Raw genomic sequence first — 57671 nt, 5'->3', positions numbered from 1 at the left:
TCCCCCATTTCTGCTGATATTCTGAAAGTTTAGCCAATTCCGCATCTGCTTTGCTCCAGTCACCGGTTTTTTGTGCCGTAAGCGCTTCTGCAAAATAAGGTCCCATTACCTGCTGAGATTCCATGTCCGGTTCGAACTTCTGGTCTAACCATGAATGCCATGTATGGTTGGCATCATTTTTCACAGGAACAATTCTCATAAACTGGCCGCTGAAGAACTCATTGAAGATCTGCACTCTTTCGTTGACAGCAATTACTTCTTTATCGTAGTTTGTTTGTTCAGCAGGTTTTTTACGGAAAGCTGTGTTATAGTCGTGTTCAAGGATATATGTTAAATTTCCGTTTGCATCTGCAGGGAAAAGGTTCATCAGTGAAGTATATCCATCTTCATTGGCCTTTGTTTTATTTTTCAGTTCATCACCACCTTTAGGTCCAACTTTGATCATTGGAACCATTGTCCAGCTTGGGGTGTCTGTATTGATAGAAAGGAACCACTGGTTAGCAGTAAGAGACTTTCCGTCTGTTCCTTTGAATTCGTCTTTTTTGTATAATTTTCTTAAAACATCTAATGCTTCTGTGTTGATAGGAACAATTCTTCCTTCAAAACTTTGCACTAAAAGATATCCGAATTTATCTGCATGTTCTTTGCTGATTTTGTTTCTTGCAATGATTTCATCCGGAGAAATGGATCTCATTTTCCCCATTGGAGTTGCCAGAGAATTCTGCTTCGGAGCAGCGCCATCAAGCGGCTGGGCAGACGGAGCCGGAGCATGGGAATGGTTGTCCCCTTCCACATGGATATGTTCTCTGCTTCCATCGGTTGTTCCATGAGTTTCGATTTTCTGAGCATTTAAACCTAAGCTTAAAAACACTAAAAGTACTGCTGCTGCTTTCTTTTTGTTAACGTCAGCCAGCATTTTATTTAATTTCCAGAAGTGAGTTCCTTTCCAGAAGAAAATTACAAACATTCCTAAGAATAAAAGTCCGTATCCGATATAGGAAATCAAAGTTCCCCAGTAATCGTGGTTTACAGAAAGAACGGTTCCCATTCTGTCCGGATCAAAACTCGACTGGAAGAAGCGGTATCCTTTATGGTTAAGAACGTGGTTCATATAGATTTTATAAGGAGTTTCTTTACCTTCATCAATGATTTTCACATGGCTTTCGTAAGCACTTGGAGATGAACTTCCAGGATATGTTTCCATCACGAAGTCATCCAGTTTCAATGCGAAAGGTGTGTTGTATACTTTAGGTCCGAATCCTACCATGATGTTTAATCCATCCATAGTAACCTGCTTGTAAGCGTTTGGATTTCCTTTTTCAACAGAAAGATCTACAATTTGTTTTGTTTTCGGTCCCTGAAGCTCAATCTGAAGCATATCCGGCACGTTAGCATCTTTCTTTCTGTCGCCTTCAATCGCCATCAGTCTTCCTTTTTTAAGACCTTCAGGTACTACCAGCTTCAGTTCGTTGATAGTGTATAAACTTCTGAGTGCCAAAGGCTGGAATTCATCTTTCACTGTACTTCCTGTCGCTTGTGTTGCCATGGTCATATAGCTTGCATCTACAGGTGTTTTGATGAATAATTTTCCGCCTTCATTTTTGAATTCAACAGCACCTTCAATAGCTCTGTTGAATGTCACCAAAGTACCGTTAATGGATTTTGTTTCTCCCGGTTTGATGTAAATGTTCTGTCTTCCGGTAGTTCCGGTAGAAACCAAATGAAGATATTCAGCACCGTTTGGCTCAGCGACAAGGCTGTCTTTTTTTCTTTGGATGTATTCCTTAGCAAACACTTTCACTTCTTTTCCGTGGAAGTCATAAGTTGCTTTCAGATCTTTGTGTAACGGAGACATCAGATAAGGAACATCCTGATAATTCAGCACATCACCTTTTTCTTCGATCTGAATTTTAAAGAAGTTTTTATCGGTTACGATTTCGTTGGATGTTTCACCCTCTCTGATGTGCATTTGTCCTTCAAAACTGATATATCTGGTGATAGCACCACCGATAAAAATAAAAATAAAGGCAAGGTGGAAAACAAGAACCGGCCACTTATCTTTTTTCCACAGTCTGTATCTTCCGATATTTCCTATGAAATTGAGAATCAGTAAGACCATGATCAGTTCGAACCATTTAGCCTCATAAATTAATGCTTTTGCTGTAGGAGTTCCGTAGTCGTTTTCTAAGAACGTTGCATAAGCCATCGCGAATGCGTACACCAGCAACAATACAGCCATTGTCCTGGTTGAGATAAGAATATCTTGGAGCTTCTTCATGATTTATTGTACTTGACATGCAAAAATAAGCATGATAAACCACAAAGAGCTTAAAAAAAGCTGTTTTTTATCACTTTGGCCTTGGTTTTGCTTATTTTGAAACATTCTTAATAAGCCCGAAAACATTAGGAAAAATTCAATTTTTAAAAATGTTAAAATTTGGATTCATATTACCTATCCAGGTGATTGAGAAACTCTATATTCAATCTTCTACCATCAACATAATCAGTTGACATGAAGTACATTACACTTCTAAACTGTGATTCGCCTCTACTTTTGATTCTATCTCAGTTATTAATGTATCAATTCCGCGCAGCGTTTCCTCCATTTTTTTAGCTTTTAAAAACAAATCCAGCGCTTCCTGATACTTCATTTTTTTCATATAGTAAATTCCTAAATTTTTATAGGCATCAGCATTTTCAGAACCAAGTTGTAATGAATCTTCAATATCCTTGCGCCCTTCTTCATAAAGATCCAAATTAATTTTTGCCAGTCCCCGGTTATTGTAAGAATATGAAAATTTTTTATCCACTGAAATGGCTTTGTTTAATAAAGGGATAGACTCTTCATATTTTTCGAGGAGAATTAATGTATATCCTTTGTTATTTAAAGCAAATTTATTGTCAGGATTCATTTTTAATGCTTTATCATAATATTCAAGAGATTCTGCCAACGCTCCTGTTTCAGTAAACGTTAATGCAAAATTCGTCCAGTCATCTGCAGTCATAGAAGGATTATTTTCTTTGAATATAATGGCTGTCTCTTTTGCTTTTTCAAAGTTCTTAGCATTAATATGGGATATTATTGCCATCCTGTAGATATCAAGGTCTTTTGATTCCTGCAGTAAACTGTCAAAGATTGATGCCGCTTCAGAATACTTCTTTTCGTTAAATTTATAGATTCCCTCCGTATATTCTTTAGGCAGTTTCTTCTGACGGATAAGATTGACAATAGCTTTTCCATCATTAGATATTGATCTTCCATCACTCATATAAACAACTTTCTGGCTCGGAAAAATATTGATTAAAAAATCAATTGCTGAAGAAACCATCAAGACGATGAAAAATAAAGTAAGAAATTGAGTATTTGAAATAATGAAATAAGAGAGTAACACTAATAATAAAGAGGCAGCCGGCCCACCAAACACATATAAAATCTGCTTGTTGACAGAAAATCTTTTCTCTTCAGATTCACACAGCCCTCTTCCCCATTTAAGAGGATTTTTAAATATATAAAAAGAAAAATCTTTAAAATTGATAGGAAAACTGTTATCCTTATCTCCATAAGAACCAATAAAGACATGTACTTTTTTTCTTGTAATCAGCCACACGGTAACAGCATGTCCCATTTCGTGAAAAAAAACAGTTAAAGGTCTGATCAATACTAAAAAGATGAAAATAAAAATTCCGGGTACACCAAATAATTCCATTAAAAAAAGTCTTCAATCAGTTATTAATTATCATTCTATGTTGTATTGAGTACAATTCCTGCTATGACATAAAAATCTGCGGCAATATACTTATTTTTCCAATGACATTTTCCTCCTGATTTTACTTAAAAACTCATGGGTAATTCCCAGATAGGATGCTACCTGCTGCTGGGTTATTCTTTGCTCTAATCCCGGATATTTTTCAAGGAATTCAAGATACCGTTTGTCCGCTGTTTTACCCGTTAAGGAAAGAATTCGTCTTTGCAGGGCAACAGAAGATTTCTGGTTCATGATTCTGAAAAGCTTTTCTATCTGTGGCATTACTTCGTACAGGTATTCTTTATCGTTTTTAGAAATCATTAAAACTTCACTGTCTTCAAGGGCTTCAATATTCAGAATACTGGGAACATTATTAATCAAACTGTCTATATCTGTAATCCACCAGCCTTCAACCGCAAAATATAAGGTTTGTTCAAATCCGTTTTCATTCAGGTAATAGATTTTAAAACAACCACTCAAAACAAACCCTTCAAAATTACAATAGTCCCCTTCTTTGAGAACCACTTCTTTCTTTTTAAACTTTTTGTATTCAAAAGGTTTTGTAAACTGGTTGAAATCCTCCTGGGAAAGGTTGATATAATTACTGATATTTTTATAGAGCAGATCGGACATTCTTTAATTTAAGCTAAATAAAGGTATCAAAATTATTGACACCTTTATTGAATTAAGTTATGTGAAGCTGTTTTTATATTAAGCAAATGATCTTTTTTAAATAAGCTTATTAGAAATCTTCTGTATTTGCTAAATAAAAAATATTAGAAAACGCAATGGCGCCAAGAATTTTTTGAAATATCAGCTGTTTTTAAGGCGCAAGGATTTTATCTATGATAAAATTTATTAGATTCATTTTGCTGGAAATCTTCGATTTCCTTGCGTCTTAAATTAAACAATATGTATGATAAAACTTTGCACCTTTGCGTTTACCCAACAAAAATTGAAGTTCATTGTACACGTTCCCTATCTGAAAATAGCCTTATTTTAAAAGTTCATCAGTATTTATTAAACGGGCATAGAGGTTTCCAAGAGCAGAAATTCCGGCCAAAAAGGATCTTTGAACTTCTTCAGCCTTTATCACTTCCCCATTCAGTTCACGGTTTCTGGTGGCTGTAGCATCGCCAATAATGGTATTGGTAAACCCGAAATCGAAAGCTGCTCTGGTGGTAGATTCCACACAGACATCTGTCATCATTCCTGCAATGACCAGATTTTTAATCTTCTTTGACTGAAGATAGTTCAGAAGATCAGTTTCCCTGAAACTGTTGGGAAAATGTTTAACAAGAACTTTCTCATCTTCCCTTGGTAAGACCAGAGGATTGATTTCAGCTCCCTCTGTACCCGGAAGAAAAAACGTTGCACCATCGTTGGTAGAAATATGCTGAACATGAATGACAGGAAGGTTATTTTTCCTGAAATAGTCTAAAATACTTCTGGCATTTTCGGCAGCCTGTTCGCTTTTTTCCAGTGTCATTTTTCCTCCCGGGAAGTAATCATTTTGTACGTCGATAATGATTAATGCAGTGTGTTCCATTTTTTGTTTTTGTGCGTTCATTGTAATCATTGAAATTAATATCAGACCTAAGGTCAGAAAAGTTTTGAATGTGTTTTCCATATATGAAATTTTATAGGTCAAAATTAAAGAGGCTTCAGGTCCTGGCCTTTGAACTAGTTCAAAAAACACTATTGAGATACAATAATTTCTAATATTGTTAATTTTTTCAATCCCTAATGTTTAAATCGAAAATTTTATTATCTTTTTAAAGAAAAACAAATCATAATCAGTTAATATAATTTAACGGTATCAGATTTGGATAAGCCAAAAAAATACCCTTATTTTATTCTGTCATAAAAGAAAATATTCTTAAAGTAAAAATTTTAAATAACCTTTATAAAAGCGGGATTACCAAAATATTTTTTGGGTAAAAAAGATTCATTTAGTGTTGAATAAAACATTAAATTTGCGACATTGATATTATGGATAAAAAGACACAAAAAAAACCGACTGAATCGCCTGAGAAAGGCAGAATCTTATCTAAGCCACGTATTTTTTTCGGGCTTACTTTTATACTTTTATCGGCTGTTCTTGCATTCTCATTCGTCTCTTATCTGATGAACTGGAAAGCAGATCAAAGCCAGGCAGGAACCATGCTGGACAAAAGCATAAAATCTTCCAATATATTTGGTAAGGTAGGTGACTGGCTTGGCAATATTTTCATTTTTGAAAGTATTGGTATCGCCTCGTTTATTATCGCATTTTTACTGCTTGTCGTAGGTACACTGATTCTTAAGAAAAAAATATTTAAACCCTGGAAAACTATCGGTCACTCTTTATTTTTTATCTGCTGGCTTCCTATTTTTATGGGAGCGCTTACTAAAGGCCAGGGTGTTTTAGGAGGCGTTTATGGATATCAGATTATGGACTATCTTAACTCCATCATCGGAGCAGTAGGTCTGTGGACGGTATTAGCGGCAAGTATCCTTCTGTATTTCATTCTTGAATTCAACCTTCGTCCAAGTTCTATCAAAGCAAAACTGGATAAGATCAATGAAAATACAATTGGAAAAGTAAAATCTATGATGCCGGACTCTAACGATAATTTCGAGGCCGATGAGGAATTGAGAGAAGAAGCCGAGGAAGTGGAAGAAGAAGAAACAGCATCGAGAGTTACTGTAAGTGATGTTACAAACCAGGTTGTCAATACTCCGGTTAATACAGTGAAAGCACCAGAACCCGTAAGTGCTCCGAAAGGATTCCCTGAAGTTCCGGTTTCAAACGAGATAGAAACCATCACCACACCGAACCATACTTCTTTTGATGCAGAACCTAAAGAGGTTTCCCAACCGGTAAGTTTAAACCTTTCTACCAAACCAATTGTTCCGGTTTCCAGCCCGGAGGAAGCATTTGATATCAGACCTTCTGCTCCGTCTCCGGCAGTACCTTCTACTCCGGCACAGGAAAATATTAAATTCAATGTAGAAGTAGCTCAGGTGATTGATGTTTTGGATGATTCTGATAAAAAGTCTCAGGAATTGGTAGAAAAGCATGGGCTTTATGATCACAAGCTTGATCTGGCTAATTTCCAGATGCCTCCTGTAGAATTGCTGAAAGATTATGGTAATGAAGAAATTTCTATCAATAAAGAAGAATTAGAAGAAAATAAAAATAAGATTGTCGGATTGCTGAAGAACTTCAACGTTGGTATCGCAGAGATTAAAGCAACAATCGGCCCGACAGTTACACTTTATGAAATTGTTCCTGAAGCAGGAATCAGAGTAGCAGCAATTAAAAAACTGCAGGATGATATTGCTCTGAACCTTTCTGCGTTAGGAATCAGAATTATTGCACCAATGCCAGGAAAAGGAACAATTGGTATTGAGGTGCCGAGAAAAAATCCTACAATGGTTTCTATGCGTTCTGTCATTGCTTCCCAGAAATTCCAGAATACGGATATGGATCTTCCGGTAGTTTTCGGAAAGACTATTTCTAACGAGATCTTCATGGCTGACCTTTCAAAAATGCCTCACTTATTGATGGCGGGAGCAACAGGTCAGGGTAAATCCGTAGGGATCAATGCTATTCTTACTTCCCTTCTTTATAAAAAACATCCTAGTGAACTGAAGTTCGTTATGGTAGACCCTAAAAAGGTGGAACTTTCATTATATTCAAAAATTGAAAGACATTATCTGGCAAAACTACCTGACGCAGAAGAAGCAATCATCACGGACACCAACAAAGTAATCAATACACTGAACTCACTTTGTATTGAAATGGATACCCGATATGACCTTCTTAAAAATGCTTTTTGTAAAAACTTAAAAGAATATAACAAGAAGTTTACGGAAAGAAAATTAAATCCTGAAAACGGACACCGTTATTTACCTTATATCGTATTGGTAGTAGATGAGTTTGCAGATTTGATCATGACTGCAGGAAAAGAGGTTGAATTACCTATTGCGAGACTTGCACAGCTTGCCAGAGCCGTTGGAATCCACCTTATTGTAGCTACGCAGAGACCATCCGTAAACGTAATTACAGGGATGATCAAAGCTAACTTCCCTGCAAGAGCTGCCTTCAGAGTAATCTCCAGTGTTGACTCCAGAACCATCCTTGACTCTCCGGGAGCAGATCAGCTGATTGGTAAAGGAGATATGCTTTATTTCAATGGAAACGAAATTTTAAGACTTCAGTGTGCTTTCGTAGATACTCCGGAAGTAGAAAGACTGGCAGAGTTCATCGGAGAACAAAAAGGATATGCTTCAGCGTTGTTGCTTCCTGAATATGTATCTGAAGACTCAACAAGTACAGTTGGTGCTTTTGATCCAAACGAAAAAGATGCTCTATTTGAAGAAGCTGCAAGAATTATTGTTTCTACCCAACAGGGATCTACATCAATGCTTCAGAGACAATTGAAACTGGGGTATAACAGAGCCGGCAGAATTATGGATCAGCTGGAAGCAAGCGGTATCGTTGGAGGCTTTAACGGAGCGAAAGCAAGAGAGGTTCTGATCAGTGACCTTCATTCTTTGGAACAGTTTTTGGAAGATCTGCGTAGTTAAAGGAAAAAACATCGTTTTAACCTTAAGAATTAAAGAAAATCTAACGATTATTAAATTAAGAAAATGAAAAATATTATTTCAAAAGTTATATTGGGAAGTTTTGTTGTAGGTGCAGTAGGTATGGCCAACGCTCAGAAGATTGATGCTAAAGCTAAAAAGATATTGGATGATATTACAGCCAACTACAATTCTAAAAAGAATTCTTACTTCAAATTTTCTTTTGGGAGCGGTCTTAACGGACAGGTAACAAAAACAGAACCCGGTATTTATTATGTTGCCGGAGAGAAATACAAACTGAAGATCATGGATACAGAACAGATCTTCGACGGTAATAAAATTTACAACATCAACGCGGATGACATGGAGGTAACCATTGCCAAGCCTAACGGAAGCAGCACCATGTTCTCCCCTATCAACTACCTTACAACCTACAGAAATGATTACAATGTAACTTACAACGGTAAGAAAGTAGTCAATGGCGTAAATGCAGACTTTATTAAACTGACTCCGGTAAAAGCTAACGGAATAAAATATGTGTACCTTTTTGTAGATTCAGCGAAAAAGCAAATGGTAAAACTTGAACAGCATGGAAACAACAAAGATGTTGCTGTAATTGCTATTAAAGAGTACAAAGAAAACCAGGAGCTGGATCCCAATATGTTTGTTTTTGACAAAAATAAGTTTAAAAACTACATCGTTACAGAACTTTAAAAAGCTGAAAGTGAATTCGCAACTATGTAAATTGACGTTTAAAGTTAAAAAAATAACAAAATATAAAAAGCCACAAGTAAACTTTGTGGCTTTTTGATTAATTTTGGCGCATGTTAAAAATACTAGACCGATACATTATAAAAACCTTCTTTGGACCGTTTTTCTTTATATTCAGCGTATTGTTTTTCATTTTTATTGTAAACATTATCTGGGTACAGTTGGGACAGTTTATGGGAAAAGGATTAAGCTACTGGCAAATCCTTAAACTTCTTTTTTATCTCGGAGTAAACGTCATCAGTATGGTTCTCCCGCTTACGATCCTTCTGGCGAGTATTATGTCGTTTGGTGAATTTGGAGAACGTTACGAGCTTGCAGCCATGAAAGCCGCAGGAATTCCTTTGACCAGGGTAATGACTCCCCTTCTGGGAATTTCAACGGCACTTGCTATCATGTTGTTTTTCTTCTCTAATAATATTATTCCGGATTTTCAGAAAAAAGCCAAGAACATGCTTTTTAATATTGCCCAAACCAAGCCGGCTATCAACTTTACTCCCGGACAGTTTATTGATCAGATTCCCGGTTATATGGTAAAATTTGATAAGATTTACGGGGAAAACGGAGAAAATATCGAAGGGGTTTTCGTTCATAAAAAAGCCAATGCCTTTGAAAACCAGCAATCTGTAGTAGCTGAAAAGGGAAAATTTGTTCCGGCTGCCAACAAGAACTTTCTAAAGCTGGTGCTGTATAACGGCTATGTGTTTGAAGATGCTTTTGCAGGAAAAGGTGATAATGTAAGACTGAAACAGCCTGATCAGGCTATTAAGTTTGACACACTGGTTTCCCACTTTGACATCAGTGAAATCATCAATAAAGCGATCGAAAAAGAACAGATTACAGATGACTACCGTTTCCAGACCTACAACCAGCTTGACGGAACGATTACAAAAACAAAAAAAGACAATAAACAGTTCTTTGATAATATAGGATCTGAGGTGCTTAACCAAACCAATTCTGTGATTACCTACATGGATAAAGGTAATAAGCATAAAGTAGCTCCGAAACAACAGATCAAACTGGATACGGTAAAAGGTGATAAAAAGCTGGAAATCATTTACAATTCCTATAACAGATTGGACAACCTTAAATCAACACTGGAATCTAAAAAGAACGAATACAGTTCCAATGTAAAATATTTCAGTAAAGTGGTGATCTACCAACAGAGAATTGTTGCATATTCGGTGACGTGTATCATCTTCTTCCTGATTGGAGCCAGCTTAGGGTCTATCATCAGAAAAGGAGGAATGGGACTTCCGGTTATTATCGCTATTGTTATTTTCATCATCTTTTACGTTATGAATGTTGGGGTAGAAAACATGTCATGGAGCGGGAAAATGAATCCTTATCTTGCAGCATGGCTTCCTAACCTGATCCTCCTACCTTTTGGAGTATGGATGACCTACAAAGCGCTTACAGACTCACAACTGTTTGATGCAGAAAAATACAAAGCATTGTTTAAACCCATCACCAAAAGGTTCACAAAAAGTAAAGAGCATCAGAGATATCAATAATTCTGATCTAAAAATAAGATTAAAAGCTTCGGAGAAATTCCGGAGCTTTTTTATTTGATTTTATATTAATAACTCATGCTTTCAGTTTTTTTGTATTTTTATCAGCCACCAAAGTATCTATCCTATGAAAAACCTATTTCTGGCAGCAGGTCTGCTTCTTATTGTTTCCTGTAAAAATAAAAAAGAGAAAACTTCCTATAAAGAATCTGTTTCCAAGGATAGTTTTATTGTAAAAAAGGATTCAATGCAGAGCAGTACAGCAGAAGATCCTATTGATGAGATCAAAAAAGAATATGCTGCCCTTCAGGCTCAGCTGGAAACTAAAAAGCTGAGTTCTTCAAAATTCAATTATGATTGTAACGATGAACCTTCAGGCGAAGTTATTTTTTATTCTGACAAGGATGAAATTAAAGTAATAGAACATTTTTACGCAGAACACAGTCATTTTTCCGGATCTGAAAAGTATTTTATTAAAGATGGGAAACCATTTTTTATTTTCAGACAGGAGACCGTGTGGAATTTTGATGGTGGCACTCCTGAGAAACCAGTTACCAAAGATAATATTACAGAAACCCGTATTTATCTTAAAAATAATCAGCCGCTGAAATGTCTTGAAAAGAAATACAGTATAAAATCCGATCAGAAAGAAAAAACAGCTCCTGATACTATTCCAGGAAAAGAAATTCAGTGCAGCGTGGATGAAATACTTAAGAGATATGAATCTTTATTAAAACATAGGGACCAAAAAGGCTCCATACAATGTTTATAAGAACAAAAGAGATTGACCTTTGAGCCAATCTCTTTTATATTTTAAAACTTATACACAAAAGCATTAATGTTCATTCCTGCGCCTACTGATGCAAATAAAACCACATCATTCTTTTTGATTTTATGATGTTCCAGTTCATCCTTTAAAATCATAGTCAGCAAAGAAGGAATTGTAGCGACACTGCTATTTCCTAATTTATGAATGACCATAGGCATTATATTTTCAGGAACCGGTTTTCCATACAGCTGATAAAACCTGTTAACGATAGCTTCATCCATTTTTTCATTGGCCTGATGAATGATAATTTTATTTAACTGATCAATGGAATATCCACTGTTGTCAAGACATTTTTTCATCGCATCCGGAACATTTACTAAGGCAAACTCATAAATTTTCCGTCCATCCATTTTGATGTATTTTGTATCCGGGCATTTCTCATTGTTGTAAGATTTCCCAAAATACAGATAATCTTTCTCCTCAAAGGTATAAGAAGCTGACAAATGAGACCTGATCCCGGAATCATCATCTGAATTCACTTCCAGCACAGCCGCTCCTGCTCCATCAGCATAGATCATACTGTCTCTGTCGTGAATGTCTACCACACGGGAAAGTGTTTCTGCCCCAATAACAAGGCATCGTTTTGCTATACCAGACTTGATAAATGCATGAGCCTGTATGACTCCTTCAATCCATCCCGGACATCCAAAAAGAACATCATAGGCAACACAAAAATTATTTCTGATTCCCAATAAGTGTTTCACTCTGGCTGCAAGACTGGGCACCATATCAGACTGAACCGTTCCAAAACGGACATCCCCAAAATTATGGGCGAATATGATATAGTCTAATGTTTCAGGATCAATTCCTGCATTTTCTATGGCTGAACGCGCCGCAATAAGCCCCAGATCTGAAGTAACCTGTGTACTGTCTGCATATCTTCTTTCTTCAATACCTGTAATCTTTTTCAGCTTGTCCGTAATGGAAGCATTATTTTCCTTTAATAAAATTCCTTCTTCATTAAGAAAAATATGTTTATCAAAAAATAAATTGGTTATTGTTTCCGATGGGATATAATTTCCTACCCCGATTATCTTTGTCATCATTATAGTATCTGTTTCCTGTTTTTTAATTAAACGTCAGGAATAATTCATTAAATATAATGAATGAACGTAAATACTTCACAATATAGTATGGAATAAGAATGCATTGCATTATAAAAAATTAAAATAATAGCTGCAAGATAATAAAAAAGAGGTCTCCCATCGGAAACCTCTTTAGTATTTTCACAAGCTGAAAATTATACTTTCATAATTTCAGCCTCTTTTGTCTTCAAATGCTCATCGCAAAGCTTAACGTATTTATCAGTATAAGTCTGGATTTCTTCTTCCACTCCTTTTACTACATCTTCAGAAACTCCCTCAAGTTTTTTAAGTTCTTTCAAACCATCCTGTCTTGCGTTTCTTACCGTTACTTTAGTGTTCTCAGTTTCTACTTTAGCCTGTTTTGCAAGCTCTTTTCTTCTTTCCTCAGTTAATGGCGGAACATTAAGGATAATATTTTCCCCGTTGTTAGAAGGTGCAAAACCTAAGTTTGAGTTGATGATCGCTTTTTCAATCGCATTGATTGCTGTTCTGTCCCAAGGTTGAATAGAGATTGTCATTGCATCCGGAACAGAAACATTCGCAACCTGGTTGATAGGAGTCATTGCTCCATAGTATTCTACCATTACATCCTGAACCATTGATGTAGAAGCACGTCCTGCTCTAATTCTTTGAAATGCGTGATCCAGGTGCTTTACAGCTGCATCCATGTCTTGTTTTACAGATTCTAATATAAGATCTAATTCTTCCATTATTATATTAAAGTTTGATAAATTACACATCTATTAATTCTACTGAATATCAATTAATTAAATCCAAAAACACTGTAAACATCAGGGTTTTCTTACAATTCTAAATTATTTTTTACTATTCAGTGCTGCAAAAATAATGATTATTTCCATATTCTGGTAAGACTGCATTCTGTATTTTGTGAAAACGTTTATATTTTTGAATAGGACACTGTACAAAATTATTTTATTATTCGTCGTTACTTGTTTCTGATTTGTGTTTATGATGGATTTAAGATTTTACCTTATAACTAAAAGATAATCTCTAACCTTTCTTTCCTGCTAATCCGAAGTTAAGAAGTGTATCAACTCCCACACCGACTAAAGTTGCAAAAGGTACAGAGGTTTTTAATATTTCAAGCTTAACTTCCATAATTTTAGTTTAAAACAATTATAACAAAAGCCCTCTCAAAGAGAAGGCTATTATTACTATTAAAGTAGGAAGAAAATTAATTACTAAATTTCAATCTTATTCTTATGCCTTTTGCGGCAGGTATACAAAGATAGCTCTCAGTGAAAATATGTACTGCTACTACATGCTTACCTTGAGAGGTCCATTGGTCAATATAAGTTTTAAAATGATGATAGACAGTATTAGCCGCATCATCAGTCATTGGTGCATTATAAGGAAAAATATCTCCATAGAATGACGCATTATCCGCGTCTTGCCCATACCCATACTCGGCATTATTATCATAAGGGGTAGGATCGCTCAGGAAATCGCCGTATGCATTATATCCATAGTAAATTGTTGGAGCACCTAGAGAGGGAAAGGGACCATTTATAGACGGAAATAAAGCCTGTGCAACAAATTTATCAAGATATATCTGGTTTCTTCCCCACATTGGAGTTCCTTCCTTGTACAGTACCTCGTAATTACTAATGTAGGGATAGTTCGGATTTACGTTGATAGGATTAATGAAACTGGTTGAACCACACTTAAAAGTAGTAGGATCACCTGATGAGCCTTTTTTGGAACCTTTTTTAAAAGCTTGAATTTTCTCTTCAGAAAGTGTAGATTTTTCCTGATTTCCTATTTCTTCATTTGTTGAACAAGAAAATAGCAACACACTGCTTGCTAGCAGAAGTAATTTTTTCATAGTTATTAGTTTAGTTTAAGTCTCAAAGATAGAAAAATTATTGAATCTACAAAATACCATACATTTTGTGGGTATTTTCTCAAAAAAACAAGAATTAATTTCCCAGATTTGCATTGACTTTTTTTTCCTTTCAGAATTGATTTCCTCCTTCATCTTGTCCCAATGCTTGATCCTGGCCTTTTGGCTATATAGCGGTTGAGCTCAGTTAACTTCCATTAGCATCTCGTATAACCTAGCTTCATTGTTAAGGTAATGCAAGGAGTAATAACACTGATTTGACTAAAATAGATTTCGAAGTGCAAAATTCCGGGTACAAATACCTACCGAACATTTTGGTTATTTCTACTTAGTGTGATATGATTTTTTCTAGCTTCCTTTACTATGTCTTTTAAACAGAACATTAGCAGGTATATTTTAGATATAATACATGCAATAATAAACAGAAAGTCTTGAAGAAGACATTTCTTATTAATTAAAAATTTAAAACTAATTTAAACCCATCACATCATGACAAATCCATCTTTAGATGCCTATCAACAAGTTTTCGGTATGGCAGGTCTTGCCAACCGTGCCGGAGGCTACAACGGTTTTGGTATCCAACTACAGCAACAGCTTCAGTATGATTTATCCTATTATTTTAACAATGTTCCCCCGGTTAAAATAATGGATCAGAAAACACCTTCCATAGCTAATCCTTCAGCCGTATCGGAATTAGGAAACTGGGATCTTGTATGGGGCCCTGCCCTGATTGAAGAAAAAAATGAAAAGGGGGTTCCTACGGGTGTTGCAGACAATGCATTATATGTTGTAAAGTCTAATGCTGTCGCATTTCCGGGAGGTCCTACATTACCAACCTACGTTGTAGCTATTGCTGCCACTAATCCTTCATCACTTTACGATTGGGAAACAGAAGATTTCTCAGTTGCAGAAGTAGTAAACTGGACCACTTATAACCCTTCCAATTTCGCTCCATCAGCTTATAATGGCACTGATCCTTATATTTCAAAGGGAACTGCTACTGGTATAAGTATCCTTCTCGGACTTGAAAGTCCTCCATCTGCGGCTTCACCCAATACCACACTGCAACAGTTTCTTGCAGGCTTAAATCCGGATCCAAGTACCGCCATTATATTTTGTGGGCATAGTCTTGCCGGAGCGTTATCTCCTACCCTTGCCCTTTATCTGAAAGAGAATAAAGATCTGGATGCTTTCGGGGTAACACTTGTATATCCTACTGCCGGACCAACGCCAAGTGAGGCAGCATTTGCCAACCTGTTCAACAGTAAATTCCCTCCATTGCCTTCGGGATGGCAGCAGCAGACAGGTACTTATCAAAGCTGGAATACTATGCACTGGAATGATCTGGACGTTGTTCCTCATGCATGGCCGGTATCGGAACTGGGAAAAATAGCAACTATTTATGGCCAGGCCCCTACCTATATGACAGCTGCCTTATTAAACGCTTTACAAAAGATGGCGATTGCTGATTCTTCAAATTCAGGAGCCAGTTATACAAGAATACAGAACCAATCGCTCTCAGGTCAGCTCCAACACTCAAGCGCCTCCTCGGTGAGCATCAAGACACCTCCAGAGTCTTTGCAAGACTACATGCTTCAGCTATCAGTACAGCATGTGGGGATGTATAATGGTATTCCTGCGGAAGGGTCTAATCCACAAGTTAACGGCCTTATTCTAACACAGCCATTACCAAAACCCGATGTGAAGCTGGTACCGGGAGTAACTGCTGTCACCGAATTGGAGATGATTCTAAAAATAATCGATCAGATCATTGGGTGGATTTCTTCCCGTTATGTTTTGGTTGAAAAGGAAAACGTCACACAAAATGCTGGTGTGGATAAATAATTCAGATTAGTATTAAAATGAAAACACCTGTCACAATTACTGTAACAGGTGTTTTTATATTTTTTAGGGCTTATATTGATTATAAATCAACCAAAGTACCTACACTTTCTCCGTCTACGATTTTTTCTAAATTCCCATTCTTATTCATATCGAATACAATGATTGGCAATTTATTTTCGTGGCTTAATGTAAATGCAGTCATGTCCATTACTTTAAGGTTTTTCTCAAATACTTCATCAAAAGATAATGAATTGTATTTTACAGCATCTGCATTTTTTTCAGGATCGCTGTCGTAGATTCCGTCTACTCTTGTTCCTTTTAAGATCACATCAGCTCCGATTTCGATCGCTCTTAAAGTAGCAGCCGTGTCAGTTGTAAAATAAGGGTTTCCTGTTCCGGCTCCGAAGATCACTACTCTTCCTTTTTCAAGGTGTCTTACCGCTCTTCTTTTGATGAAAGGTTCAGCTACTTTATCCATTTCGATAGCGGACTGAAGTCTTGTTTTGATTCCTGCATCTTCCAATGCTCCCTGTAAAGCCATTCCGTTGATTACAGTGGCCAGCATTCCCATATAATCACCCTGCACTCTGTCCATACCTTTTGCCGCTCCTGCTACACCACGGAAAATATTTCCTCCTCCGATTACGATCGCTACTTCACAGCCTTTCTCAACTACTTTTTTGATCTCAGCTGCATACTCCTGCAGTCTTTCGTTGTCAATACCGTATTGTCTGTTTCCCATTAAGGCCTCACCGCTTAGTTTCAGAAGGATTCTTTTATATTTCATCTTTTATTTTTAATAACTTTTTATTAGTACTGGTTTCCCCAGAATTTGATTTTGCAAATATAATCATTAAAGATATTGATGAAAGAAAAATATTTAAATAGAAATAATGTCAGAAATATTTTGAAAAGTACGAAAAAGGATTATTTTTGCATTAATTATAAATTGAATTGAAGAAAATTATCATTTTTTCATTATTTCTATCAGGAATTGTTTCTTATGCACAAACAGGAACAAATGTTTATCCGTTCTTAAACGTACCTGTTTCTGCCAGACAAGCTGCCTTAGGTGGTGATGCAATTTCGGTAAGAGATTATGATGTTTCCTTTGCTATTGCAAACCCTGCCCTGTTAAATAAAGATTCTGACAAACAGCTTTCTGTAAACGCAACGGCTTACCTTGCCGATTCGAAATACGGAACTATTGCTTATGCCAAAGATTTTGAGAATGGTCATATGGCTACCATCAATGCAAGGTATATGAGCTATGGAAGTATTCCGAGGACTGACGAAAGCGGTTTCGAAAACGGAGAATTTAAAGCTTCAGATGTAGCGATTGGTGCAGGCTATGCCTACCAGTTTGAAGAAGACTGGACAATTGGTGGAGGACTTAATTTTATTACTTCAAAAATTGATAACTACACTTCTTCCGCCATCTCCGGAACAGCGGGAATTACCTATCATAATAAAAAGAATAAAGAAGTAGTTTCTCTTGTGATGAGAAATTTTGGGTTTCAGCTGAAATCCTTCAATGGAACAAGAGAAAATCTTCCTTTCAGAATAGATCTGGGATACACCAAAACAATCAAGAACTTCCCTCTTGCGATCACGATTACAGCACACGATCTTCAGAAGTTTGATATTTCTTCAGAAGAGAATCTAGACGGACAAAAAGTGGGTACCGGCAGAAAGATTGCCGATCACTTTTCATTGGGAGCCGAATTATTTCCGGAAAAGAGTTTCAATATAAGACTGGGATACAATGTAAAAAGAGGAAATGAACTGGCCGTTGCAGACCAAAGAAACTTCTCAGGGCTTTCTGCAGGATTTGGAGTTAAAGTTTCCAGATTCCGCATTGATTACGCCCATGTAAGATATCACAACTCTTCAAATGTCAACCAGATAGGAATTTCTATGGACCTTTCCAGCCACAGAGGAGAATAATCTTCCCGGCAGGAAATTTCTTAATTATTCCGAAAATTTCTTACTTCCTCTTGATTTTCTAAAAAAAATCTTGAAATTTGCAGTATGAAAAAACCTGTAATTGCTATCGATGGGTACTCGTCTACCGGAAAAAGTTCTATCTCCAAAATCATTGCTGATCAACTGGGACTTATTCATATGGATACAGGAGCACTTTACAGAGGAGTTACCTGGTATGCTTTACAGCATTGTCTGAATGAAAATGGTGAAATTGATCTGAATACCCTATTCTCTTCTTTTAATCAGATCAACCTTGAATTTAAAAACAACAACGGCACTCTTATTCTTTTCCTGAATGATACAGATATATCTAAGGAAATCCGTACTAATATCGTATCAGACAACGTAAGCCTTGTTGCCAAACAGAAAGAAGTACGAGACTTTTTGCTGCAGTCACAGCGCACTTTGGCAGAAAAAGGCGGTGTTATTATGGACGGACGTGACATTGGGACAGTAGTTCTGCCAAATGCAGACTATAAATTCTTTCTTACTGCCAGTATTGACGAAAGGACCAACAGAAGATTTCTGGAACTGAAAGGCCTGGGAATTGAAGCAGATAAAGAACAGGTAAAACAAAACCTGATAGAACGTGACAAGATCGATAGTGAGCGTGAAATAGCCCCATTGAAGCAGGCTGACGACGCTATTGTAATTGATAATTCAGAACTGACCAAAGAAGAAACCATACAGCTTATTTTATCTCACATCGAAAAGATTTAACAATTTTTAATAGGCTTCAGGCCTCCTTTGGTATACAAATTGCAAGTTTTATTACTGTAAAAACTAATCTATTATTAATTATTAAAAAACTTAAAATGTCTAGAAAAGGAAATAATACAGCAGGTATATTGGCAGGACTTCTTGCAGGTGCTGCGGCAGGTGTAATCTTAGGAATGTTATACGCACCGGAAGAAGGTAAAGAAACCAGAAAGAAAATCAAAACTAAAGCGAATGATCTTAAAGATCAGGCAAAAAATAAATACGGAGAGGTTTCTGAAAAGGTAAAGGACCAGTACAGCAATATTTCTTCTACTTTCAAGGAAACAGCTAACAGCGTAGCACATACTGTGAAAGACGGATATGATAAATACAAAGATCAGATTGTTTCTAAAACTGCAGATTTGGCAAAAGATGTAGAAGCAGAACTTAATGATCTAAAAAAATAAGTAATTTATCTTTTCTAAGTAAATTACGGAAAGGAACTTTTGTGCGAAAGTTCCTTTTTTTGTAACTTTAAAAAAAAACAATGATAGAAACTATTAAAGAATACGCCTCCAAGAGAATAGATCTTCTGAAAATTGAAGCGACTGAAAAGTCGTCACTTTCTGCCGGGCTCATTACTTACTTTGTAGTACTGCTTGTTGCTTTTGCTTTTTTTATTATCCTTTTCAATTTTGGAATTGCTTTCCTTATTGGAAAAGCGCTGGATAATTACTCATACGGATTCTTAATTGTTGCTGCATTTTATGCGCTGGTGATGGCGTTTGTTGTTGCATTCAAAACTAAGATTGTCAATACTGTTGCAGATCAGGTTATTAAATTTTTAAATCATTAAACTATGGGCAGAAAATACGAGAGCATAGAAGAATTAAGAAGAAAGAAAAAACTGCTTCAGGGTGAAATAAGTGATCTGGAAAATCTTCTGACCTTCAAGAATACTAAAGAAAGCCTAAGTGCTTTTACCAATGGTTTAAGCGATCAGTACCTTCAGGAAAAGATTGATGAAGACGGTGATGAAAAAGTAGTTTTAAGAAAGGATGTCATCGCCAAACAGCTTACTTCAGAGGTGAAAGATCTTCTGATCAGCAAAAATACAGCTGTAGGAATTGCGAGTTCTGCCTTCAAAGGAGGAAATATTACAGATAGCCTTGTTAAACTGGGAGTTACTGCTATCGTAGGAAACTACGCCAAAAAAAATATGAAAAGCTCCAACTGGAAGAAAAAACTGATTGGCGCGGCATTGATTTACCTTGCTCCTATTGCGCTGAAATATGTCAGAAAAAAGATGGAGGTCTATCAGAAAAACAAAAGTGTTTCAAGTATGGAACAACTGATATGAAATAAGATATCAGAAACCAGGCGCCGGATATTATTCAGTAATATTTTACAATAATTTCCAACCTCTGGTTTCTGATTTTCTATTTTGAAAATAACTGCCCTAAAATAATTCCTGCTGCCATTGATACATTCAGGCTTTCTGTAGACTGGGATTTTCCAAATCTCGGAATACTGATACTTTTTTGTAAAAGCTTTTCTGTTTCCGGTCTCATCCCGTTTCCTTCATTTCCTAAAATAAGGTTGATCTTTTCCGGTTTTTCAAAAGTATAGATGTTCTCTCCTTCCATATCCGTTCCGATATTCACATTCTCCGTCTTAGAAAGATATTCCACAAGATCAGTATATACCACATTTACTCTGGTAAAAGATCCCATGGTTGCCTGAATCACCTTCGGATTGTACACGTCTACGGTATCTTCACTACAGATAATCTGTTCAATTCCAAACCAGTCTGCCAAACGTATAATAGTTCCGAGATTTCCCGGATCCTGGAGTCCATCCAAAACCAATTGTATATTCTTATCCTCCCATTTCTCTTCCTCGGCAAGATAACATACCGCAACGGAATCTTTTGGAGTTTTAAGAAAACTGATTTTTTTTAATTCATTTTCAGAGATATGGGTAACAGGGATATCAGTACGGTCCAATTTTTGTGGATCGGTTGACAATATTTCTTTAACTTTAAAGTTAGAATTAAAAAGTTCACAAATGATTTTATTACCTTCAACCAAAAACAAATTGTATTTTTGTCTGAACTTCTTTTTATCTAAAGATTGTAAAACTTTTATTGTATGAGCTGTAAGCATTATAAGAATTCTCCTCAAAAATATTATAAAATTATCTCATTTGCAACATTTGTTGGTCTCCTTTATGCTTGTAGTACAACAAAAAAAGTTCCTGATGGTGAATACCTGCTTACCAAGAACACTTTAGAGTTCGAAGATAAGAGAGAATTTTTCGACGAAGAGCTGAAAGATTATATTCAGCAAAAACCCAACAAAAAGCAATTTCTTTTCATGCCATTAAGTTTACTTCTGTACAATATGGCGGATACAAAATATGATACCATACTTAATGAATATATGACGTATCCCGGTGAGATGAGAAATCAGAAACTGAGAGATTCTTTATTCCTTAAATATAATATGAAAAGCAGTGTTGGGAAAAGTCTTCTTTTCGACCGTTTACTGCATAATTGGGGAACACCGCCGGTAATTCTTGATCAGGCAAGAAGTGAAAAAAGTGCCGAATCTATCAAGAAAAGACTTACCTACAGAGGATATTGGGATGCAGATGTAAACTTTAAACACACGCTGGATTCCGCGTCCAAAAAAGCATCTGTTAATTATTCTATCAAGCATAATGATCCTACACGCATCAAGGATTATTTCTACAATATTCCGGATCAGGGAATCAAAGGGTATTACAACTATAATCTGAACAGAAGCCTTGTGAGATCGGGACAGATTCTTGACCAGACCGTTCTTGAAAGAGAGGTTACCAGAATTACGGATCTGATGAGAGAGTTTGGTTTCTACAGATTCAATGCTTCCAATGATGAAGTTTATTTTGTTGCAGATTCTCTTAAAAGCAGAAAACAGGTTCCTTTAACGCTGGAAATTCATAAAGATTCTCTGGATACTCCTTATAAGATAGCCACTTTCGGAAATATTGACGTTGCTATTGTGGATGAACCCGGTGATTATCCTAAAAATACCAAAAAAGACAGCTTAAGGAGAATAAGATTTCATACGATGAATGACAAATACAAACTTTCATCTGTATGGAGAGCTATTATTCCGGACAGTAAAAAGGTTTTTGACCAGACGAAACTGGATGTGACCAAGAGAAATCTTTTATCGATGAATAACTTTAGCATCGTTAAAGCAAGAGACTCACTGAGACAAGGCGGAATGACATCGCCAAACGACAGTATTGTAGATGTTTTGTATGTACTGAAACCACTTCCGAAGTACGAACTTAAAGTGGGAACAGATATCAATTATTCTCAGGTTTTAAATCTGGGGATCTCCCCTTCTGTTGACCTTACCACCCGAAATGTTTTCAGAGGTGCGGAAAACCTTTCTACCAGCCTTTCAGGGACATTTGGTTCTATCAGAAGTACAAAAGATATCAGCAAAAGAGTTGCAGCCTACGAAATCTCGGCTCAGGCATCCCTGAATTTCCCAAGACTACTGCTTCCTTTTAATTATTATAAGTTTATTCCAAAACGATATACGCCTACATCATCTATTTTGCTGGGGGCATCGATACAGAACAATATCGGTTTGGGAAGGCTGATTTTCAATACCGGACTGAATTATCAGGCAAGTGTTAATGATCAGGTGTATCACAAGCTTACTTTATTCAATACTCAGGTCAGTCTGACAAAAAATAAAGATGCTTACTATGATTATTTTGTGAATGATGGAAGGGTCAAAGACGAGGTTTTCGGAAATTATTTTATGTTTAACCCGGAAACTGCGCAAACCGGACAAGATTACAGAGATGGAAAACTCAGTGTAGATGAAGTTTCCAAAAAGATCATCGAGAATGATGCTTACCGCGGAAGTCTTAATCAACAGGGAAGAGATCTTTTAACGGCCTTTACCGGAACACTGGTTAACAAAGACAGACAAACACAGGATGTCCTTATTTCTTCCATGATCTACAATTTTGTTTACAGTGAAATTGGAAAGAAAGAATATCCAAATGCCTTTTATTTTAACGGAAAAGTGGAGCTTGCGGGAAATATATTAAGTATATTCAATAAAAAAGATAACGGCGGAGGTATTGTTACCGGCCCGCAAGGAACTATTTTCGGGCTACCCTACGCACAGTTTGTAAAATTTGATATTGATACAAGAAAATATTTCAAGTTTAACGGGAACCAGACATTGGTGCTGCGTCAGTTTATCGGAGTTGGAATACCTTACGGAAACTCTCAGGATATGCCCATCATCAAGTCTTATTTTAACGGAGGTTCCAATGATATCAGAGCTTGGGTAGCATTTGGAGGGCTAGGTCCTGCCGATTCTCAGGTAGACGAAAGAGTGCGTACGTATATGACGGACAACTTAAAGCTTACCACCAATATTGAATATCGAATTCCATTCAATAAGACCTATGAGGGAGCGTTATTTACCGATATTGGAAATACATGGAGTCTTCGTAATTATAATGATGGATACGGAGATGAATTTAAATTCGGTAAGTTCTGGAAACAGGTAGGTATCGGAAGTGGGTTTGGATTAAGGCTGAACATCGCTTACGTTACGGCGAGAATTGACCTTGCGTATAAGATCTATGACCCCAATAAACCTGAAGGTGACCGATGGAGATTTAAAAATATCCAGCCATTCAAGCCAACAGTAAATATCGCGTTCGGATATCCTTTCTAATCCGGAGAAACGCCTAAAATAAAATACACTACAGCAATCACACGGGCGAGGATTTCCCTCGTCTGGTTTCTGTAGAAACTTTCAGGTTTGGTGACATCCTGTGCATCAAATCCTAATGCATTCATATCATTATTTCTTGCAAAAAACAATGCCCTCAGGTTGTGATACCCCTGAGATACAATAATGACATTTTTCTTCTTATAAACGTCCTTACAACGGAGAATACTTTTATAGGTATTGAATCCTTTCGGATCTTCAACAATAATATCTTCAGGCACTCCTTCCTGATTGATCAGATAGTTTTTCATAGCACCTGGTTCATTATAGCCTTTACTCTTCTCCCCGCTCACTATAATTTTCTTGATTTTCCCATGATGGTAAAGAAGTGCTGTCGCATCCATTCTTTTGGTAAAATAAGGATTGGATTTTCCGGATCTCATTTTGGGAGATGTTCCCAGAACCAGTGCAATTTCCCGTGGCGGAATTTTTGAGATTTTGGTATAGGTTCTCCCGTTGGTAAGTCCGAAAACCCACACATTACAGAAGCATATCATCAGAATTCCCAATTCCAGTGATATAAACCCAAGGTTAAATATGTTCCTAATAATTCTCAACTAAGATCAAAGTTAAGCTTTATTTTTTTACTTTTCACAATAGACATACAAGCTAAAATATGTCCCTGTTCTTCCTCTTTTTCGGTAAGATACTCATTTTCCAACAGTTCCACTTCTCCTTCTTCCAAAGAACATTCACAACTTCCACAGATTCCGGACTTGCAGGAATAAGGTACTGGAAATTTCTGCATCAGAAGCTGCTGAAGGATTTTGTCCTTATTATCAGGAAGCCGGGTTGTATATTTTTTTCCCAGCATCGTAAATTCTACCTCAATATTTTCAATTAAAGGAAATTCTTTTTCAACAGGATAAATATCATCATTAAATTCTTCAAAAAGTTCAAAATGGATATTCTTTTTTGGAATTCCGTGATGATAGCAGGCATTAGCCAATGTCTTGATCATTTCTCCTTTTCCGCAAATCAATACCTCGTCTACAGCATCCCAAATAGTAGATTCTTCATCGGTATCGTCCAAATGAAGAATCTGATTGATGATAAGATTCAGTTTCTTTTCATCCAACCTTCCGTAGAAAAACTGGTCTGCTGTTTTTTCCTGTGAAAAGAAGTAAAATATCTGAAGCCTGTCTCCACAAGTTCTGGCAAGATTATCCAGCTGCTCACGATAGACCAGGTCTTCTGAACTTTTATTTCCAAAAAATAAGAACAAACGTGTTCTGGGTTCGGTATGAAGAATATTTTTAAAATGGCTCAAAATCGGTGTGATCCCGATACCGGCTGCAAAGGCTACGATAGTTCTGAATTCACTAGGTTTAGATACGATGGTAAATCTTCCTGCAGGTTCACTCACCCATAGTTCATCACCAGCGTTATAGTTTTGAAATAACTGCGAAGTAGCGCCTTCAGGGGAATTGACCTTTATTCCCAGACATATTTTACCTTCATAGGGAGCCGAAGTCATTGAATAATCATTAATAACCTCTTTCCCATGTGATTGAAATCTTATACTGACGAACTGCCCGGCTTCAAACCTGAAATTTTCCTTTAAATTCTCAGGAATATCAAACTCCAGAGAAAAAGTATTTTTGGTCAGCTCTTCCTTTTTCGCTATTTTTAACGGATGAAACTGTATCAGTTTCCCTTTATAGATTTGTTGTTCCATAACTTCAATTCAAAAATAGATAAAAAATAATTTATGAAGAAGATAATTTTATCCACGTTACTTCTTACTGCACTGTACAGCTGTAAAAAAGAAGGTCAGAAAACTGAAAACACAGCAGCTGCAGATTCTCTTTCTGTATCTAAAACTACAGAATCTGAAGGAAGTACGGCTATTCCCAAAGAACTTTCTCCTGAAAATGTAAGTCAGCACCTGGCAAAAAATAATGACACGTTATATGTAACCAATTTTTTTGCAACCTGGTGTGGCCCATGTATCAGAGAGATTCCAAGTTTTAAAAGTAAAATGGAGGAACTGAAAGGGAAACCTGTAAAATTCACTTTCGTCAACCTTGATGATAAAGCGGATTGGAACGATGCCGTTAAAAATTTTGCTGCAGAAAATAAATTGGGAGGCAGCATTATCTTACTGGACGGACAAAAATTAGATCAAAATTTCTTCCATAACAACTTCAAACAATGGGACGGAGGTTCTATTCCTTTTACTTTCATGAGAAAAGGTGATAAAACCGATGAATACCTGGGAATGATGACGGAAGATGTATTGAATTCAAAAATTGACTCTTTTTTAAAATAGACTGAACTCTTTCTGAATCATGTCAAAAAGATTTAAAATCCTGTGTTTATTATTCGTGATTGCCATTATTATAAGTGCTGTCATTAATCTGGACACAGGATTTTTAAGTTTAAACTTCCAGGATTTCTTTCAGGATTCTGCTCATAGCCAAATTGCTGAGATCCGTATCAACCGTGTTTTGGTAATGATGCTGGCCGGAATCTCAATTCCCACTTCGGGTTTTCTGATGCAGGAATATTTTCAAAATCCCCTGGCTGGGCCTGATATATTGGGTATCACTTCAGTTGCGAGTCTATCGGTTGCCTTTTATATTTTCTTTTCCCATACTATTTTATTGCCTGAATTTTTACAGAATAGTTTTCTCAGTTTATCGGCTATTGGGGGCAGTTTACTGTTAATGTTCATCCTACTGTCGATGTCTAACAGATTTCAGGACAAATCGTACCTTATTATTTTCGGGTTTCTGGTATCTGCTTTTGCGGGAGCAATAGTTTCCCTTCTTCAGTTTTATGCGGAAAATCAAAGTCTGAAAAACTATATTTTATGGTCTTTCGGAGCGAATAATATGGTAACGAGAAACCAGATTTATGTATTATTTATTTTAGTTTTAGTGGGAATATTTATCTGTTTCAAAGCGATAAAGCCACTCATTGGAAATTCTCTGGGCAATTCCTATGCACAAAGTTTAGGAGTAAACCTGAAACAGCTGAAGCTTTTAATCATCGTTGCATCTTCTCTCCTATCAGCTTCTGTTACGGCATTTTTAGGACCTATTCTCTTTATCGGAATTATTGTTCCTCACTTCTGCAGACTCGTTTATAATCCTTCAAAATTATGGCAGCAATGGATTCTTAATATGTTTCTGGGAATACTGATCATGTTGCTTTTCTCAGTTATTGCAGAAAAAACCCAGATTCCTCTGAATGTAATAAGTTCTGTATTTGGGATTCCTGTAATTCTGGTGATGCTTTTGAAACAGAATAAAGTTTAATTTTTGTTAGAAAACGCAAAGACGCAAGAAACTTTTAAAACCTATATATTTTTAGGACGCAAAGATTTTATCTCCGATAAAATTGAAAACCGCATATTTTAAATATTCTAAACAAAAAACATCCCCAATCCCTTGCCGAAAATCTTCGATTTCCTCGCGCCTTAAAATATTACACAAAATATTAGAAGCCTTTGCGCCTTCGCATTTACCCAACATTTCGCATCAATAGACATACTATGTTCCAAAATCATTAGTAACAGTCTTTGTAATTATTAAGCAACTATTCATATATTTAAGCTCCACTATGAAAGCAGTAGATTCTTACTATGTTCCTGGAAATTCTGATCATATTATTCTTCTCGGTAATTACGGAAAAACACAGGTTCCTCTGAATGTAATAAGTTCCGTATTTGGAATTCCTGTGATTCTGATGATGCTTTTGAAACAGAATAAAGTTTAATTTTTGTTGGAAAACGCAAAGACGCAAGAAACTTTTAAAACCTATATATTTTTAGGACGCAAAGATTTTATTTCCGATAAAATTGAAAACCGCATATTTTAAATATTCTAAACAAAAAACATCCCAAATCCCTTGCCGAAAATTTTCGATTTTCTCGCGCCTTAAAATATTACACAAAATATTAGAAGCCTTTGCTCCTTCGCGTTTACCCAACATTTCGCATCAATAGACATACTATGTTCCAAAATCATTAGTAATAGTCTTTGTAATTATTAAGCAACTATTCATATACTTAAGCTCCACTATGGAAGCAGTAGATTCTTACTATGTTCCTGGAAATTCTGATCATATTATTCTTCTCGGTAATTACGGAAAAACACAGGTTCCTCTGAATGTAATAAGTTCTGTATTTGGAATTCCTGTGATTCTGATGATGCTTTTGAAACAGAATAAAGTTTAATTTTTGTTGGAAAACGCAAAGACGCAAGAAACTTTTAAAACCTATATATTTTTAGGACGCAAAGATTTTATCTCCGATAAAATTGAAAACCGCATATTTTAAATATTCTAAACAAAAAACATCCCCAATCCCTTGCCGAAAATCTTCGATTTTCTCGCGCCTTAAAATATTACACAAAATATTAGAAGCCTTTGCGCCTTCGCGTTTACCCAACATTTCGCATCAATAGACATACTATGTTCCAAAATCATTAGTAACAGTCTTTGTAATTATTAAGCAACTATTCATATATTTAAGTCCAACAAAACAACACCAATGACAGAAAATGAATTATCAAAAGTAGTTTTTGAAACAGGTTTAAAGATTCATAAAAAACTTGGAGCAGGGCTTTTTGAACATGTATATGAAGAATGTATGTTCTACGAATTGACAAAAGCAGGATTTTTAGTAGAAAAACAAAAATTACTTCCTATCATTTATGAAGATTTGAAAATAGAGAACGCTTTTAAACTCGACCTGATGATTGAAAACAAAAGTGATTTTAGAAATGAAAACCGTCGATTACATTAGCCCCGCTCATAAAGCTCAGCTATTAACCTATTAAAAAATGTCAAACTGCAAATTAGGAATGCTTCTCAATTTTCAAGCTGATGTTTTCAAAAACGGTGTCACAAGAATTGTAAACAACTTATAAAGTAAAGAGGATAAAATTTGATAAAGTCAAATTTCTTGTGCCTTAAAACATTATTTTTGTAAAACAATTTACACCTTCGCGCATAACCAACAAAAACATGCACCTACAAATCAAACAGGCAAATATCGGTTACAATACCACATTAATCTCCAATGCCAATGCAGACTTGAAGCTTGGCGATGTATGCCTGTTAATTGGTAATAACGGTGTGGGAAAAACAACACTGATCAAATCTATTCTGCATCAGCTCCCTTTACTGAATGGGGAAATTGCTATTAATGGAAAAAATGTAAAAAATCTTTCGGTAAAAGAAATCGCGGAGAATATTGCTATTGTATTTTCAAAATCAATTGTTCCGCAGCATTATACGGTTGAAGATCTTATTTCCCTGGGAAAATACATCTACTACCCTTTTTACTTTGAATTAAAAAAAGAAGACCGCGAAGAAGTTGCGCATATTATTGAAGAACTGGATCTGAATCAGTACAGATATACCCTACTGAAAAACCTTTCTGACGGGAATCTTCAAAAAGCCTTTATCGGGCGTGCTATTACTCAAAATTCACCTATCATCATTCTGGATGAGCCTACTACCCATCTGGATGAGAAAAACAAAATTATTATTCTTAAAACCCTGAGAAAACTAGCTAAGGAACAGAACAAGCTTATTCTGTTTTCGTCACACGACTGGAGGCTGGCCAAAGAGTTTGCAGACAAAATATGGTATGTAAAGGAAAATCACCTGTATTCAGGGATTGTTGAGGACATTTTGCTACAGCATGATGAACTCACCAACGCTTCGTTATTTCAGATCAATGAGACTTTTATTCCGCCCTATATTTCGGCACCGCAGTTTCATAAGGAAATGTTGTATTCTCTGCTTCAAAAAAACTTCCAAAAAGACCTGTCTGACCTTAATTTCGAGTTTCGAAACTCTTTTTGGGTAATTGCTAACGATTCTTCCACCTATCAATGTGAATCTTTTGAAGAAATCATTAATTTAGTCTCAAACATTCATTAATACTTGATTTTCTTTGAGTTATCCACATACTATGCATGCATAGTATTATGCTAATCATATAATTTAATCCGTTTATTTACAGCCTATTAACAAAATTTAACGTTAATAAATATTATGCATGCATAATATTTATTAAATTTGGGTAAAACCATTGGCGCAAAAATGATGGATAATAATAAGGAAAAAATAGAAAACGTAGATTTAATTTTAAAGCAGACCTGGTTGGCTGTTTCTAAAATGTACACAGAATTAGCCCAGGAACATGATTCCACAGCGGTACAGGCACTCACGCTTCTTAAAATTGATCCCAAAGAAGGGACGCGAAGTACCAATCTCGGTCCAAAGATGGCTATTGAACCCACTTCATTAACGAGAATCATCAAACTTCTTGAGGATAACGGATACATCTATAAGGAAAAGACCACTACGGATAAAAGAGAGGTGATCATCAAACTTACAGATAAAGGATTAAACTCCAGGAATATGTCTAAGGAGGTCGTTGTAAATTTCAACAAGAAGGTAATGGAAAAAATTTCTCCGGAAAAACTGGATGCTTTCAAGGATGTGATGGGTGAAATCATGAAAATAGCAAATGAATTATTAAATAACAGAAAATAAATTTTGATGAAGCCTTCGGGTTCATATCATCTTATACAAATAAAAATTTACATATGAAAAGAAGAATCAAACATGTAACGGTTCTTGGTTCAGGAATTATGGGAAGCGGAATCGCTGCTCACTTCGCCAACATCGGCGTTGAAGTATCACTTTTGGATATTGTTCCTTTTGAACTTACTGAAGCTGAACAGAAAAAAGGTTTGACCAAAGATGACAAGGTAGTAAGAAACAGAATTGCTTCCGAAAACTTTGAAAAACTTAAAAAAGCAAGTCCTGCACTTCTTTATTCACCTAAGTTTGCAGACAGAATTACAATCGGAAATTTCGATGATGATTTGCCGAAAATAAAAAATACAGACTGGATCATTGAAGTAGTAGTAGAAAGGCTTGATATCAAGAAGTCCGTATACGAAAAAATTGAGCAGTTCAGAAAACCGGGAACATTAATTTCTTCCAATACATCAGGTATTCCTATTCATTTCCTTACAGAAGGAAGAAGCGAGGATTTTAAAAAATACTTTGCCGGAACACACTTCTTCAACCCCGTAAGATACCTTCCTCTTCTAGAGATTATCCCTACTAATGATACAGCTCCTGAAATTATAGATTTCTATATGAATTATGGAGCGAAGTTCTTAGGTAAAACGACCGTTTTAGCTAAAGATACACCAGCTTTCATCGCCAACAGAATCGGAGTATTCTCTATGATGGATCTTCTTCACAATGTACAGAAATTAGGACTTACTGTTTCTGATGTTGATAAATTAACAGGTCCTGTCATCGGACGTCCAAAATCTGCTACGTTCAGAACAGCTGACGTTGTAGGTCTTGACACTTTGGTAATGGTAGCCAACGGTGTTCGCCAAAGCGGTGCAGAAGCCAATGACTTCAATGATGTATTTGCCCTTCCTCCTTATATCCAGAAAATGATGGATAATAAATGGTTAGGTTCAAAAACAGAACAAGGTTTCTATAAAAAAGTGAAAAATGCAGATGGAAAATCTGAAATTCACGGATTAAACCTTGATACTTTAGAATATGAACTTCAGGGAAAATCATCATTCCCGACATTAGAATTAACCAAATCTATTGACAAACCAATCGACAGATTCAAAGTATTGATCGGCGGTAAAGATAAAGCAGGTGAATTGTACAGAAAGTCTTTAGGAGCATTATTCGCTTATGTTTCGCACAAAGTTCCTGAAATCTCTGACGAAGTTTACAAAATTGACGATGCTATGAGAGCTGGCTTCGGATGGGAAAACGGACCGTTTGAAATCTGGGATGCTTTAGGTGTTCAGAAAGGTATTGAACTGGCAAAAGATGCAGGATATGAAGTTTCAGATTGGGTGAAAAACGTAGAAACCTTCTACAAAGTAAATGATGAAGGACAAAGTATCTATGTTGATAAAAATTCAGGAGAATATAACAAAATCCCGGGTCAGGATGCATTCATCATCTTAGACAATATCAGAAAAAATAAAACGCTTTGGAGTAATTCCGGCGCAGCGATTGAAGATTTAGGAGATGGTATCATCAACTTTGAGATCCGTTCAAAAATGAACTCTCTTGGAGGTGAAGTTCTTGACGGATTAAACAGAGCCATTGATTTGGCTGAAAAAGAATATGAGGGATTGGTTGTAGGAAACCAGGGAACTAATTTTTCTGTAGGTGCTAACCTTGCCATGATCCTGATGATGGCTATTGAGCAGGATTGGGATGACTTGAATATGGCTATCGCTTACTTCCAGAAATCAATGATGAGAGTACGCTACTCCTCTATTCCAGTTGTAGTTGCTCCTCACGGAATGACTTTGGGTGGAGGATGCGAAATGACTATGCATGCAGACCGGGTAGTTGCAGCCGCAGAAACGTATATCGGACTTGTAGAAACCGGAGTTGGGGTAATTCCTGGCGGTGGTGGTACTAAAGAATTGACTTTAAGAACTTCCAGAGAATTCCACAATGATGATGTTAAAAATAACAGACTTCGTGATGCTTTCATGAATATCGCCATGGGTAAGGTAGCTACTTCTGCTTATGAAGCTTACGATATGGGAATCCTTGAAAAAGGAAAAGACATCGTTTCCGTAAGCAAAAACAGACAGATAGCCGAAGCTAAAAAGGTAGCAAAACTATTAGCAGAACAAGGATATACTCAACCTATCGAACAAAAAGTAAAAGTTCTTGGTAAAGATGCATTAGGAATGTTCTACGTAGGAACAGACCAGATGTTAACCGGAAACTTCATCTCTGCTCACGATAAGAAAATTGCAGATAAACTGGCCAACGTAATGGTAGGTGGAAATCTATCTGAGCCAACGGTTGTAACAGAACAGTATCTACTGAACCTTGAAAGAGAAACCTTCCTTCAGCTTTGTGGTGAAAGAAAAACTTTAGAGAGAATTCAGTACATGTTACAAAATGGGAAGCCTTTGAGAAACTAACGGGAAGCTCCGTAGGAGCGAACTGTTAATAGCATGAATAATTTAAAATTGGAGAGCCTCGTAGAGGCGGCCTGTTAATGTATGGCAAATACCTACACTCAGATTTATATTCAAATTGTTTTCGCTGTAAAAGGAAGACAAAATCTGATTTCAAAAGAAAACAGAGAAGAATTACATCGGTTTATAACAGGTATTGTTTCCAATAGAAATCAAAAATTATTCGCAGTTTTTGCAATGCCGGACCATGTCCATATTCTTATAAGTATGAATCCCACACATTCGGTTTCAGATGTAGTAAGAGATATTAAGGCAGGTTCTTCAAAATTCATCAACGAAAAAGGATGGATCAATGGAAGATTCAACTGGCAGGAAGGGTATGGAGCTTTTTCTCATTCTAAAAGCAGTGTTGATTCTGTTGTAAAATATATTTTAAATCAGGAAGAACATCATAAAAAGAAAACTTTTAGAGAAGAGTATCTGGATTTTATGTCAAAATTTGAGATAGAATATGATCCAAAATATTTATTTGAATGGATTAATGATTAACAGGTCGCTCCTACGGAGCTCCACAAAAAGCATAAACAAATATCTATGAACAGTTAACCTCTACGAGGCAAAAAATTCTTAAAACAATTTAATTAAACAAAAAAAATGAAAACAGCATACATAGTAAAAGGTTTCAGAACAGCCGTTGGAAAAGCTCCAAAAGGAAGTTTAAGATTTACAAGACCTGATGTGATGGCGGCTACCGTTATTGAAAAATTAATGGCTGAGCTACCACAATTAGATAAAAACAGAATTGATGACCTTATCGTAGGAAATGCAATGCCGGAAGCTGAACAGGGGTTGAACGTTGCACGTCTGATCTCTTTGATGGGATTAAATACTGATAAAGTTCCTGGAGTAACCGTGAACAGATACTGTGCATCAGGAAGTGAGGCGATCGCTATTGCTTCTGCAAAAATTCAGGCTGGTATGGCAGATTGTATCATCGCTGGTGGTACAGAATCAATGTCATATATTCCAATGGGAGGTTATAAGCCGGTTCCGGAAACGGATATCGCAAAAACAAACCCTGATTATTACTGGGGAATGGGTTACACAGCGGAAGAAGTAGCCAAGCAATATAATATTACAAGAGAAGAACAGGATCAGTTTGCTTTTGAATCTCATATGAAAGCTTTAAAAGCCAATCAGGAAGGAAAATTTGCCAATCAGATTGTTCCGATTCCTGTAGAATATAACTTCCTTGACGAAAACCAGAAACTACAGACTAAAAAATTTGATTTTTCAGTAGATGAAGGGCCAAGAGCTGATACTTCTTTAGCCGGATTAGCAAAACTAAGACCTGTATTTGCCAACGGAGGAAGCGTAACTGCCGGAAACTCTTCTCAGATGAGTGACGGAGCTGCTTTCGTAATGGTAATGAGTGAGGAAATGGTAAAAGAATTAGGACTGGAGCCTGAAGCAAGATTAGTGGCTTATGCGGCAGCCGGATTGGAGCCAAGAATCATGGGTATGGGACCTATCTATGCTATTCCAAAAGCTTTGAAACAAGCAGGATTAGAACTGAAAGACATCGATTTGATTGAGCTTAACGAAGCTTTTGCGTCTCAATCAGTTGCGATCAAGAAAGAATTAGGTTTAAATCCTGACATCTTAAACGTAAACGGAGGAGCTATCGCTCTTGGACACCCGCTTGGATGCACAGGAACGAAACTTACCGTTCAGCTTCTTGACGAAATGAGAAAACGTGGCAACAAGTACGGAATGGTTTCTATGTGCGTGGGAACAGGACAAGGTGCGGCTTCTATTTTTGAACTACTTTAATAGACAAATAGAAAATAGACGGATAGATAATAGACTTAAAGACACCAAAAATGTATGAATGATTTTAAGAGGCACAATTTTAAGAAGCTTAAAATTTGGCAAATGAGTATGGAATTGTCAAGATTAACTTTAGATCTTACAGATACTTTTCCAACTTATGAAAAATATGGTTTGAAAAATCAAATGGACAGATGTGCTATTTCAATTCCATCAAATATAGCTGAAGGTTCAAGCAGAACAAATAAGTCTTTTAGTCATTTTTTAGATATTTCTTTAGGTTCTTCATTTGAATTGCAAACACAGATATTGTTAGCAAATCATAGAAAATATTTATCCGATGAAAAAACTGAAATCTTTGAAATTAAGATTGAGGAATTTCAAAAAGCAACAATGGTATTTCAAAATACCTTAAACAGGAACTAAGAAAAAAAAGACTAGGAGATAATAGACAGATAGAAAATAGACGCCACCAATAATCTATCATCTATCCGTCTATTATCTAAAATGTCTCAAAAATTAAATAACAAAATAACATATGGCTACATTAAAAGGCGGGGAATTCCTAATCAAACAGATTCCTGCAAACGAAATTTTCAGTATTGAAGAACTGAATGAAGAACAAAAAATGCTTCGTGATTCTGCGAAGGAATTTATAGATAGAGAGGTTGTTCCTCAAAGAGAGCGATTCGAAAAGAAAGATTATGCATTTACTGAAGAAACAATGCGTAAGTTAGGTGACATGGGATTGTTGGGAATTGCTGTTCCTGAAGAGTATGGAGGTCTTGGAATGGGCTTTGTAACGACAATGCTTGCCTGCGATTATATTTCCGGAACTACCGGTTCATTAGCAACAGCTTATGGTGCACACACCGGAATCGGAACGCTGCCTATCGTTCTTTACGGAACTGAAGAGCAGAAGAAAAAATACCTTCCGGATTTGGCAACAGGAACAAAATTTGGGGCTTACTGTCTGACAGAGCCGGATGCTGGTTCTGACGCGAATTCAGGAAAGACAAAAGCAAAACTTTCCGAAGACGGAAAACATTATATCATCAACGGCCAGAAAATGTGGATTTCTAATGCAGGATTTGCAGATACATTTACATTATTCGCTAAAATTGATGATGATAAAAATATCACAGGTTTCGTAATCAACAGATCTGAACTTGAAAATCCAGAAAGTTTAACTTTCGGAGAAGAAGAACATAAATTAGGTATCCGTGCCTCTTCTACCCGTCAGGTTTTCTTCAATGATATGAAAATCCCCGTGGAAAACCTTTTAGGAGAAAGAAACAACGGTTTTAAGATCGCTTTAAATGCATTGAACGTAGGCCGTATTAAATTGGCGGCAGCTTGTCTTGATGCACAAAGAAGAATCTTAAACCACTCTATCCAGTACTCTAACGAAAGAAAACAGTTTGGTGTTTCTATTGCTACTTTCGGAGCGATCAGAAAGAAACTGGCAGAAATGGCAACGGGAGTTTTCGTAAGTGAAGCTGGTTCTTACAGGGCTGCTAAAAACGTTCAGGATAAAATAGACGAGTTGGTAGCAGGTGGACTAAGCCATCAGGAAGCAGAATTGAAAGGTGTTGAAGAATTCGCAGTAGAATGTTCAATCCTTAAAGTATTCGTTTCTGACCTTGCTCAGCACACTGCAGATGAAGGAATTCAGGTATACGGAGGTATGGGATTCTCTGAAGATACTCCTATGGAAGCTGCGTGGAGAGATTCAAGAATTTCAAGAATCTATGAAGGTACTAATGAAATCAACAGATTATTAGCTGTAGGAATGCTTATCAAAAGAGCGATGAAAGGTGAACTGGATCTTTTATCTCCTGCAATGGCCATCAGCAAAGAATTAATGGGTATTCCTTCATTCGAAGTTCCTGATTATTCTGAATTCATGAGTGAAGAAAAAGCAATTATCGCTAACCTTAAGAAAGTATTTTTAATGGTTTCCGGAGCGGCTCTTCAGAAATACATGATGGATATTGAGAAACAACAGCATTTATTACTGAATGCTTCTGAAATCCTTAACCAGATCTACATGGCAGAATCTGCAGTATTAAGAGCTGAGAAGCATTTCTCTCCTGAATCTGTGGAAGCAGCTATGGCTCAGTTGAACCTTTACAAAGCGGTTGAGAAAATCATCACTGCGGCTAAAGAAGGAATCGTTTCTTTCGCTGAAGGAGATGAGCAGAGAATGATGCTTTCTGGTTTGAGAAGATTCACTAAATACACCAACCATCCAAATGTAGTGGCACTTACTGAAAAAGTGGCAGCTCACTATATTGAGAAAGGAGCTTATTAGTCTTTAATAACATAAATTTGATTCAGCGTCCCAACTTTGGGGCGCTTTTGTTTTCACCCATATTTATTATGGTTATCATTGGATTTCCATGTATTCAATGGATTAATTCAAAAAAAATGATTATTTTTATTTTAAATTAACTAACACATGAGAACTTTATTATTTCCGATACTCCTTATTTCAGTGGCTTTCTCAGCACAAAAAACAGAAAATGTAATCCCTGTTCCAAAGATTGATACAACAAAAATCGTTTCCAAAATAAAATTCCCAGGATATTTTGCTGTGAAACCCGAGCATTCTCAAAAAGAGCTTTATAAAATACTGACAGTTAAGCCTAAGGATACTGCTCTTTATCTTGCTTTAAAAGAACCTTCAAAGGATTATTCACAATATAAAATTCTAAATTCGATTACACCTGATAAGCTTCAGGTAAGCCGGAAAAAGATAATGCCATCCAAATAAACACAACACAAACTAAAAACTATTACCATGGGAAAATTTATTATCTCTAAAAGAACGAATGGAGACTTCCAGTTTAATCTAAAAGCAGGAAACGGGCAGGTTATTTTAACCAGTCAGGGATACAGTACCAAACCTTCCTGCGAAAGCGGAATCGGATCCGTAAAAATCAATGCTCAGGAAGATGCAAAATTTGAAAGAAATACAGCCAATGACGGCAGATGTTACTTTAATCTAAAAGCAGGAAACGGACAGATCATCGGAACCAGCCAGATGTATGAATCTGACAATGGCATGGAAAACGGAATAGAATCCGTAAAACACAATGCTCCACACGCTCATATAGAGGATGAAACAAACTTTTAAAATCATATAAAATATTCTTCATAAAATGTCTTATTTTTTTAAGGCATTTTTTATTTTTGTACTCTATTTTTCATTAGAAATGACAAAAGAAGAATTACTGAATAAAGCAATCAAAATCGCCGATAAGGCTCATAAGGGACAAACCGATAAATACCATGCTCCATACATTGCCCACGTAATGCGTGTGATGAACTATGGTAAAACACTGGATGAAAAGATCGTAGGAGTCCTGCACGACGTTGTAGAAGATCACCCATTGGAATTCAGTCTTGATTATTTAAGATCTGAAGGATTCCCCGAATATATTATTTTTGCCATCAGCTGCCTTACAAAGCTTGATCCGGAAGAAGATTATGATGAATTCATCAAAAGAACAGAAAGATCTCTCCTATCCGTTGCTGTAAAACTGAATGACCTTCGTGATAATATGGATCTCAGAAGAGTAAACAGAGAGCTTACTCCTAAAGACATCAAAAGATTTAATAAATATCTGAAAGCCTACCGTTATCTGATAGAGAAATATTAATCTGCACCCGGGAAATCGTAAGTTTTTGTGTGATGATCTGTTCCGTCGATATTGATGTTTAACGCAAGGTAAACGAAATGTAAATTTTTGTTTCCTTTTGCTTCAAATTCACGCTGCCACAGATATCCGCTCACAATACCAAAATAATCATCAATCTGATAGCCGAAACCGCCATAGACTCTGTTTCTCGCGAAAGTAGGCTTCATCGGAGAGACGAAGAACACCTCGTCATAAGCATTGGCGAAAACAGTTCCTTTTTTGATCGTTTTGGCGTTTAAAGGAACACTTACGTTCAGACGGTATCTGTAACGCATTCTTTGGGAAGTCTGATCCGTTTTGGGTTCGTAAAACCAGCTCTTTTCAACACGAAAACGGTTTTCAAACTTTACGATGCCTTTTTTGACATCAATAACATCCTGAAGCCATACTCTGAACTCTTCTCTGCTCAGGCTATGCTCTTTGTAGTTCACATATCTTCCAAGCCCAACAAAAGGTTTGTGGTTTTTGGTAAGATTATACCCTAATCCTCCTTTTATTTCATAATAATCAGGATAGGTATAATCTTCGTTACCACGCATCTGCCCTTCTGCATAAAGGAAAAACTTCGGATGAAACTTATAGGTCAGAGTCACTGCATTGAAGCTGGAAATATGTTCCTGTGCTTTAAAAAAAGAAATTCCGAGTAGTAAACCTAATCCTATAAGACGTTTCATAAAAAATTTTTGCAAATGTATATTTTTTAACAATTTGTTAATATTAACTTTCATTAATATTAAATTAACACCTACTTAATATTAATTGTATAAGAAAACCCAATGTGGAACCACCTTTGCGGCATTCCTACACCAAATGCTTCGGTATATTTTGTATTGGTCACATTATTAATCAATACATAAACCGAATAATCTTTTTTAGCAAAGCTAAGCTTCTCATCAACAAGATTATAAGTTCCCAAATTCACTCTTTCATTGTAACGGTAAACAAGCTCATTGGTAAAGTTTTTCAGGAACTTCAACTCTAATTTGGAAACAAACTGATGTCTGAGATTATCTAAAACATATCTTGAAACCACCCCGTTTTTCTCTTCATATTTACTGTCAATATAAGTATAACCAACGGTGTATTTTAACCAGTCAGTCGGTCTGTGGCTCCACTCTGCTTCGATCCCTTTGGTCTTGATATCTCCCACATTCTGAGCATACCATACTTTATCGCTCAAATCTTTTTTCACCCAGTCAATAGAGTTGCTGGAATTCTTTAGAAATCCACTGATTTTAGCTAAGATCCTGTTGTTTTGATATTGATATCCTACCTCGGAAGAAATTGCATTCTCAGGCTGTAAATCCGGGTTTCCCTGTTCCGTTTTACTTACATAATAAAGTTCGGTAAAAGTGGGTACACGGTGTACTTTTGCAATATTTCCGTAGATTTTAGCATTGGCATTAAAGTTATAACCTACATCCAGTCCCGGATAGAAGAAATTTCCTTCTTTAGAATAATTAGCCCATGAAATTCCCGGACTGATATTTAGCTTTTTATCCAGTAATGAAAAATGATGTTCAAAGAAAACCTGGGAAACAAAACGGTTTCTGTCTCCTAAGTTACTGCTTACTAAAAATTCTTTTCTCAATTCAACCCCAATTCCTGTTGTTCCCAATCCCCATTGATAACTGGAATTGACTTCTCCACCTACATTATTTCCGATGTGCATATTTCGGTAAAAATCAGGATTCCATCTGTCATACAGGTACATGTCCTGGCCTCTTCTCCAGTATACATTAGAATTAAGTTTAAGCTTTCCGAAAGTCTGCTGATGGGCCACACTTACAATAGATGCCTGTGTTTCCTCATACTGCTTGGTAGCTGCACTGGAAGCATAGAAACCATTGGCTCCGAATTTCTTTTCAGAAAACCCGGCCTGAATTCTCACATCTCCGTTTTTGATATTGAGTTTTCCCTGATAAAATACATTTCTGATCTCATAATCGGTATTGAACATATAGCCATCTGAAGAAGCAGAATTCGCCAGAAGGGAGTTCGTAAACTTCTCATTTCCGATCTGGGCGTTAAATCCCAGTCCATAAGTACTGTAATCTCCTCCTTCAGCACTGATCTTTACTTTTTTCCCTGGTGTAGTTTTGGTGATGATATTAATAACACCGGCATAGGCATTCTGTCCGAAACGTCTTGCTGCAGGGCCTTTTATGATTTCTATCTTTTCTACATCATCCAGATCTACCGGAATATTCATATTATTATGTCCGGTCTGGGAATCATTCATCCTGATTCCGTTCAACAACAGAAGAACCTGCTCAAAAGAACTTCCCCGGAAACCTATATCACTCTGTACCCCATTGGCTCCTCTCCTTCTGATATCCATCCCAGGTATCTGCTGAAGAATTTCATCAATACTTTTAGCCGGAGAATTTACAATGTCTTCTCTGGTGATAACACTGATGTTCTGATTAGCACTTTTATAAGGTGTAGAGATAAATTTTCCCTGAAATTCAATGCTTTCAATATCTGTTGTCTTTTCCTGTGCATTTACCCAAAGTAAAGATCCCAGAAAAAAAGCACTTCCTATCTTTTTGATCATAATCGTTTTCCGTAGTTTTTTAACAGAGTCCAAAAGTAAGGGAGTTCGTGAAGACAGGCAAATGATAGTTGTCATAAAAAAAGATGCAGCGTTTGGGCTGCATCTTTGTGAGGGAGTAATTTCTATCTTTTTCTCATTAAATGTGTAACTAGATCTCTGAATAATTTTCTCATTTCTATATTACATATTTACAGGTACAATTTTAAATAATTTTACAACATAAAACAATAGTTAAGAAAAAAAACACAATAAATTTTAAAAAATTATATAAAACACTGTAAAATAAACAGTAAAATAAAATTAAGTCCACAAAAAACATTTATTTTTATCATCCATCAACAGATATATTTCCGTTTTAGGCTTCTCATTTTATGTTGATAATAACAATTTTTAACAATAAGATAAGCGTAAATTTTTCGCTAAAATTTCGTAATTTTGTGGGTCTTAATTTTACGATGAAAGTATTCTTTTTCAACAGTAATTTTTGTCAGCATTCATAAAAATGCAGCCACAGGTTTCGGATGAATCCAGGAATATATGTAAAAGTTCAATTGATGCCGGCCACAGAATATTTGTGGCAAAACACCATTACTGACAGCCTTAATGCTGTGCAGTCTTTATATGAATAAAAATATGGCTAACACAACAGAAATAGATATAAAAAAACAGATTTTCGTTAAGAATGCACATCTTAACAATCTGAAACATATAGACGTCCTGATTCCGAAAAATAAACTCATTGTTATTACAGGAGTTTCAGGAAGTGGTAAATCCTCTTTGGCCTTTGATACTATTTATGCAGAAGGACAGAGAAGGTACGTTGAAAGTTTAAGTTCTTATGCCCGTCAGTTTTTGGGAAAATTAGAAAAACCCAAAGTAGATGATATCAAAGGACTCGCCCCTTCTATTGCCATCCAGCAGAAAGTGATTTCTTCAAATCCGCGTTCTACAGTGGGAACTTCTACAGAGATCTACGATTATATGAAGCTCTTATTTGCGAGGATCGGGAAAACCTTTTCACCCGTTTCGGGAGAAGAAGTGAAGAAAGATTCAGTTTCTGATGTGATTGACTTCATCAAAGCTTCAAAAAAAGACACTTCTTTTCTATTGACCGCTCCTCTTGAATATGATGCTGACAATTTTAAAGAAACGCTGAACGTTTTAAAACTGGCTGGTTTCACAAGACTTGAAATCAATGGAAACGTAGCAGGGATAGAAGATCTGGAAAGTTTTGGTTATGCTCCGGAAAAAGGAATGACTATCAATCTTGTGATTGACCGTTTCTCATACGAGGAAGACGAAAGCTTTTTACAAAGACTTGCAGATTCTATTCAAATGGCATTCTATGAGGGACGTGGATATTGTTCATTAAAGAACACCGATACTGAAAAAGTAAAAGAATTCTCTAATAAGTTCGAACTGGATGGAATGGAATTCCTTGAACCCAACGTTCATTTTTTCAGCTTCAACAACCCATACGGAGCATGTCCGGCATGTGAAGGATACGGAAAAGTAATCGGAATTGATGAGGATCTTGTAGTTCCTAATAAAACATTATCCATCTACGAAGATGCCGTTGTCTGCTGGAGAGGAGAAACGATGAGCGAATGGAAAAAGGATTTCATCAAAAAAGCTGGTGACTTCCCTATCCACAAACCTTATCACCAATTAACAAAAGAACAGAAAAACTTCCTTTGGAAAGGTGACGGCAGGAGTAATTTCCCATGCATCAATAATTTCTTCAAAATGCTTGAAGAAAACCTTTATAAGATCCAGTACAGAGTAATGCTTTCCCGCTACAGAGGAAAAACCCTTTGCCCAACGTGTGAAGGATTGAGACTTCGTGAAGAAACAAGCTGGGTAAAAGTAGACGGACACAATATTCAGTCCATGATTGAACTTCCTTTGGATGAACTTGCTCCGGTAATCAATGGATTAAAACTGTCAGATCATGACAAGGAAGTCGCCAAAAGACTGATCTACGAAATCACGACCCGTCTGGAATTTTTATTAAAGGTAGGATTAGGATATTTAACATTAAACAGAACATCCAATACGTTGTCGGGAGGAGAAAGTCAGAGAATTAACTTGGCAACCAGCCTAGGGAGTTCTTTGGTAGGTTCTATTTACATCCTGGATGAGCCTTCTATCGGACTGCATTCTAAAGATACAGAAAACCTGATCGAAGTATTGAAAAACCTTCGTGATCTAGGAAATACCGTTATTGTAGTAGAACACGACGAAGATGTAATGAGAGCTGCGGATTATATTATTGATATCGGTCCGGAAGCTGGTTATCTTGGTGGCGAACTGGTATTTGCAGGAGATTATAAAGATCTGAAAAAAGCAAACACGCTTACTTCAGAATATCTTACCGGAAGACTTGAAATAGAAGTTCCGAAGAAAAGAAGAAAAGGAAAAGAATGGATTCATATTAAAGGAGCCCGTCAGAATAACCTTAAAAATATTGACGTAGACGTTCCCTTGGAAAGCCTGGTTGTCATTTCAGGAGTTTCAGGAAGCGGAAAATCTACTTTGATGAAAGAAATCCTTACCAATGATATCCAGATTCAACTGGGAATGGGTGGTAAAAAAGGAGATTATGATTCTGTTGAGTTTCCAAAAAAACTGATCAAAAATATTGAATTGATTGATCAGAACCCGATTGGAAAATCTTCCCGTTCAAACCCTGTAACTTATCTAAAAGCTTACGATGACATCCGTGATCTTTTTGCCAAGCAGAAAGTGGCTAAAATGATGGGTTATAAACCTAAACATTTCTCTTTCAATGTAGATGGCGGAAGATGTGATGAATGTAAAGGAGAAGGAGTGATCAATGTTTCCATGCAGTTTATGGCAGACATTGAGCTTGAATGTGAAGTTTGTAAAGGAACACGATTCAAAAATGAAATCCTTGAAGTGAGATTTGATGAGAAAAACATCTCTGATATTCTTCATATGACCGTAGATGAAGCATTGGAATTCTTTAAAGATAATAATGAAGAGAAGATCGTAACGAAGTTGAGACCTTTACAGGAAGTAGGTTTAGGCTATCTGCAGCTGGGACAGAGCTCTTCTACCCTTTCCGGTGGTGAGGCACAGCGTGTGAAACTGGCTTCATTCCTGGTAAAAGGGGTTACAACAGACAAGACATTATTCATCTTTGATGAACCTTCCACAGGGCTTCACTTCCATGATATTCAGAAATTATTGAAATCATTACAGGCACTGATTGATCTTGGACATTCGGTGATTGTTATTGAGCATCAGCCTGACATTATCAAATGTGCCGATTATATTATTGATATAGGCCCGGAAGCAGGAAAACACGGTGGAGAAGTTGTGTTTGCAGGAACACCTGAAGATCTGACGAAAAATAAAAAGTCCTATACGGCAAAATATATCAAAGAAAAATTAGAACAATAACTAAAACCGGCTGTTTTGAAACAGCCGGTTTTTTATTGAGATTACCTATCTTTATTCAACTTATTAACCCAATACAAAATTATTTTTATGCCCTGGAATCCCGAATTGTATGATCAGTATAAAGATGTACGTTACAAACCATTTTATGATTTAGCAGCATTAATTAAGCCCGAAAACAATATAAAAGCGATTGACTTAGGCTGTGGAACCGGAGAACAGACCTCTATCCTTACGGAAAAACTGACTGGCTCTACATTCCTGGGAATTGATTCATCAGCAGAAATGCTTGAAAAATCAAAGAAATTTGAAAACGATCATTTACACTTTAAACTTCAGAGCATTGAAGAAGCAGCGCAGGCTGATCAAAAGTGGGATCTTGTCTTCAGTAATGCCGCTTTACAGTGGGCTGATGATCATGAAACTTTATTTCCTAAAATCATTGGACTGCTTTCACAAAATGGACAATTAGCCATACAAATGCCCGTTCAGAAAGAAAATATTCTGAACCAGATTCTAACGGAAATGGTAAATGAGGAGCCTTATGCATCCCAATTAAATTATTTTAACCGTGATTCTCCGGTGCTTTCAATGGACGATTATGCCCAGATATTATTTGATAACGGAATTCAGGATATAGAAATATTTCAGAAAGTATATCCTATTATTGCAGATGATTACGAGGCTTTATACACCTTTATTTCCGGAACAGCATTGTTACCGTATTTAGAACGTCTTGAAGGAGAACAGAAAGAAAACTTCATCTCTGAATTTAAATCTCGTATAGCCCAAAGGTTTACGAAATATCCGGCTATTTATGCATTTAAGCGCATTCTGATGTATGGCCGTAAGAAATAGAAAACCTTAACACCCAATAAAAAACTGCCACAATTGTCATTCTGACGAAGGAAGAATCTCATTAAAACCAATGATATGAGACTCTTCATTACACTTCGTTTCATTCAGAATGACAAAATTGTGACAGCTTCTTCTTTATAGATTCTTTACTCTTTCAGATTATACAAAAACGGGCTTTTCCTGATAAACTCAGAATCTTCAATCTGGGAAGCTAAAAACGCTGCCAGATCTGCTGCACTGATACCTTCACCTTTGCAGTCTGCGAGGCTTGTTTCCGTTGGAAAATTCTCGTCTGTAAGATGAATCAGCGGCAGTCTTACCAATGTCCAGTCGAGGTTGCTTTCCAAAAGGAGTTCATATTCTTTTTGTTTATCAGTGGTAGTTTCAGGATAGTTCTGATACATCCATTCCGTAGCCATTTCTACTCTTTCATTTTTATGATCGGATAATGTAGTTACACTCAAACCTGTAGTTACAATATATCGGGTGATCCCATGTTGGTTCATTACAGAGATAATATTTTTTGCAGCATCACTGAATATTGAACGTTCTCCTTTCGGTTGACCTAAAGTACTTATGACAAGATCAGTTCCTTCAATCAATTGATAGATCGCGGTTTCATCTCTTGCATCTCCCTGTACAACTTCAATTAATGGATTTTGGAGGGTAAAATTCTCGGGATGTCTTAATAAAAGTTTAAGTTGATATCCTTTCGCAAGTAGGTTTTGTACCAGATACTGTCCGGATTTTCCGGTTCCGCCGATTACGGCAATTTTATAGGTTTTCATAATGATTTTTTTAGTATTAAATATCAATAATCAAAAGCAGAAAAAACCGCTAAGGACCTTTGATACAGCAAATAACACATTGTCTTTGCTTTTAAATATGATATAATAAATGTATAGGGTTCAGAAAATTGAACCAAAGATGTTCAGGTTAAAAAAGTAACCTGACTACAGTAATATGTATAACGAGATTTTAATGAATTAAAGTTACATTTTTTCCCTCATTAAAAAATCAAAAAAATTATGATTCTGACAACATTGATTAAAAGAGAAAGTTTTTAACTTTGATAACCTTCTTATTATCAGAATTTTCCATAAATAAACTTACACCAAATAAAATATTATAATATGGAACCATTTACTGTAAACATCCCCGAAGCGGTTATAACCGATCTAAAAAACCGTCTGCAAAACGCCCGATGGCCAGGAGAACCTGAAAACTCCGGCTGGAACTACGGAACCAACGAAACTTATCTGAAAAAACTGGTCCATTACTGGATTAACGATTATGACTGGAGAATGCATGAACAGCAATTAAACCAACATCCCCAATATATCACTCTGATAGACGGAATTTTGATTCATTTTCAATACGTGAGGGGAAAAGGTCCCAATCCAAAACCGCTAATTCTCACTCATGGCTGGCCGGACAGCTATTACCGTTTTCATAAAATCATTCCCTTACTTACAGAAGGAGAACAGAGTTTTGATCTGGTTATTCCTTCCCTTCCAGGATTTGGCTTTTCTGATAAAACTGCGGTCAGCAGCGAAAGAGTTGCAGACCTTTGGAAAAAACTGATGACTGAAGTGCTGGGTTATGAAAAATTCTGTGCTGCCGGAGGAGATATAGGCATGGGAGTGGTAAAAGCATTAACTTCGAAATATCCTGAAGTACTGGAAGCTGTTCACCTTACAGACGTAGGCTATCCTACCGGTCAGGAAGATCCTGCCACTATGAGTGAAGCTGAACAGGAATTTGCCCAGTTTGTCCAGCGCTGGTGGTACAGCGAAGGTGCATACGCCATGGTACAGTCTACCAAACCACAATCTCTGGCCTATGGCCTTAATGACTCTCCTATTGGTCTTGCAGGCTGGATCATAAGCTTTACCAATGCAGGAGCTCCTCCTGAAATGATTGAAACGGCATTCGGAGGAAAAGATGAATTGTTGACCAATATTATGATCTACTGGGTTACTCAGACTATAGGATCTTCTGCGAGAATGTACAAAGAAGATGCAGCAGCTTTATGGAGCGGCGCACAGGTTCATCAAAAAAGCAATGTTCCTGCGGGAGTGCTTGTATTTCCCCGCGAAGCTCAGTTTCCAAAAGAATGGGCAGAGCGTTTTGTTAACGTAACCAGCTTTAAAAAGATGAATGAAGGCGGTCACTTTGCTGCATTGGAATTACCTCATATATTTGCAGATGAGCTAAGATCATTCTTTTATTCTGTTACGTAAAAACAATTCATAAAGTAGAATCAGACCTTACTTTCTCCAAGGCCTTTTAATGATAAACTGTTAATCCTTCTAAAGCATTACTAAAATTTTGTTAATGGAGCATATATTTGTTGGCAAGTTTTTTATTTTAGCCAAAATTAATAACTATGAAAAAATTGTCCTTCACGATTATAGCAGCATTTCTGTTCTGCTCAGTGGATGCTCAGATACAAAATGCCGGTTTTGAAAACATGACCGATGGATTACCTAACCAGTGGAATGTAAAAAAAGCAGATTCATACGAAGGGAAAATAGATTACGCACAATATTTCGGAGGGAAAGCCTCCATGCAGCTTACAGGAAAGGCTGATAATGCCAAAAACTTTCAGTCTTTTTCTCAAAAGGTTCCTCTTGACATTCAGAAATTACAGAAAATAGAAATCAGTGCTTATGTAAAATCTGAAAATACGAAGGGAAAAATTAATCTATGGACTCAGGTTAAGGATGAAAATGGAGAAATGATTGACTTTGGAAATTCAGAATCACAGCAAAATGCTATAGCCGTCAATAAAGACTGGACAAAATATTCTTTGGTTTTCACTGTTGATAAAAATGTAAAGAGTCTTCTTCTCGGAGGTGTATTCTCAGGAAACGGAACGGTTTGGTTTGACCATTTTGAAATGAATACAATTCCATTTTCAAATGAAGAGCCTTCAAAAGCATCTGCAAAATATATTCAGGACTTTAAAAATATTGTAAAAAAGAATTCGATCTTTTCAGATAAATTAGACTGGCAAAATATTGACACCAATCTTCAGTATCTTTCAAAAGGCATGAAAACCATTGATGATACTACCCCGGCATTACGGTATATTTTGCAAAATCTAAGGCAGGCTGGTGATAATCATTCATTTATTTCCGGTAAAGAACGTTCAGAAAAGCAAAAGAAAAGCAATACCATTGAGGCAAAACCAGATTCAAGACTGATAGACCAGAATATTGGCTATATTTCAGTTCCCGGTTTTGGATCCTTAAACAAAGAGGTTGGAAATGATTTTGCCTTACAGATCCACAATATGATTAAAAAGCTGGACTCTGAAAATACAATTAAAGGCTGGATTGTAGACCTGAGAGGGAATACAGGAGGAAATATGTATCCTATGATCGGAGGTCTCGGAAGCCTGATTGGAGAAGGAACATTGGGGTATTTTGTTTATAAAGACCAAAAATCTCCATGGATTTATAAGGACAGAAAGTTTGGTGATAACAAAATTGCAGAACCTTATAGCCTTAAAAGCGGACAGGCTAAAATTGCCGTTCTGATAGGCCCGAATACGGCAAGTTCCGGAGAAGCTACAACAATTGCATTTATTGGAAAAAGCAATGTAAAACTCTTTGGGAAACCATCGGCAGGATACACTTCGGCCAACAGTATTTATCCATTAAGTGACGGAAAAAGCTTTGCCTTGGCTTCTTCTTATGAAATGGACCGAAACGGGAAAGTCTACTATGGGAAAATTGATCCGGACGTTCCGGTAGAATCCCAAGAGGGTCAGGACATGGATATTGAGACGGCAAAAACCTGGATTTTAAATTAACCCTAGACTTATCCACAAAAAAATGTGGATAACTTGTGAATTTTAACATTAAATTCATATTTCGTATTAAAATTATTACTACATTTACTATGTAATAAACATCGAAGTGGAAACTTTATTTGCTTTTCTTACTACTCTTGAAATTGCAATTAAATTTGAAATAAAAATTTAAGCACAGCATTGTCGGCTGTGCTTTTTATTGTTGTCTAATTAAAAAAATGAGATGTATTTATCTACTGGATCTGCCTCTAAAGGGCAGATTCTTTTATCCATATACCCTTTTCAAATAATTTTTCTTTCTCAAAAAGCACAAAAAATACAAGTATCCTTTCCCCGATCGCCATTCCTGTATTATTGCTGATTATTAAATAATTTGTATTTTTATGATTCAAACCCAGGCCTCATAGTTCAATGGATAGAATAGAAGTTTCCTAAACTTTAGATCCAGGTTCGATTCCTGGTGAGGCTACATAGCAGGAGAAATGATTATAATTATCGTTTCTCCTGTTTTTATTTTGTGATAATCCATTGTTAATCTGAAAGATATAGTGAGCTACAGCATTAATTCTTATGGTTCGATAATGATTTTTGTAAAATTCAAGTTTTTCAGGAAAAATCGAACCGATAATTTGTCGCTTGACTGCAATATCTCCTTCTGTATAGACTTTCCAGATATTTGTAAGCGTTTCTAATGCTTTTCCTAGTAGCTTTGGTATATCTACTTTATTTTCTATCGGCTTATCATTTAATTGTGTTTCCAGTTTTTCAATCTGCTCTTTATATTCTTTTTTTATTTCAAGATATTCTTCATCGGTGATTACTTCAGAAAGCAGTTTATTTCTCGCCAGAGAAATCCTTAAATTCAACCTATCTATCTCATCAGATATCTTCTTTCTTTCATCCTGTGGGGCTTTTATAAACTTCTGATAGTTATCCAGAAATACTTTTTCTATAAGCTTCTTTGCAGGCTCAGTCATTTCCAATTGCTTTAATCCTTCTTCAAAAACCGAATTGACCAATTCTGCTCTATGGCGGAATCCACAGGCTGCATTGCAATGATAATAGTAGTATCTGTTATTTCTCCCTTTCGAAGCGCTTGCAGTAATATTTTTTCCACATTTTGGACATACCAAAAAACCCCGTAATGGAAAATGCTCACCGGAAAGAATTTTAGTATTAGGTCGCTGAAGTCTCCTTTTACCATCCAGTATTTCTTGCACTTTGTTGAATAGCTCCTCACTAATTAAAGCTTCATGCTGACCCTCTACAAAATGTGCCTCTTCATCTTTGTGTTTTTCTAAAAATACTTTCCCATAGTATATAGGATTTCTTATTGCCACATGAAAAGATGTTCTGCTCACCTTTTTAATTGTTAATTCATTGACTCTTTTTCTGATTTGATTAGAGGCCAATACCCCTTTTGCAATCTCATTAAAAGCCCAGTTCATTGCTGATGCTTCAGGTTCTTGCAGTACAATATACTTTTCACCATTTTCCCTACTTTTATTAGCATAGCCAAATGGTGCTTTTCCCATAACCCTTCCTTCTTTTTTTGCCCTACGCATTCCATAAAACACGTTAAGCGCCCTTCTGTCATTTTCGACTTCAGGCGCTGCCAAATAAATTGCAAGCATCATTTTATTTTCGGGGATAGAAAGGTCTAAAGGCTGGTCAACAGCCTGTGGTTCTATTCCCAATTTTGCAAGTGTACTTATCATTTGATATGCATCCCCAGCATTACGGCTGAAACGGTCCCATTTAGTAAATAGAATAAGGTTTGTCTTACAACTTTTCTTTTTAAGTGTAGTTAAAAGTCTTATCCAGCCGGGGCGGTTAAATGATTTTGCGGAATGGTCTTCGTAGATTATTTGTCCAACAGAGATATTGTTAGATGAACAATATTTTTTTAACCGATCCTCCTGATCTCTTTGTGAATATCCTTTGTCTGCCTGTTCATCAGTAGAAACACGGATGTATAAATCTGCTACCTTCATAATTTTCATGTTTAGTAAATATTAGAGGATAGCTTTAGAAATAAATTATTCAGAACCGAAGTACTGTCTAATAACAGCCGAGGTAAGAGTGTACAGAAACTCCATGATCAATTCTGCCTCTTCCTCAGTTATTTCCACTCCTTCGTTTTGAAAGAATTCTATCACCTCCTCAATAGGCATTTTTTTTATTTTCTTATCCTCCAACACTCTGTATAAATTTCAAATAAAATTATTAGCGAAATTGAATAATAATTTTATTCGGCTTTGAAGGAATATCTATGTCTTTTAATGGCTTTATTTAAAAGCTAGTATTTTCCGTCCACAAAAGAATCGGAGGTTCCACCTTATGTACATTTCAATTGGATTATTATCCATCTACAGCCATGAAGAAATTTTAATCAATCTCTTCCTTTATTCTGGTAAAGTAAATTTCTCCTGATTACACTTATCATCTAATCAATAGTGGAGTCTCTTGCTTTATTCCCAACATTTCTCTAAAGCGTTTGTTTCTTCTCTTATGTATTTTCTTTCCATATCATACATATAAAAAGAACCCACGCCGTTGTATATACAGTAAGTATTTAGTGAGTGTTTCAAGACCTCACCCTGCGGGTGTACAAGCACCCTCTTATTTTTTTCTATCCAATAATTAATTCAATACCTGCTTTTGCAGCTTTGTATCTTATTTTGGTCTGCAACTCATAATAATTCCAGTTTCGAAGCACAAATTCATTATCTTTTGCAATACCGATTTTGTCTTCCTGATTTTTAAGAATAAGTGTTCCTGCCTGCTGTTGGATGCAGAAATCTATAAGTTTCCGACTGTACACATGAAGCCTATGACTTACATATCTGCTTTCCAAATTCTCTGTTTTATACAATGCTTTCTGTTTCCGTTTGGCTCCTTTTCCTGAACGAGCATAGGTTATACCATCTTGAATCCTTTTTTGACTTGCCTGAATGGCAAGCCTGCGATATAAAAACTCCTCTTTTGTGCCAATACTGATTCGCACATTGCCAGCTTTTGCTACAATAGGATGCTCCAAAGACAGGGAAGCTTCTGCGATGATTTCAGGTTGTAAAAGGTATTTTCCTTTTTCAAATTCAAATACTGCGAGCCAATAGATTTTCCCGTCTTTAAGTTGGATCTGTGATGTACAAAGCTTTATTTCACCCCTTAAAAAACGTTCCATTATCAGGCGTTTATCGGAGAAGTCTCTCCCTAAATACGTTTTAACCGGGATAGCGAACATATTGAAGCAAAACGCTTTCTTTTCAGGATCATACTTCATTTTGCTGATGCATTTAACCGGAAGTGGAATGGGAATATCTTTTTTAAAATTCCTCAAAGATTTTAAGCCCTGCCAATAGTCAGCTTTGTTCTTAGAGAAAACGGATTGAATCGTATTGTTCAGGCTTCCCAGAATATCGGTAGGGATTTCTCCTTTGAACCGGTCAAAAACCGTGCGTGCCGTTGTGCTTGTTTTCGAACGTGTAAATATTCCCATTTGATCTTTGTTTGCATCAGCCAGCTTGTATTGGATTTCTTCGGTGAAATAAAAGAAATCTTTAATCATTTCCTGAACATATAGATGGGAAACGATGAAATTAGCCGCCCTGAAACATCGGTTCTGATAACGGTAGAGTTTTTCCCACACCTCCTTTTTCTCAATGAGAGGAACATCGATCAACAGCTGAATTTTTCGGGTAAGTGTAATTGTTGATTTTTCCATTTCATAGAAGGATTTGAGAGGTATTTCGATTTTGTAGATATTGATAAGCATATAGAAACTCCCGATGGACCTGCTTTTCAGAAAGTTTAAGTTCCTTGGCAATTACTATGAAAGAAGATTTTTGTTCGACCCTTCTTTTCAAAATATCAAGTTGTTGACTACTGAGTTTTTCTGACTGTTCCTTGTTATCGAAAGCTTTTTCCTGTGGCTGTTCAAAAGAACTTCTATTAAGAATTTTCCGAAGATCATCTATCGCTCTGTTTACTTCATTACTTATGGCAGTCACACTGCTGCCCATTGCATCCGCAATGGATTTGTACTGAAATCCATATTCAAGGCAAAGCTTAATCAAGTGTCTTCTTTTGGGACTTATTACATTTAAAACCCTATTAACTTCATCAAAATCTTTTTGATCGGACTCCTGACGGATAAGATGCTCTTTATCTTGCATGGGATCATAACCGATAAGATAATCCTGATAATTCTCAAAACGTTCAAGGGAATCAACTAAGCGGGTGAATTTATTTTTTGGAGCATTGAAATAAGATATACAGTCTCTTTTCAAAACAAACCGTAAAAAGCCAAGAATATGATTGGGAGTTTCAATAGAATCACGGTGTAACCAGAGTTTAAGGAAAGTATCCTGCACAAGTGTCTCCACTACAAAATCATCCTCAAGCATTTGTTTTCCAATCCAGAAAAGAAGTCTTTTGTAACGTAAATAGATATGTTCTAAAGAGGTCGGATTACCTTTTTTCAGTAGTTCATATAGCTGATAATCGTTCAATATCCGGGTTGCAGAGTCTGTTCTTTTCATAGCAGTATATTTTAGCTAAATTATTGCTGGAAGAAACTGCTTAGATCAATAAGATTAATTCACTACATCACCCATAATACTAACTCACCACATTTTGCCCAAAAGAAAGGCGTGGAACTCAACTTATAGCATTAGAGGCACTGGTATACCCGTGTACGATAAGAGAGCCCACGCCGCGGTCGTGAGCAAATTTACTTATCTTCTCGTACACATAAAAATTACCAGTTTTCTAATGCGAGATTCTAAGCAATTGCCTCAATATTTTAATTCTATTGGAATAATTGCATTATATTATCTACAAATATACCAAAATTATTTATGTAATCCAAATGGATTACATAAAAGTTATGATTTTTTGCAAAATTGCATTATGGCTGGACTCAACGAAGAAGATATATTGCTAAAAAATAAAATTGCTGATAGAATTAAGTTTCTTCGAGCGAATACTGGTTTGTCTCAATCTGAATTTTCTAAAAAATACGAAATTGACAGGCAAATATTAAATCGTTGGGAAAGTAAAAACAATAAAAGGGGGTTGACAATTTATACAATAGCAAAATTTTGTCATCTCATAGGAATTTCTTTAAAAGACTTTTTTGATTTTGAAGCATAAGAGAATAGAAAATTACTCTTGAACATTTTTTTATAAGATGAGAGTATTTGGGATTTAAAGAAATAAGGTCTTTATATGATTCTCAAGGAAAAAATAATCCTGTGGATGTGTATTTTTCCAAAGAATTTGGAGCTACAAAACTAATTCCTCGACAACTAATTATATTTTCAAAAGAAAAAGGAAAAAAAGAAAGCCAAAATTCATTATAAAAGATTTTAAAAAGCAAGTTTATGATAAAAAATACTACCTGTAAGGTGGAGATTTTTTATCATATCCTTTGGACCTGAACTTGTCTTTTAAAAATCTGAAACAATACCTTTGTTTTCTTTTATGAATTTTTGCAGTCCTTCTTATGACCTCTTTATCTTTTTTCTTTTTTGCTGAACCGGGATATCTTCAGTATTATATTGCATTCTATGATCACCAATGCTCAATAAGGAAAAGATTTCTAAGCTGCTGTCAGGATTTTTAAATACCTCTTCCAGTGATGAAAAAGGAATATTATTTTTTTCAGAAACTTGTTTACAAATAACGTCAAGTATTGTTATAATTTTTCCCTTAGTTGTATCGAATAATTTTGGCTGTTTAAATTTTTCAAACCGTATGGCTTTTATAATGGTATCCTTCACTGAATTGAAATAAATCTCCTTTTCGTTCGTATATTCGGTAACGTTAGACAAAATAAATGACAGTTTGTTTTTTAATATTGATACTTCTTTGATTAACTCGATATTCTTTTGTTGAAGCTCAGTAATTATTTTAGTTTTGGATTGAAGAATTTCTTTATTTTTAAGCAGTTCTGTATTATATGACTTAAAAACTCTCTCGTAGTTTTCAATCGTTTTATCTGTTTTGATCTTAGTAAAGCCTAGAAAGTCATTTTCTTTTACAATAAGATCTTTAAACCTTTTAGAATTGAGCGTTGCTTTTATCTCAGTTATTCTATTGTTTAGCAACAAAAGTTCTTCTTCTTTTTTTTGAATTTTAAATTCTATGGCTTCAAGACGTACTTTAGAACCTGAAACACCTCTGTCCATTTCCAGACATTCAGCCGTAATATCCTGCATTTTTGAATAGTGAAAGGATTGATGCTTCAATGTTTTTCCAGTTTCTAAATCCTGCCAGTCGGCTACTAAATGAGCGTGATAATTGGGTTTCCATTCTTTAGAATCTTTATCATAATGTCCTTCATCTCTATGAATGGCAATTTGAAAAATTCTTATTCTCAGCTCTTCTTCAAGCCTTTTAGAAAGCTTATGCAAATCCTGCATTGTTGTATTTTCTTTAATTACGACTACAGCTTCACGAATTGGCAATGCATTTTTCTGTAATTTCCTGCCGGATTTTTCCTTACAGTAGGCTTCTATTGATTTAAGCCTATCTGGAATTTTATTTTCTACCCAATACTCATTTTTTCCGGTAAGATCCTTTTTTATATAATCGAAGGTTTTTCTTCTCAAATTGTGCGCTTCGGAACCTGTTTTCACAGCCTTAAAATTGATAGATGTTTTCACGACAATAAAATAGTTCACTAATCATTATCTTTAGATAATAAGACTTATGGGGCTTCGATTTTCACTCATTGGCTTAATAAACAAATTAAAAAATAAATCCACATCATGCAGATGTGGATTTATAGCTGATTTTTCCTACCTAATTGATAAAGTACTGTATAAATATTTATGGTATTGAATCAATACCATTAATATCATTAGAATTAAACAGAATAGATAATGTTTATATAACAGACTTTCTATTGATGTCAAATATGTCAATATCTTTTTCCTGAAATATATCTTCTAATGCAGATGTACCATTTTCCATCTTATATTCGAGTTCTTTATCAGAAATAGGAATACACAAAAGCCAATGTACTGTTTTAGTTTCAAGTTTTAGTGGTTGTAATTTGTCCTCCCATAAAAATGGTGATGTAAACATAATATGTTTCATTTCAGAAGTCTCAAAATACATTTCAACAATTCTCATAAATACTGAACCTGGTTGGCATTCCCACCCATTATTAGTAATATAAAATCCTGCTTTGGATAGAATATTTGACAACATTTTGAATTCTCTGTATCCACCAATTAAAAGCTCTATTGGAATGTCTTTAAAGCTATTATTATTCATTTCAATTTTATTGGGGTGATCAGATATTCCTATCGTACCGCAAATTTTTATTCTAGGATAAAGAGGATCATCACAGGTGAAAATATCGATAAAATTCTTTTTTTCTTTGTCATAATGACGATCAATTATTTTATTAATACCAACAATATTTGTAATATAATTAGCCAAATTTTTGTTTTCCATCGGGATTTTCTCAAAAATGAATTTTAGTTTTAAATTGAGAATTATTCTTCTTCATCCTTATGTATTTCAATATTTCCGTTTTTCATTATAAATCTGTATCCGAAAGGTATTGCCAAGTATTGTAAAATATCAGGACGAGCAAAAGCAACATGATAAAAATGAACCATTTTCAATGATTTAATATCGTCATTATAGTCGTCTGTGATAAGATACCAACCACTTTCGTCCTGAGGCGAATCATATCTGATTCCTTCAATATCCTTTCCTTCGTAAACACCATCTGATATGACAACTGATTGATTGAAGTTTGGAAAGAGAGGAATAAGATTCTGCTGCCAACATGCTTCACTTTGTTGCCTAACAACTGATATTGCCGTATCACAACCTTTATTAAAGTTACTACCGTCAGAGTTTGCCTCATATAGATCATAGCAGTTATCTTCATCCCATCTAAATTGTAAAAGCCATGAATAATAGCCGATATTTTGGTTTTCAGAAATAGCAGGTTTACTATCTACAATATAATCTATAATATATTTACTAACCTCTATATAATTTTCGGGTTGATTTTCACCAATTACAACTCTTATTTCTTTATCCAGATAAGTATTTAGCCCTTTAGTTTCAACATAAGTATTATCATTTACGATTATTTCAATTCCTTTGTATCTTATCATATTTTTTAATTAACTCTACTTTTTTAAGATAATCTTAAAATGAAAGTGTCTATTCTAAGACACTTTCTTTAATTATTAACTTAATAGTTTAAGTATTTCCATAGTTCTGGATATTCAATTATGCTTAAATTTCAGATAGTTAGTATTAATATCTTACTTATCCATAATTCTTCAACTCCTCACTCAAATCCTTAGAGAACTCTGTTAGATCAACCACGAATCCAGTTTTATCAAAAACTGGAAAGACATTAATTAAATAACCATGATCAGCAATAAAATCAATAATTTCATCTTCAAGATCATCCAAGTCCAGCTTTTTAACTTGACAATTTTCCCATCCATTAACCTTACAAAGTTCTGTATATTCCTTCGCACTCCATAAAGGAAATAATTCTTCGTCATCAATTTTTGATACTACGTAATCTCCAGTATCGTCTGTGAGAGTATAAAAAATCTCAGAATCAGCTACTTTTTTTATAAAGTACTTATACCTCTCTTTCGGCTCTAAAGCAATAACACTTTCAATCTCTTGTTGATTCATTAGAGTGTACTTAAATGCGTTTCAGAAAGACATGCTTCTTTATAATCAAGAGTATTTTCAGCAAGCATTTTCTCAAAAAAAGACTTTATACCGGCATAATCAATAGATG

The 57671-nt window shown here is 35.9% G+C and carries 54 protein-coding genes and 1 tRNA gene (2 of these 55 cut by a window edge); 33 read left to right on the top strand and 22 right to left on the bottom strand.

Features of this window, described 5'->3' with window-relative positions; all coding sequences use genetic code 11:
* The 4 genes from ccsA to J2786_RS04345 form a co-directional block, all read right to left on the bottom strand.
* Positions 1 to 2278, bottom strand: partial view of a cytochrome c biogenesis protein CcsA gene (gene ccsA / locus J2786_RS04360; protein WP_047431053.1) — the 5' portion only. The gene continues 992 nt to the left of window position 1, outside the view; 2278 of the gene's 3270 nt are visible here — the first part of the coding sequence; its start codon is at positions 2276 to 2278; its stop codon lies beyond the left edge, outside the window.
* A 244-nt stretch (positions 2279 to 2522) separates the two neighbouring features.
* Positions 2523 to 3707: a tetratricopeptide repeat protein gene (locus J2786_RS04355; protein ID WP_047431056.1), complete on the bottom strand. Its 1185-nt coding sequence runs from the start codon at positions 3705 to 3707 to the stop codon at positions 2523 to 2525.
* A 90-nt stretch (positions 3708 to 3797) separates the two neighbouring features.
* A complete protein-coding gene (locus tag J2786_RS04350) occupies positions 3798 to 4379 on the bottom strand; it encodes a Crp/Fnr family transcriptional regulator (protein WP_047431059.1) in 582 nt (193 codons plus the stop codon).
* 361 nt (positions 4380 to 4740) lie between these two features.
* A complete protein-coding gene (locus J2786_RS04345) occupies positions 4741 to 5376 on the bottom strand; it encodes a cysteine hydrolase family protein (RefSeq protein ID WP_082001962.1) in 636 nt (211 codons plus the stop codon).
* A 362-nt stretch (positions 5377 to 5738) separates the two neighbouring features.
* On the opposite strand from J2786_RS04345, the gene J2786_RS04340 reads away from it, so the two are divergent.
* The 4 genes from J2786_RS04340 to J2786_RS04325 all read left to right on the top strand — a co-directional run bounded on the left by J2786_RS04340 (position 5739) and on the right by J2786_RS04325 (position 11369).
* Complete coding sequence (locus tag J2786_RS04340; protein WP_047431062.1) at positions 5739 to 8321, top strand: FtsK/SpoIIIE family DNA translocase; 2583 nt, start codon at positions 5739 to 5741, stop codon at positions 8319 to 8321.
* A gap of 63 nt (positions 8322 to 8384) precedes the next feature.
* Positions 8385 to 9032: an outer membrane lipoprotein periplasmic chaperone LolA1 gene (lolA1, locus tag J2786_RS04335; RefSeq protein ID WP_047431065.1), complete on the top strand. Its 648-nt coding sequence runs from the start codon at positions 8385 to 8387 to the stop codon at positions 9030 to 9032.
* A 110-nt stretch (positions 9033 to 9142) separates the two neighbouring features.
* Positions 9143 to 10600, top strand: a complete 1458-nt coding sequence (locus J2786_RS04330; RefSeq protein ID WP_047431067.1) for an LptF/LptG family permease — start codon at positions 9143 to 9145, stop codon at positions 10598 to 10600.
* Positions 10601 to 10724: 124 nt separating this feature from the next.
* Positions 10725 to 11369 (top strand): hypothetical protein, encoded by a 645-nt coding sequence (locus J2786_RS04325; RefSeq protein ID WP_047431069.1) that lies wholly within the window; start codon positions 10725 to 10727, stop codon positions 11367 to 11369.
* A 41-nt stretch (positions 11370 to 11410) separates the two neighbouring features.
* On the opposite strand, the gene J2786_RS04320 is transcribed toward J2786_RS04325, so the two are convergent.
* The 3 genes from J2786_RS04320 to J2786_RS04310 all read right to left on the bottom strand — a co-directional run bounded on the left by J2786_RS04320 (position 11411) and on the right by J2786_RS04310 (position 14357).
* Positions 11411 to 12472: a 3-oxoacyl-ACP synthase III family protein gene (locus J2786_RS04320; protein WP_047431071.1), complete on the bottom strand. Its 1062-nt coding sequence runs from the start codon at positions 12470 to 12472 to the stop codon at positions 11411 to 11413.
* A gap of 194 nt (positions 12473 to 12666) precedes the next feature.
* Entirely contained in the window at positions 12667 to 13221 is a 555-nt protein-coding gene (frr, locus tag J2786_RS04315) for a ribosome recycling factor (protein WP_047431073.1), read from the bottom strand.
* Positions 13222 to 13706: 485 nt separating this feature from the next.
* Positions 13707 to 14357 carry a hypothetical protein gene (locus J2786_RS04310; protein ID WP_047431076.1) on the bottom strand — a complete coding sequence of 217 codons (651 nt, stop codon included), beginning with the start codon at positions 14355 to 14357 and terminating at the stop codon, positions 13707 to 13709.
* A 507-nt stretch (positions 14358 to 14864) separates the two neighbouring features.
* Between J2786_RS04310 and J2786_RS04305 the strand changes: the two genes are divergently transcribed.
* Entirely contained in the window at positions 14865 to 16220 is a 1356-nt protein-coding gene (locus J2786_RS04305) for a lipase family protein (protein WP_052186971.1), read from the top strand.
* Positions 16221 to 16299: 79 nt separating this feature from the next.
* Here J2786_RS04305 and pyrH read toward each other — a convergent pair whose 3' ends face one another.
* Positions 16300 to 17007, bottom strand: coding sequence for a UMP kinase (gene pyrH / locus J2786_RS04300; protein WP_047431078.1), 708 nt, complete (start codon positions 17005 to 17007; stop codon positions 16300 to 16302).
* Positions 17008 to 17174: 167 nt separating this feature from the next.
* Here pyrH and porQ point away from each other — a divergent pair, with 167 nt between their 5' ends.
* The 5 genes from porQ to J2786_RS04275 all read left to right on the top strand — a co-directional run bounded on the left by porQ (position 17175) and on the right by J2786_RS04275 (position 20265).
* Positions 17175 to 18167, top strand: coding sequence for a type IX secretion system protein PorQ (gene porQ / locus J2786_RS04295; RefSeq protein WP_047431081.1), 993 nt, complete (start codon positions 17175 to 17177; stop codon positions 18165 to 18167).
* 84 nt (positions 18168 to 18251) lie between these two features.
* Positions 18252 to 18926, top strand: a complete 675-nt coding sequence (cmk, locus tag J2786_RS04290; RefSeq protein WP_047431083.1) for a (d)CMP kinase — start codon at positions 18252 to 18254, stop codon at positions 18924 to 18926.
* Between the two features lie 95 nt (positions 18927 to 19021).
* Positions 19022 to 19372 carry a YtxH domain-containing protein gene (locus J2786_RS04285; RefSeq protein ID WP_047431084.1) on the top strand — a complete coding sequence of 117 codons (351 nt, stop codon included), beginning with the start codon at positions 19022 to 19024 and terminating at the stop codon, positions 19370 to 19372.
* Between the two features lie 80 nt (positions 19373 to 19452).
* Complete coding sequence (locus J2786_RS04280) at positions 19453 to 19761, top strand: phage holin family protein (protein ID WP_034694332.1); 309 nt, start codon at positions 19453 to 19455, stop codon at positions 19759 to 19761.
* A gap of 3 nt (positions 19762 to 19764) precedes the next feature.
* The gene (locus tag J2786_RS04275; RefSeq protein ID WP_047431086.1) at positions 19765 to 20265 is read left to right on the top strand and encodes a hypothetical protein; all 501 of its coding nucleotides are present in this window, start codon (positions 19765 to 19767) and stop codon (positions 20263 to 20265) included.
* Between the two features lie 79 nt (positions 20266 to 20344).
* Here J2786_RS04275 and J2786_RS04270 read toward each other — a convergent pair whose 3' ends face one another.
* Positions 20345 to 21070 carry a TrmH family RNA methyltransferase gene (locus J2786_RS04270; protein ID WP_047431087.1) on the bottom strand — a complete coding sequence of 242 codons (726 nt, stop codon included), beginning with the start codon at positions 21068 to 21070 and terminating at the stop codon, positions 20345 to 20347.
* Between J2786_RS04270 and tamL the strand changes: the two genes are divergently transcribed.
* Positions 21056 to 23665, top strand: coding sequence for a translocation and assembly module lipoprotein TamL (gene tamL, locus J2786_RS04265; protein ID WP_047431089.1), 2610 nt, complete (start codon positions 21056 to 21058; stop codon positions 23663 to 23665). The two genes, J2786_RS04270 and tamL, sit on opposite strands and share 15 nt — an antisense overlap.
* Here the strand turns inward: tamL and J2786_RS04260 are convergent.
* Complete coding sequence (locus J2786_RS04260) at positions 23662 to 24219, bottom strand: SanA/YdcF family protein (protein WP_373427997.1); 558 nt, start codon at positions 24217 to 24219, stop codon at positions 23662 to 23664. The genes tamL and J2786_RS04260 overlap by 4 nt on opposite strands.
* A 56-nt stretch (positions 24220 to 24275) precedes the next feature.
* Complete coding sequence (locus tag J2786_RS04255) at positions 24276 to 25400, bottom strand: ferredoxin--NADP reductase (RefSeq protein WP_047431091.1); 1125 nt, start codon at positions 25398 to 25400, stop codon at positions 24276 to 24278.
* A 33-nt stretch (positions 25401 to 25433) separates the two neighbouring features.
* On the opposite strand from J2786_RS04255, the gene J2786_RS04250 reads away from it, so the two are divergent.
* The 16 genes from J2786_RS04250 to J2786_RS04180 all read left to right on the top strand — a co-directional run bounded on the left by J2786_RS04250 (position 25434) and on the right by J2786_RS04180 (position 38177).
* Complete coding sequence (locus J2786_RS04250) at positions 25434 to 25994, top strand: TlpA family protein disulfide reductase (protein ID WP_047431092.1); 561 nt, start codon at positions 25434 to 25436, stop codon at positions 25992 to 25994.
* Between the two features lie 19 nt (positions 25995 to 26013).
* Positions 26014 to 26985: a FecCD family ABC transporter permease gene (locus tag J2786_RS04245; protein ID WP_047431095.1), complete on the top strand. Its 972-nt coding sequence runs from the start codon at positions 26014 to 26016 to the stop codon at positions 26983 to 26985.
* Positions 26986 to 27289: 304 nt separating this feature from the next.
* On the top strand, positions 27290 to 27445 hold the full coding sequence (locus J2786_RS04240) for a hypothetical protein (RefSeq protein ID WP_310024079.1): 156 nt from the start codon (positions 27290 to 27292) through the stop codon (positions 27443 to 27445).
* Positions 27446 to 27749: 304 nt separating this feature from the next.
* Positions 27750 to 27905 carry a hypothetical protein gene (locus J2786_RS04235; protein ID WP_310024076.1) on the top strand — a complete coding sequence of 52 codons (156 nt, stop codon included), beginning with the start codon at positions 27750 to 27752 and terminating at the stop codon, positions 27903 to 27905.
* 315 nt (positions 27906 to 28220) lie between these two features.
* Entirely contained in the window at positions 28221 to 28475 is a 255-nt protein-coding gene (locus J2786_RS04230; protein WP_310024074.1) for a GxxExxY protein, read from the top strand.
* On the top strand, positions 28453 to 28509 hold the full coding sequence (locus J2786_RS23035; RefSeq protein WP_374710490.1) for a hypothetical protein: 57 nt from the start codon (positions 28453 to 28455) through the stop codon (positions 28507 to 28509). Before J2786_RS04230 ends, J2786_RS23035 begins: the two co-directional genes overlap by 23 nt.
* A 187-nt stretch (positions 28510 to 28696) precedes the next feature.
* On the top strand, positions 28697 to 29620 hold the full coding sequence (locus J2786_RS04225; RefSeq protein WP_047431097.1) for an ABC transporter ATP-binding protein: 924 nt from the start codon (positions 28697 to 28699) through the stop codon (positions 29618 to 29620).
* Between the two features lie 165 nt (positions 29621 to 29785).
* Positions 29786 to 30238, top strand: a complete 453-nt coding sequence (locus J2786_RS04220; protein ID WP_047433293.1) for a MarR family winged helix-turn-helix transcriptional regulator — start codon at positions 29786 to 29788, stop codon at positions 30236 to 30238.
* A gap of 53 nt (positions 30239 to 30291) precedes the next feature.
* The gene (locus J2786_RS04215; protein ID WP_310024072.1) at positions 30292 to 32685 is read left to right on the top strand and encodes a 3-hydroxyacyl-CoA dehydrogenase/enoyl-CoA hydratase family protein; all 2394 of its coding nucleotides are present in this window, start codon (positions 30292 to 30294) and stop codon (positions 32683 to 32685) included.
* 81 nt (positions 32686 to 32766) lie between these two features.
* A complete protein-coding gene (gene tnpA, locus J2786_RS04210) occupies positions 32767 to 33231 on the top strand; it encodes an IS200/IS605 family transposase (RefSeq protein ID WP_047431104.1) in 465 nt (154 codons plus the stop codon).
* 105 nt (positions 33232 to 33336) lie between these two features.
* Positions 33337 to 34515 (top strand): thiolase family protein, encoded by a 1179-nt coding sequence (locus J2786_RS04205; RefSeq protein WP_047431107.1) that lies wholly within the window; start codon positions 33337 to 33339, stop codon positions 34513 to 34515.
* A 54-nt stretch (positions 34516 to 34569) separates the two neighbouring features.
* Positions 34570 to 34938 (top strand): four helix bundle protein, encoded by a 369-nt coding sequence (locus J2786_RS04200; RefSeq protein ID WP_047431110.1) that lies wholly within the window; start codon positions 34570 to 34572, stop codon positions 34936 to 34938.
* 112 nt (positions 34939 to 35050) lie between these two features.
* Positions 35051 to 36826, top strand: a complete 1776-nt coding sequence (locus J2786_RS04195) for an acyl-CoA dehydrogenase FadE (protein ID WP_047431113.1) — start codon at positions 35051 to 35053, stop codon at positions 36824 to 36826.
* A gap of 147 nt (positions 36827 to 36973) precedes the next feature.
* Positions 36974 to 37288, top strand: coding sequence for a hypothetical protein (locus J2786_RS04190; RefSeq protein ID WP_047431116.1), 315 nt, complete (start codon positions 36974 to 36976; stop codon positions 37286 to 37288).
* Positions 37289 to 37315: 27 nt separating this feature from the next.
* The gene (locus J2786_RS04185) at positions 37316 to 37651 is read left to right on the top strand and encodes a YegP family protein (RefSeq protein WP_047431119.1); all 336 of its coding nucleotides are present in this window, start codon (positions 37316 to 37318) and stop codon (positions 37649 to 37651) included.
* Between the two features lie 79 nt (positions 37652 to 37730).
* Positions 37731 to 38177, top strand: a complete 447-nt coding sequence (locus J2786_RS04180; RefSeq protein WP_034694511.1) for a phosphohydrolase — start codon at positions 37731 to 37733, stop codon at positions 38175 to 38177.
* On the opposite strand, the gene J2786_RS04175 is transcribed toward J2786_RS04180, so the two are convergent.
* Together J2786_RS04175 and J2786_RS04170 are read right to left on the bottom strand one after the other, a co-directional pair.
* Positions 38174 to 38890, bottom strand: coding sequence for a DUF2490 domain-containing protein (locus J2786_RS04175; protein WP_047431122.1), 717 nt, complete (start codon positions 38888 to 38890; stop codon positions 38174 to 38176). The genes J2786_RS04180 and J2786_RS04175 overlap by 4 nt on opposite strands.
* 71 nt (positions 38891 to 38961) lie before the next feature.
* Positions 38962 to 40773, bottom strand: coding sequence for a TonB-dependent receptor plug domain-containing protein (locus J2786_RS04170; RefSeq protein WP_047431124.1), 1812 nt, complete (start codon positions 40771 to 40773; stop codon positions 38962 to 38964).
* A 633-nt stretch (positions 40774 to 41406) separates the two neighbouring features.
* Here J2786_RS04170 and uvrA point away from each other — a divergent pair.
* Positions 41407 to 44199: an excinuclease ABC subunit UvrA gene (uvrA, locus tag J2786_RS04165; protein ID WP_047433294.1), complete on the top strand. Its 2793-nt coding sequence runs from the start codon at positions 41407 to 41409 to the stop codon at positions 44197 to 44199.
* Between the two features lie 87 nt (positions 44200 to 44286).
* A complete protein-coding gene (locus J2786_RS04160; protein ID WP_047431127.1) occupies positions 44287 to 45054 on the top strand; it encodes a methyltransferase domain-containing protein in 768 nt (255 codons plus the stop codon).
* Positions 45055 to 45200: 146 nt separating this feature from the next.
* Here the strand turns inward: J2786_RS04160 and J2786_RS04155 are convergent, their stop codons facing one another.
* Positions 45201 to 45842 carry an NAD(P)-dependent oxidoreductase gene (locus J2786_RS04155; protein ID WP_047431130.1) on the bottom strand — a complete coding sequence of 214 codons (642 nt, stop codon included), beginning with the start codon at positions 45840 to 45842 and terminating at the stop codon, positions 45201 to 45203.
* Positions 45843 to 46187: 345 nt separating this feature from the next.
* Between J2786_RS04155 and J2786_RS04150 the strand changes: the two genes are divergently transcribed.
* The 3 genes from J2786_RS04150 (at position 46188) to J2786_RS04140 (ending at position 49343) form a co-directional block, all read left to right on the top strand.
* A complete protein-coding gene (locus tag J2786_RS04150; RefSeq protein ID WP_047431132.1) occupies positions 46188 to 47297 on the top strand; it encodes an epoxide hydrolase family protein in 1110 nt (369 codons plus the stop codon).
* A 146-nt stretch (positions 47298 to 47443) separates the two neighbouring features.
* Positions 47444 to 48874, top strand: a complete 1431-nt coding sequence (locus J2786_RS04145; RefSeq protein ID WP_052186972.1) for a S41 family peptidase — start codon at positions 47444 to 47446, stop codon at positions 48872 to 48874.
* Between the two features lie 397 nt (positions 48875 to 49271).
* A tRNA-Arg gene (locus J2786_RS04140) sits at positions 49272 to 49343 on the top strand.
* Here the strand turns inward: J2786_RS04140 and J2786_RS04135 are convergent.
* From J2786_RS04135 to J2786_RS04125, 3 genes are all read right to left on the bottom strand, one after another.
* Complete coding sequence (locus J2786_RS04135) at positions 49306 to 50868, bottom strand: recombinase family protein (RefSeq protein ID WP_310024861.1); 1563 nt, start codon at positions 50866 to 50868, stop codon at positions 49306 to 49308. The genes J2786_RS04140 and J2786_RS04135 overlap by 38 nt on opposite strands.
* A 638-nt stretch (positions 50869 to 51506) precedes the next feature.
* Positions 51507 to 52601, bottom strand: a complete 1095-nt coding sequence (locus J2786_RS04130; RefSeq protein ID WP_142017821.1) for a hypothetical protein — start codon at positions 52599 to 52601, stop codon at positions 51507 to 51509.
* Between the two features lies 1 nt (position 52602).
* Entirely contained in the window at positions 52603 to 53418 is an 816-nt protein-coding gene (locus J2786_RS04125; RefSeq protein ID WP_142017822.1) for an RNA polymerase sigma factor, read from the bottom strand.
* Between the two features lie 232 nt (positions 53419 to 53650).
* Between J2786_RS04125 and J2786_RS04120 the strand changes: the two genes are divergently transcribed.
* Positions 53651 to 54031, top strand: coding sequence for a helix-turn-helix transcriptional regulator (locus J2786_RS04120; protein ID WP_226798688.1), 381 nt, complete (start codon positions 53651 to 53653; stop codon positions 54029 to 54031).
* Positions 54032 to 54381: 350 nt separating this feature from the next.
* Here J2786_RS04120 and J2786_RS04115 read toward each other — a convergent pair whose 3' ends face one another.
* The 5 genes from J2786_RS04115 to J2786_RS04095 all read right to left on the bottom strand — a co-directional run.
* On the bottom strand, positions 54382 to 55563 hold the full coding sequence (locus tag J2786_RS04115) for a plasmid recombination protein (RefSeq protein WP_142017823.1): 1182 nt from the start codon (positions 55561 to 55563) through the stop codon (positions 54382 to 54384).
* 205 nt (positions 55564 to 55768) lie between these two features.
* Entirely contained in the window at positions 55769 to 56344 is a 576-nt protein-coding gene (locus J2786_RS04110; RefSeq protein WP_142017824.1) for a suppressor of fused domain protein, read from the bottom strand.
* 41 nt (positions 56345 to 56385) lie between these two features.
* Positions 56386 to 57021: an immunity protein Imm33 domain-containing protein gene (locus J2786_RS04105; protein ID WP_142017825.1), complete on the bottom strand. Its 636-nt coding sequence runs from the start codon at positions 57019 to 57021 to the stop codon at positions 56386 to 56388.
* Between the two features lie 157 nt (positions 57022 to 57178).
* Positions 57179 to 57562 carry a DUF2750 domain-containing protein gene (locus J2786_RS04100; protein ID WP_142017826.1) on the bottom strand — a complete coding sequence of 128 codons (384 nt, stop codon included), beginning with the start codon at positions 57560 to 57562 and terminating at the stop codon, positions 57179 to 57181.
* Positions 57562 to 57671, bottom strand: the 3' portion of a protein-coding gene (locus J2786_RS04095; RefSeq protein ID WP_142017827.1) for a DUF4265 domain-containing protein. 331 nt of this gene lie beyond the right edge of the window; the window shows 110 of its 441 coding nt (coding positions 332-441); its start codon lies beyond the right edge, outside the window — the gene reads right to left on this strand; it ends in the stop codon at positions 57562 to 57564. Before J2786_RS04095 ends, J2786_RS04100 begins: the two co-directional genes overlap by 1 nt.

Origin of the sequence: Chryseobacterium vietnamense, assembly GCF_031454475.1 — a bacterium.
GTDB lineage: Bacteria > Bacteroidota > Bacteroidia > Flavobacteriales > Weeksellaceae > Chryseobacterium > Chryseobacterium vietnamense.
The sequence above is the reverse complement of the archived record's forward strand: the minus strand, read 5'-3'. Positions and strand labels throughout refer to the sequence as shown.

Excerpts from the sequence above, each read along its gene's own strand:
- J2786_RS04150 (WP_047431132.1), top strand. The coding sequence starts at position 46,188 with ATGGAACCATTTACTGTAAACATCCCCGAAGCGGTTATAACCGATCTA.
- J2786_RS04180 (WP_034694511.1), top strand. The coding sequence starts at position 37,731 with ATGACAAAAGAAGAATTACTGAATAAAGCAATCAAAATCGCCGATAAG.
- J2786_RS04130 (WP_142017821.1), bottom strand. The coding sequence starts at position 52,601 with ATGGAAAAATCAACAATTACACTTACCCGAAAAATTCAGCTGTTGATC.
- J2786_RS04200 (WP_047431110.1), top strand. The coding sequence starts at position 34,570 with ATGAATGATTTTAAGAGGCACAATTTTAAGAAGCTTAAAATTTGGCAA.
- J2786_RS04355 (WP_047431056.1), bottom strand. The coding sequence starts at position 3,707 with ATGGAATTATTTGGTGTACCCGGAATTTTTATTTTCATCTTTTTAGTA.
- J2786_RS04235 (WP_310024076.1), top strand. The coding sequence starts at position 27,750 with ATGGAAGCAGTAGATTCTTACTATGTTCCTGGAAATTCTGATCATATT.
- J2786_RS04245 (WP_047431095.1), top strand. The coding sequence starts at position 26,014 with ATGTCAAAAAGATTTAAAATCCTGTGTTTATTATTCGTGATTGCCATT.
- tamL (WP_047431089.1), top strand. The coding sequence starts at position 21,056 with ATGAGCTGTAAGCATTATAAGAATTCTCCTCAAAAATATTATAAAATT.
- J2786_RS04125 (WP_142017822.1), bottom strand. The coding sequence starts at position 53,418 with ATGAAAAGAACAGACTCTGCAACCCGGATATTGAACGATTATCAGCTA.
- J2786_RS04170 (WP_047431124.1), bottom strand. The coding sequence starts at position 40,773 with ATGATCAAAAAGATAGGAAGTGCTTTTTTTCTGGGATCTTTACTTTGG.
- J2786_RS04350 (WP_047431059.1), bottom strand. The coding sequence starts at position 4,379 with ATGTCCGATCTGCTCTATAAAAATATCAGTAATTATATCAACCTTTCC.
- J2786_RS04345 (WP_082001962.1), bottom strand. The coding sequence starts at position 5,376 with ATGGAAAACACATTCAAAACTTTTCTGACCTTAGGTCTGATATTAATT.
- J2786_RS04240 (WP_310024079.1), top strand. The coding sequence starts at position 27,290 with ATGAAAGCAGTAGATTCTTACTATGTTCCTGGAAATTCTGATCATATT.
- J2786_RS04205 (WP_047431107.1), top strand. The coding sequence starts at position 33,337 with ATGAAAACAGCATACATAGTAAAAGGTTTCAGAACAGCCGTTGGAAAA.
- pyrH (WP_047431078.1), bottom strand. The coding sequence starts at position 17,007 with ATGAAATATAAAAGAATCCTTCTGAAACTAAGCGGTGAGGCCTTAATG.
- J2786_RS04155 (WP_047431130.1), bottom strand. The coding sequence starts at position 45,842 with ATGAAAACCTATAAAATTGCCGTAATCGGCGGAACCGGAAAATCCGGA.
- J2786_RS04185 (WP_047431119.1), top strand. The coding sequence starts at position 37,316 with ATGGGAAAATTTATTATCTCTAAAAGAACGAATGGAGACTTCCAGTTT.
- J2786_RS04305 (WP_052186971.1), top strand. The coding sequence starts at position 14,865 with ATGACAAATCCATCTTTAGATGCCTATCAACAAGTTTTCGGTATGGCA.
- lolA1 (WP_047431065.1), top strand. The coding sequence starts at position 8,385 with ATGAAAAATATTATTTCAAAAGTTATATTGGGAAGTTTTGTTGTAGGT.
- J2786_RS04105 (WP_142017825.1), bottom strand. The coding sequence starts at position 57,021 with ATGATAAGATACAAAGGAATTGAAATAATCGTAAATGATAATACTTAT.
- J2786_RS04195 (WP_047431113.1), top strand. The coding sequence starts at position 35,051 with ATGGCTACATTAAAAGGCGGGGAATTCCTAATCAAACAGATTCCTGCA.
- J2786_RS04310 (WP_047431076.1), bottom strand. The coding sequence starts at position 14,357 with ATGAAAAAATTACTTCTGCTAGCAAGCAGTGTGTTGCTATTTTCTTGT.
- J2786_RS04110 (WP_142017824.1), bottom strand. The coding sequence starts at position 56,344 with ATGGAAAACAAAAATTTGGCTAATTATATTACAAATATTGTTGGTATT.
- J2786_RS04280 (WP_034694332.1), top strand. The coding sequence starts at position 19,453 with ATGATAGAAACTATTAAAGAATACGCCTCCAAGAGAATAGATCTTCTG.
- J2786_RS04260 (WP_373427997.1), bottom strand. The coding sequence starts at position 24,219 with ATGATATGCTTCTGTAATGTGTGGGTTTTCGGACTTACCAACGGGAGA.
- J2786_RS04175 (WP_047431122.1), bottom strand. The coding sequence starts at position 38,890 with ATGAAACGTCTTATAGGATTAGGTTTACTACTCGGAATTTCTTTTTTT.
- J2786_RS04220 (WP_047433293.1), top strand. The coding sequence starts at position 29,786 with ATGGATAATAATAAGGAAAAAATAGAAAACGTAGATTTAATTTTAAAG.
- J2786_RS04340 (WP_047431062.1), top strand. The coding sequence starts at position 5,739 with ATGGATAAAAAGACACAAAAAAAACCGACTGAATCGCCTGAGAAAGGC.
- J2786_RS04255 (WP_047431091.1), bottom strand. The coding sequence starts at position 25,400 with ATGGAACAACAAATCTATAAAGGGAAACTGATACAGTTTCATCCGTTA.
- J2786_RS04250 (WP_047431092.1), top strand. The coding sequence starts at position 25,434 with ATGAAGAAGATAATTTTATCCACGTTACTTCTTACTGCACTGTACAGC.
- J2786_RS04160 (WP_047431127.1), top strand. The coding sequence starts at position 44,287 with ATGCCCTGGAATCCCGAATTGTATGATCAGTATAAAGATGTACGTTAC.
- J2786_RS04225 (WP_047431097.1), top strand. The coding sequence starts at position 28,697 with ATGCACCTACAAATCAAACAGGCAAATATCGGTTACAATACCACATTA.
- frr (WP_047431073.1), bottom strand. The coding sequence starts at position 13,221 with ATGGAAGAATTAGATCTTATATTAGAATCTGTAAAACAAGACATGGAT.
- J2786_RS04285 (WP_047431084.1), top strand. The coding sequence starts at position 19,022 with ATGTCTAGAAAAGGAAATAATACAGCAGGTATATTGGCAGGACTTCTT.
- J2786_RS04135 (WP_310024861.1), bottom strand. The coding sequence starts at position 50,868 with ATGAAGGTAGCAGATTTATACATCCGTGTTTCTACTGATGAACAGGCA.
- J2786_RS04215 (WP_310024072.1), top strand. The coding sequence starts at position 30,292 with ATGAAAAGAAGAATCAAACATGTAACGGTTCTTGGTTCAGGAATTATG.
- J2786_RS04275 (WP_047431086.1), top strand. The coding sequence starts at position 19,765 with ATGGGCAGAAAATACGAGAGCATAGAAGAATTAAGAAGAAAGAAAAAA.
- J2786_RS04230 (WP_310024074.1), top strand. The coding sequence starts at position 28,221 with ATGACAGAAAATGAATTATCAAAAGTAGTTTTTGAAACAGGTTTAAAG.
- tnpA (WP_047431104.1), top strand. The coding sequence starts at position 32,767 with ATGGCAAATACCTACACTCAGATTTATATTCAAATTGTTTTCGCTGTA.
- J2786_RS04120 (WP_226798688.1), top strand. The coding sequence starts at position 53,651 with ATGCGAGATTCTAAGCAATTGCCTCAATATTTTAATTCTATTGGAATA.
- J2786_RS04320 (WP_047431071.1), bottom strand. The coding sequence starts at position 12,472 with ATGATGACAAAGATAATCGGGGTAGGAAATTATATCCCATCGGAAACA.
- uvrA (WP_047433294.1), top strand. The coding sequence starts at position 41,407 with ATGGCTAACACAACAGAAATAGATATAAAAAAACAGATTTTCGTTAAG.
- cmk (WP_047431083.1), top strand. The coding sequence starts at position 18,252 with ATGAAAAAACCTGTAATTGCTATCGATGGGTACTCGTCTACCGGAAAA.
- J2786_RS04270 (WP_047431087.1), bottom strand. The coding sequence starts at position 21,070 with ATGCTTACAGCTCATACAATAAAAGTTTTACAATCTTTAGATAAAAAG.
- J2786_RS04100 (WP_142017826.1), bottom strand. The coding sequence starts at position 57,562 with ATGAATCAACAAGAGATTGAAAGTGTTATTGCTTTAGAGCCGAAAGAG.
- J2786_RS04145 (WP_052186972.1), top strand. The coding sequence starts at position 47,444 with ATGAAAAAATTGTCCTTCACGATTATAGCAGCATTTCTGTTCTGCTCA.
- J2786_RS04325 (WP_047431069.1), top strand. The coding sequence starts at position 10,725 with ATGAAAAACCTATTTCTGGCAGCAGGTCTGCTTCTTATTGTTTCCTGT.
- J2786_RS04330 (WP_047431067.1), top strand. The coding sequence starts at position 9,143 with ATGTTAAAAATACTAGACCGATACATTATAAAAACCTTCTTTGGACCG.
- J2786_RS04190 (WP_047431116.1), top strand. The coding sequence starts at position 36,974 with ATGAGAACTTTATTATTTCCGATACTCCTTATTTCAGTGGCTTTCTCA.